The organism is Massilia phyllosphaerae, assembly GCF_034659755.1.
Classification (GTDB): domain Bacteria; phylum Pseudomonadota; class Gammaproteobacteria; order Burkholderiales; family Burkholderiaceae_D; genus Telluria; species Telluria phyllosphaerae.
Map to the genome: position 1 here is coordinate 1,649,932 of NZ_JAXSQX010000001.1, position 56,496 is coordinate 1,706,427.

General features: G+C 65.9%; 46 protein-coding genes, 9 tRNA genes and 1 riboswitch (1 of these 56 only partly in view). Of the genes, 29 read left to right on the forward strand and 26 right to left on the reverse strand.

Features of this window, described 5'->3' with window-relative positions; all coding sequences use genetic code 11:
• The 5 genes from cheD to U1H99_RS07415 all read left to right on the forward strand — a co-directional run.
• A protein-coding gene (cheD, locus tag U1H99_RS07395; protein WP_141833829.1) for a chemoreceptor glutamine deamidase CheD crosses the window boundary here: on the forward strand, positions 1-336 show its 3' portion. Its footprint begins 267 nt before the window's first position; 336 of the gene's 603 nt are visible here — the last part of the coding sequence; its start codon lies beyond the left edge, outside the window; its stop codon occupies positions 334-336.
• Between the two features lie 17 nt (positions 337-353).
• Positions 354-1,430, forward strand: a complete 1,077-nt coding sequence (locus tag U1H99_RS07400) for a protein-glutamate methylesterase/protein-glutamine glutaminase (RefSeq protein ID WP_323141065.1) — start codon at positions 354-356, stop codon at positions 1,428-1,430.
• A 134-nt stretch (positions 1,431-1,564) separates the two neighbouring features.
• The gene (cheY, locus tag U1H99_RS07405; protein ID WP_323141066.1) at positions 1,565-1,960 is read left to right on the forward strand and encodes a chemotaxis response regulator CheY; all 396 of its coding nucleotides are present in this window, start codon (positions 1,565-1,567) and stop codon (positions 1,958-1,960) included.
• Positions 1,961-2,602, forward strand: coding sequence for a protein phosphatase CheZ (cheZ, locus tag U1H99_RS07410; RefSeq protein ID WP_323141067.1), 642 nt, complete (start codon positions 1,961-1,963; stop codon positions 2,600-2,602).
• An 81-nt stretch (positions 2,603-2,683) separates the two neighbouring features.
• Positions 2,684-3,889 (forward strand): EAL and HDOD domain-containing protein, encoded by a 1,206-nt coding sequence (locus tag U1H99_RS07415; RefSeq protein WP_323141068.1) that lies wholly within the window; start codon positions 2,684-2,686, stop codon positions 3,887-3,889.
• Positions 3,890-3,930: 41 nt separating this feature from the next.
• Here U1H99_RS07415 and U1H99_RS07420 read toward each other — a convergent pair whose 3' ends face one another.
• The 6 genes from U1H99_RS07420 to metG form a co-directional block, all read right to left on the reverse strand.
• Positions 3,931-4,686: a flagellar regulator YcgR PilZN domain-containing protein gene (locus tag U1H99_RS07420; protein WP_323141069.1), complete on the reverse strand. Its 756-nt coding sequence runs from the start codon at positions 4,684-4,686 to the stop codon at positions 3,931-3,933.
• Between the two features lie 97 nt (positions 4,687-4,783).
• The gene (gene panC / locus U1H99_RS07425) at positions 4,784-5,623 is read right to left on the reverse strand and encodes a pantoate--beta-alanine ligase (protein ID WP_323141070.1); all 840 of its coding nucleotides are present in this window, start codon (positions 5,621-5,623) and stop codon (positions 4,784-4,786) included.
• 39 nt (positions 5,624-5,662) lie between these two features.
• Positions 5,663-6,550: a segregation and condensation protein A gene (locus U1H99_RS07430; protein ID WP_323141071.1), complete on the reverse strand. Its 888-nt coding sequence runs from the start codon at positions 6,548-6,550 to the stop codon at positions 5,663-5,665.
• A gap of 26 nt (positions 6,551-6,576) precedes the next feature.
• Positions 6,577-6,786 (reverse strand): DUF3460 family protein, encoded by a 210-nt coding sequence (locus tag U1H99_RS07435; RefSeq protein ID WP_323141072.1) that lies wholly within the window; start codon positions 6,784-6,786, stop codon positions 6,577-6,579.
• A gap of 87 nt (positions 6,787-6,873) precedes the next feature.
• Positions 6,874-8,190, reverse strand: coding sequence for an enoyl ACP reductase FabMG family protein (locus tag U1H99_RS07440; protein WP_323141073.1), 1,317 nt, complete (start codon positions 8,188-8,190; stop codon positions 6,874-6,876).
• A gap of 277 nt (positions 8,191-8,467) precedes the next feature.
• The gene (metG, locus tag U1H99_RS07445) at positions 8,468-10,630 is read right to left on the reverse strand and encodes a methionine--tRNA ligase (protein ID WP_323141074.1); all 2,163 of its coding nucleotides are present in this window, start codon (positions 10,628-10,630) and stop codon (positions 8,468-8,470) included.
• A 148-nt stretch (positions 10,631-10,778) separates the two neighbouring features.
• Here metG and apbC point away from each other — a divergent pair, with 148 nt between their 5' ends.
• Both apbC and U1H99_RS07455 read left to right on the forward strand, forming a co-directional pair.
• Positions 10,779-11,867: an iron-sulfur cluster carrier protein ApbC gene (gene apbC / locus U1H99_RS07450; RefSeq protein ID WP_323141075.1), complete on the forward strand. Its 1,089-nt coding sequence runs from the start codon at positions 10,779-10,781 to the stop codon at positions 11,865-11,867.
• 136 nt (positions 11,868-12,003) lie between these two features.
• A complete protein-coding gene (locus U1H99_RS07455) occupies positions 12,004-13,092 on the forward strand; it encodes an RNA methyltransferase (protein WP_323141076.1) in 1,089 nt (362 codons plus the stop codon).
• A 9-nt stretch (positions 13,093-13,101) separates the two neighbouring features.
• On the opposite strand, the gene U1H99_RS07460 is transcribed toward U1H99_RS07455, so the two are convergent.
• Complete coding sequence (locus U1H99_RS07460) at positions 13,102-14,268, reverse strand: GGDEF domain-containing protein (RefSeq protein ID WP_323141077.1); 1,167 nt, start codon at positions 14,266-14,268, stop codon at positions 13,102-13,104.
• 226 nt (positions 14,269-14,494) lie between these two features.
• On the opposite strand from U1H99_RS07460, the gene gltX reads away from it, so the two are divergent.
• The 9 genes from gltX to U1H99_RS07505 all read left to right on the forward strand — a co-directional run bounded on the left by gltX (position 14,495) and on the right by U1H99_RS07505 (position 17,109).
• Complete coding sequence (gltX, locus tag U1H99_RS07465) at positions 14,495-15,904, forward strand: glutamate--tRNA ligase (protein ID WP_323141078.1); 1,410 nt, start codon at positions 14,495-14,497, stop codon at positions 15,902-15,904.
• A 187-nt stretch (positions 15,905-16,091) separates the two neighbouring features.
• Positions 16,092-16,167: transfer RNA gene (locus U1H99_RS07470), tRNA-Ala, on the forward strand.
• A 53-nt stretch (positions 16,168-16,220) separates the two neighbouring features.
• Positions 16,221-16,296: transfer RNA gene (locus U1H99_RS07475), tRNA-Glu, on the forward strand.
• 63 nt (positions 16,297-16,359) lie between these two features.
• Positions 16,360-16,435 (forward strand) — tRNA-Ala (locus U1H99_RS07480).
• 30 nt (positions 16,436-16,465) lie between these two features.
• Positions 16,466-16,541, forward strand: a tRNA-Glu gene (locus U1H99_RS07485).
• A 70-nt stretch (positions 16,542-16,611) separates the two neighbouring features.
• Positions 16,612-16,687: transfer RNA gene (locus tag U1H99_RS07490), tRNA-Glu, on the forward strand.
• Between the two features lie 72 nt (positions 16,688-16,759).
• Positions 16,760-16,835, forward strand: a tRNA-Ala gene (locus tag U1H99_RS07495).
• Positions 16,836-16,905: 70 nt separating this feature from the next.
• A tRNA-Glu gene (locus U1H99_RS07500) sits at positions 16,906-16,981 on the forward strand.
• Positions 16,982-17,033: 52 nt separating this feature from the next.
• Positions 17,034-17,109, forward strand: a tRNA-Glu gene (locus U1H99_RS07505).
• A 58-nt stretch (positions 17,110-17,167) separates the two neighbouring features.
• Here U1H99_RS07505 and U1H99_RS07510 read toward each other — a convergent pair.
• The 3 genes from U1H99_RS07510 to U1H99_RS07520 all read right to left on the reverse strand — a co-directional run bounded on the left by U1H99_RS07510 (position 17,168) and on the right by U1H99_RS07520 (position 20,701).
• Positions 17,168-19,000, reverse strand: a complete 1,833-nt coding sequence (locus U1H99_RS07510; protein WP_323141079.1) for a S8 family peptidase — start codon at positions 18,998-19,000, stop codon at positions 17,168-17,170.
• Between the two features lie 30 nt (positions 19,001-19,030).
• Positions 19,031-19,282 (reverse strand): hypothetical protein, encoded by a 252-nt coding sequence (locus U1H99_RS07515; protein ID WP_323141080.1) that lies wholly within the window; start codon positions 19,280-19,282, stop codon positions 19,031-19,033.
• Between the two features lie 102 nt (positions 19,283-19,384).
• Positions 19,385-20,701 carry a hypothetical protein gene (locus U1H99_RS07520; RefSeq protein ID WP_323141081.1) on the reverse strand — a complete coding sequence of 439 codons (1,317 nt, stop codon included), beginning with the start codon at positions 20,699-20,701 and terminating at the stop codon, positions 19,385-19,387.
• A gap of 376 nt (positions 20,702-21,077) precedes the next feature.
• Between U1H99_RS07520 and earP the strand changes: the two genes are divergently transcribed.
• Positions 21,078-22,262, forward strand: coding sequence for an elongation factor P maturation arginine rhamnosyltransferase EarP (gene earP / locus U1H99_RS07525; protein ID WP_323141082.1), 1,185 nt, complete (start codon positions 21,078-21,080; stop codon positions 22,260-22,262).
• A gap of 65 nt (positions 22,263-22,327) precedes the next feature.
• A complete protein-coding gene (locus U1H99_RS07530; protein ID WP_141833871.1) occupies positions 22,328-22,903 on the forward strand; it encodes an elongation factor P in 576 nt (191 codons plus the stop codon).
• A 78-nt stretch (positions 22,904-22,981) separates the two neighbouring features.
• Here U1H99_RS07530 and U1H99_RS07535 read toward each other — a convergent pair whose 3' ends face one another.
• On the reverse strand, positions 22,982-24,148 hold the full coding sequence (locus U1H99_RS07535) for an acyltransferase family protein (RefSeq protein WP_323141083.1): 1,167 nt from the start codon (positions 24,146-24,148) through the stop codon (positions 22,982-22,984).
• Between the two features lie 134 nt (positions 24,149-24,282).
• Here U1H99_RS07535 and U1H99_RS07540 point away from each other — a divergent pair, with 134 nt between their 5' ends.
• Positions 24,283-25,881, forward strand: coding sequence for an amidase (locus U1H99_RS07540; RefSeq protein ID WP_323141084.1), 1,599 nt, complete (start codon positions 24,283-24,285; stop codon positions 25,879-25,881).
• Positions 25,882-25,892: 11 nt separating this feature from the next.
• Here U1H99_RS07540 and U1H99_RS07545 read toward each other — a convergent pair whose 3' ends face one another.
• The 10 genes from U1H99_RS07545 to U1H99_RS07590 form a co-directional block, all read right to left on the reverse strand.
• Complete coding sequence (locus tag U1H99_RS07545; RefSeq protein ID WP_323141085.1) at positions 25,893-26,384, reverse strand: TssQ family T6SS-associated lipoprotein; 492 nt, start codon at positions 26,382-26,384, stop codon at positions 25,893-25,895.
• Between the two features lie 17 nt (positions 26,385-26,401).
• On the reverse strand, positions 26,402-28,096 hold the full coding sequence (locus U1H99_RS07550) for a serine/threonine-protein kinase (protein ID WP_323141086.1): 1,695 nt from the start codon (positions 28,094-28,096) through the stop codon (positions 26,402-26,404).
• 192 nt (positions 28,097-28,288) lie between these two features.
• Positions 28,289-29,710: an ATP-dependent RNA helicase DbpA gene (dbpA, locus tag U1H99_RS07555; protein WP_323141087.1), complete on the reverse strand. Its 1,422-nt coding sequence runs from the start codon at positions 29,708-29,710 to the stop codon at positions 28,289-28,291.
• Positions 29,711-29,774: 64 nt separating this feature from the next.
• The gene (locus U1H99_RS07560; RefSeq protein ID WP_323141088.1) at positions 29,775-30,011 is read right to left on the reverse strand and encodes a hypothetical protein; all 237 of its coding nucleotides are present in this window, start codon (positions 30,009-30,011) and stop codon (positions 29,775-29,777) included.
• A 76-nt stretch (positions 30,012-30,087) separates the two neighbouring features.
• Positions 30,088-30,164 (reverse strand) — tRNA-Met (locus U1H99_RS07565).
• A gap of 65 nt (positions 30,165-30,229) precedes the next feature.
• Positions 30,230-31,360, reverse strand: a complete 1,131-nt coding sequence (locus tag U1H99_RS07570) for a methyltransferase (RefSeq protein WP_323141089.1) — start codon at positions 31,358-31,360, stop codon at positions 30,230-30,232.
• A gap of 20 nt (positions 31,361-31,380) precedes the next feature.
• Positions 31,381-31,593, reverse strand: coding sequence for a hypothetical protein (locus tag U1H99_RS07575; protein ID WP_323141090.1), 213 nt, complete (start codon positions 31,591-31,593; stop codon positions 31,381-31,383).
• An 87-nt stretch (positions 31,594-31,680) separates the two neighbouring features.
• Positions 31,681-32,382, reverse strand: a complete 702-nt coding sequence (locus U1H99_RS07580) for a YjjG family noncanonical pyrimidine nucleotidase (RefSeq protein WP_323141091.1) — start codon at positions 32,380-32,382, stop codon at positions 31,681-31,683.
• Between the two features lie 17 nt (positions 32,383-32,399).
• On the reverse strand, positions 32,400-36,158 hold the full coding sequence (locus U1H99_RS07585; protein ID WP_323141092.1) for an AAA family ATPase: 3,759 nt from the start codon (positions 36,156-36,158) through the stop codon (positions 32,400-32,402).
• Complete coding sequence (locus U1H99_RS07590) at positions 36,155-37,420, reverse strand: exonuclease SbcCD subunit D C-terminal domain-containing protein (RefSeq protein WP_323141093.1); 1,266 nt, start codon at positions 37,418-37,420, stop codon at positions 36,155-36,157. Before U1H99_RS07590 ends, U1H99_RS07585 begins: the two co-directional genes overlap by 4 nt.
• A gap of 136 nt (positions 37,421-37,556) precedes the next feature.
• Between U1H99_RS07590 and U1H99_RS07595 the strand changes: the two genes are divergently transcribed.
• The 4 genes from U1H99_RS07595 to moaE all read left to right on the forward strand — a co-directional run bounded on the left by U1H99_RS07595 (position 37,557) and on the right by moaE (position 42,898).
• Positions 37,557-38,834: a winged helix-turn-helix domain-containing protein gene (locus U1H99_RS07595; protein WP_323141094.1), complete on the forward strand. Its 1,278-nt coding sequence runs from the start codon at positions 37,557-37,559 to the stop codon at positions 38,832-38,834.
• Positions 38,835-39,049: 215 nt separating this feature from the next.
• A complete protein-coding gene (locus U1H99_RS07600; protein WP_323141095.1) occupies positions 39,050-39,649 on the forward strand; it encodes a hemerythrin domain-containing protein in 600 nt (199 codons plus the stop codon).
• Between the two features lie 103 nt (positions 39,650-39,752).
• Positions 39,753-42,431, forward strand: coding sequence for a DUF349 domain-containing protein (locus tag U1H99_RS07605; protein ID WP_323141096.1), 2,679 nt, complete (start codon positions 39,753-39,755; stop codon positions 42,429-42,431).
• Positions 42,428-42,898, forward strand: a complete 471-nt coding sequence (moaE, locus tag U1H99_RS07610; RefSeq protein ID WP_323141097.1) for a molybdopterin synthase catalytic subunit MoaE — start codon at positions 42,428-42,430, stop codon at positions 42,896-42,898. The genes U1H99_RS07605 and moaE overlap by 4 nt, the downstream gene beginning before the upstream one ends.
• Here the strand turns inward: moaE and U1H99_RS07615 are convergent, their stop codons facing one another.
• The 3 genes from U1H99_RS07615 to U1H99_RS07625 form a co-directional block, all read right to left on the reverse strand.
• Positions 42,899-43,261: a translation initiation factor Sui1 gene (locus U1H99_RS07615; RefSeq protein ID WP_323141098.1), complete on the reverse strand. Its 363-nt coding sequence runs from the start codon at positions 43,259-43,261 to the stop codon at positions 42,899-42,901.
• Positions 43,262-43,299: 38 nt separating this feature from the next.
• Positions 43,300-44,457, reverse strand: a complete 1,158-nt coding sequence (locus tag U1H99_RS07620) for a porin (RefSeq protein ID WP_323141099.1) — start codon at positions 44,455-44,457, stop codon at positions 43,300-43,302.
• A gap of 200 nt (positions 44,458-44,657) precedes the next feature.
• Positions 44,658-45,986 (reverse strand): voltage-gated chloride channel family protein, encoded by a 1,329-nt coding sequence (locus U1H99_RS07625; RefSeq protein WP_323141100.1) that lies wholly within the window; start codon positions 45,984-45,986, stop codon positions 44,658-44,660.
• Positions 45,987-46,059: 73 nt separating this feature from the next.
• Positions 46,060-46,126: riboswitch (Fluoride riboswitch) on the reverse strand.
• Positions 46,127-46,167: 41 nt separating this feature from the next.
• Here U1H99_RS07625 and U1H99_RS07630 point away from each other — a divergent pair.
• The 5 genes from U1H99_RS07630 to U1H99_RS07650 all read left to right on the forward strand — a co-directional run bounded on the left by U1H99_RS07630 (position 46,168) and on the right by U1H99_RS07650 (position 54,126).
• Positions 46,168-46,713, forward strand: a complete 546-nt coding sequence (locus U1H99_RS07630; protein ID WP_323141101.1) for a GNAT family N-acetyltransferase — start codon at positions 46,168-46,170, stop codon at positions 46,711-46,713.
• A gap of 116 nt (positions 46,714-46,829) precedes the next feature.
• Entirely contained in the window at positions 46,830-49,448 is a 2,619-nt protein-coding gene (gene clpB / locus U1H99_RS07635) for an ATP-dependent chaperone ClpB (RefSeq protein ID WP_323141102.1), read from the forward strand.
• A gap of 406 nt (positions 49,449-49,854) precedes the next feature.
• Positions 49,855-51,153, forward strand: coding sequence for an isocitrate lyase (aceA, locus tag U1H99_RS07640; RefSeq protein ID WP_323141103.1), 1,299 nt, complete (start codon positions 49,855-49,857; stop codon positions 51,151-51,153).
• Positions 51,154-51,402: 249 nt separating this feature from the next.
• Positions 51,403-52,635, forward strand: coding sequence for a 23S rRNA (adenine(2030)-N(6))-methyltransferase RlmJ (locus U1H99_RS07645; protein ID WP_323141104.1), 1,233 nt, complete (start codon positions 51,403-51,405; stop codon positions 52,633-52,635).
• Between the two features lie 210 nt (positions 52,636-52,845).
• On the forward strand, positions 52,846-54,126 hold the full coding sequence (locus U1H99_RS07650) for an EAL and HDOD domain-containing protein (protein WP_323141105.1): 1,281 nt from the start codon (positions 52,846-52,848) through the stop codon (positions 54,124-54,126).
• Between the two features lie 175 nt (positions 54,127-54,301).
• Here U1H99_RS07650 and U1H99_RS07655 read toward each other — a convergent pair whose 3' ends face one another.
• Together U1H99_RS07655 and U1H99_RS07660 are read right to left on the reverse strand one after the other, a co-directional pair.
• The gene (locus U1H99_RS07655) at positions 54,302-55,051 is read right to left on the reverse strand and encodes an SAM-dependent methyltransferase (RefSeq protein WP_323141106.1); all 750 of its coding nucleotides are present in this window, start codon (positions 55,049-55,051) and stop codon (positions 54,302-54,304) included.
• Between the two features lie 16 nt (positions 55,052-55,067).
• Positions 55,068-55,685, reverse strand: a complete 618-nt coding sequence (locus U1H99_RS07660; RefSeq protein ID WP_323141107.1) for a Maf-like protein — start codon at positions 55,683-55,685, stop codon at positions 55,068-55,070.
• A 146-nt stretch (positions 55,686-55,831) separates the two neighbouring features.
• Between U1H99_RS07660 and U1H99_RS07665 the strand changes: the two genes are divergently transcribed.
• Entirely contained in the window at positions 55,832-56,329 is a 498-nt protein-coding gene (locus tag U1H99_RS07665) for a YceD family protein (protein WP_323141108.1), read from the forward strand.
• Positions 56,330-56,496: the final 167 nt, after the last annotated feature.

Sequence of the window (56,496 nt, forward strand, 5' to 3'; positions counted from 1 at the left end):
CTGATCAACGACCTGCTGAAAGCCGGCGCCAGGCGCGAAAACCTGGAAGCCAAGGTGTTCGGCGGCGGCGCGGTCCTGCGCGGCTTCTCGTCGATGAACGTGGGCGAGCGCAACGCCGCCTTCGTCACGCGTTTCCTGAAGACCGAGCGCATCCCGGTGCTGGCGGAAGACCTGAACGACATCTACCCGCGCAAGGTCTACTTCTTCCCGCGTACCGGCAAGGTGCTGGTGAAGAAGCTGATGCAGACCCAAAACGAGACGCTGGCCAAGCGTGAACTCGATTACGCCAGCCGCCTGAAAAAGGCGCCGGTCGGTGGTCCCATCGACCTGTTCTGAGAGGAGAGCTCCCGAAGATGAGTGAAAAGAAGATCAAAGTCGTCATCGTCGACGACTCGGCCCTGATCCGCAGCGTGATGAGCGAGATCGTCAACTCGCAACCCGACATGGAAGTCGCCGGCACCGCGCCCGATCCGCTGGTCGCGCGTGACCTGATCAAGCGCGTCAATCCGGACGTGCTGACGCTGGACGTCGAGATGCCGAAGATGGACGGTCTCGATTTCCTCGAAAAGCTGATGCGCCTGCGGCCGATGCCGGTGGTGATGGTGTCCTCGCTGACCGAGCGCGGCTCCGAGATCACCATGCGCGCACTCGAACTCGGCGCGGTGGACTTCGTGACCAAGCCGAAGATCTCGATCCAGGCCGGCATGCGCGAGTACACGGAGCTCATCACCGACAAGATCCGCGCCGCCGCGCGTGCCCGGATCAAGGCACGGACAGTGGCTGCGCCGGGCGCAGGCACTGCCGCGCTGCCTCTCTTACGCAGCCCGCTGACCTCGTCGGAAAAGCTGATCATCATCGGCGCCTCCACCGGCGGCACCGAGGCGATCCGCGAATTCCTGATGCAGATGCCGTCCGACTGCCCGGGCATCCTGATCGCCCAGCACATGCCGGAAGGCTTCACGACCTCGTTCGCACGGCGTCTCGATTCGCTGTGCCGGATCAGCGTGGTCGAGTCGCAGGGCAACGAGCGGGTGCTGCCGGGCCACGCCTACATCGCGCCCGGCCATTCGCACCTGCTGCTGGCGCGCTCGGGCGCCAACTATATGACCAAGATCGAACAAACCGATCCGGTCAACCGCCACCGCCCATCGGTCGACGTGCTGTTCCGTTCGGCAGCCCAGGCGGCCGGCAAGAATGCGGTTGGCGTGATCCTGACCGGCATGGGCAAGGACGGCGCACAAGGCATGCTGGACATGAAGGCCGCAGGAGCGTACAACTTCGCCCAGGACGAGGCGTCGTGCGTCGTGTTCGGCATGCCGCGCGAAGCGATCGCGGTCGGCGCCACGCACGAAGTGGCTGCCTTGAACGTCTTGCCGGGCCTGGTCCTTGGCCATTTGGCAACACATGGCGGCCGAGCGTTGCGCGTTTGATCCGAACCCGTTGCTTTGGCCCCCGTTTTATCGCCGTAGAGCAACAAAACTGCTATGCTAGACGCTGTTAGGGCGTGTGTTCCTGCAGTGCCGAATCCAACCAACACAGATACAGAAAGACAACGGAGTATTTCATGGCTGATCCAAAGATGCGTTTTTTAGTGGTTGACGATTTCTCGACGATGCGCCGCATCGTCCGGAACTTGTTGAAAGAACTGGGTTACTCCAATGTCGACGAAGCCGAAGACGGCGTGATGGCCCTGGCCAAGCTGCGCAGCGAGCAGTTCGACTTCGTGGTCTCGGACTGGAACATGCCGAACATGGACGGCCTGACCATGCTGCAGAACATCCGTTCCGACCCGGTGCTGGCTAAGCTGCCGGTGCTGATGGTGACCGCCGAAGCCAAGAAGGAAAACATCATCGCGGCGGCCCAGGCCGGCGCCAATGGCTACGTCGTCAAGCCGTTCACCGCGGCCACTCTGGACGAAAAGCTGAACAAGATTTTCGAAAAGATGGAAAAGGCAGCCTAAATGGCCGAATACACCGCGGATGTGGCCTCGCATGACGAGGTGCTGAGCCGGATCGGACACATGACGCGCGCGCTGCACGAAAGCCTGCGCGGCCTGGGCCTGGACAAGCTGATCGAAAAGGCCGCCAGCGACATTCCCGACGCGCGTGGCCGCCTCGACTACGTGGCGCGTCTGTCGGAAGACGCCGCCAAGCGCGTGCTGGATGCCACCGATGCGGCCAATCCGCTGCAGGACGGCATCGACAGCAGTGCCGGCGACCTGTCCGGCGCCTGGCAGGCGCTGCTGGCCTCTGGCGAGGCGGCCGCCATGGCGCCCGAACTGCGCGCGCTGGCCGAACGCACCGTTGCCGGCCTGGACGCCTCGCGCGCCGCCGCCGGCGCCACCAAGGGCCACCTGATGGACATCATGATGGCCCAGGACTTCCAGGACCTGACCGGGCAGGTGATCAAGCGCATCACCGGCATCGCCCAGAACCTGGAGCAGCAGCTGGTGCAGGTGCTGGTCGATTTCGCGCCGGCCGAAGTGCGCCGCGAGCTCGACAACGGCCTGATGAACGGTCCCCAGATCAACCCGGAAGGCAACAGCGAAGTCGTGGGCGATCAGGCTCAGGTCGACGACCTGCTGGACAGCCTCGGCTTCTGAGAACACGCCAGCCTTGGCCGTGCCGCCTCCCCCTGGTGGCACGCAAGTTTTACAGTTTCCAACGATAGCGTCGCCTAGAAAATGCACCAGACCAACTACATCGTCCGGGAGCCCTTGCTCGACCCGAAACAGCGTGTGATTGGCTACGAGCTCTGCTGGCAACAGAACGGACATGCGTTCGCCGACGCCGACCTCGAAGACCTGGTCGGCTTCGTCGCCGCCCACCTCGTCGACGAGGAGCAGGGCTGGCTCCTGCGCGACAAGGTGCTGTTCCTCGACGCCGTGCCTGCCATGCTGTCGATCGACGCACTGCATGCGCTGCCGCCGGAACGCACCGTGCTGTCGGTGCGCGTGCGCGACCTGGCGAATGCCGATACCCGCGCCGCCGTGCAGGGCTTGCGCGCCGGCGGGGTCGGCATCTCGATCCGCGGCGCCAATCTCGACCTGCTGGGACGCAACCTGGCGCCGCTGGCGTCGTATGCCGAAGTGAAGTTCGCCGGCACCGACGTCGCTACCCAGGCCCGCACCTATGCCGCCGCCAAGCAGTCGACCTTGCGCCTGGTCGGGCGGCCGGTCTCGACCTGGCAGGATTTCGACGCCTGCGCCGCGCTCGGCATCGATTCCATCGTCGGCAAGCTGCACCTGACCCCGCGTCCGGGCAATCCGGTGAAAGGCATGAACCCGGCCCAGACCATCATCCTGCAGCTGATGCAGATGGTGCAGAACAACGACGACGTACCCAGGATCGAAGCCGTGCTCAAGCGCGACCCGGCGCTGACCTACAAGCTGCTGCGCTTCATCAATTCCGCAGGCTTCGGCGCCGGCCGCGACATCCAGTCGCTGCGCCAAGCCATCGCCATGCTCGGCTACGCGCCGCTGTACCGCTGGCTGGTGCTGCTGCTGGCGACGGCGAGCAGCAGCGGCTACTCGCCGGTGCTGATGGAAACCGCGGTGGTGCGCGCGCGCCTGTGCGAGCTGCTGGGCCAGAAGCACCTGGGCAAGGCCGATGCCGAGCACCTGTTCGTGGCCGGCATGTTCTCGCTGCTGGACCGCCTGCTCGGGCTGCCGATGCAGGAAGTGCTGGACACGATCCAGCTGCCGGACGCGGTGGTGCGGGCGCTGGTGACGCGCGACGGCGCCTACGGGCCGTATCTGGCGCTGGCGGAGGCCTGCGAGCTGAATTCGAACCTGGTGGCGTCGCTGGCCGGGTCGCTGGAACTCTCGCCGGCCGAGGTCAACAAGGCGCACCTGTCGGCGCTGGCCTGGGCGCAGAATGTGGCGGCGTGAGGGGCGCTACTAAAAACAAAACGGCCCGTTCGGGCCGTTTTTCATTTGCGCTTTTGCGCGGTACTCACCGCCCGATCCAGCCCCTGCCGCATCTGCATGGTGATGTTCGAGATCCGGCACCCCACCTGTACCTGCTGTCCCAGCAGGAAGGTGCGGAACGGCCGCAGCAGCCGTACTTCGAGGTCGGCCTTGATCGCCAGCGAATTGCCGAGCTCGAGGTCGACGCCTTCCAGTTTCTTGCCCACGTACAGCTCGTACGCCTGTTCCGGCGTCGCGCGCAGGCCGACGCCGCCGCGCGAAAAATCGTACAGCGGCATTTCCAGTACCTTGCCCAGCACCGTGAAGCTGGCGCTGTAGTTGACGCCGATCGGGGTGTCCAGGCGCTGTTCGGCGCGGCGGTTCAGCACCAGGCAGGCGACCGGCAACGGTAGCTCGACCAGGTAGCCCTCGCCGGGCACGATGGTCCAGTTGGCGTCGACTTCGAACTGGATCTTGGCGTTGCCGCCCAGCGAAGCCACGATGCAGGCGCGGCCCTCGTCGAGCAGGCTGTCCTCGGCCAGGTCGAGGATCAAGGTGCGGCGTTCCGGGTCGATCGAGGCGATGCGCGCCATCACCAGGTCGCGCCCGGGCGGGTAGACCGTGACCGCTTCACCGGTCTGGGCCAGCATCGACAGCGTGTCGCCGATATCGAAGGGGTCGCGCATCTCGTGCGCCACGGTGTTCAGGGTGATTCGGTCGACCGCATCCGACAACGTGGGCGGTCCTTTGCGCACGGGCATGAAGCTGAGATCAGTCACGAGGGTTCCTTTTTACGGGGACGGGGTAAAAAGCCAAACCCCGAGTCTAGCAAGTCTTGTTGGTAATTTCTACAAGTAATTTTCTTAGTAGAAATACTCAGATCTCGAGATTATCGATCAGGCGGGTATTGCCCAGTTTGGCCGCCGCCAATACCACCAGCGGTGCGCCGGCCGCATGTTCGTCCGCCGTCGGCGCCTGCAGGTTCATGCGCTTGCGGATCGACACGTAGTCGGGTTTCCAGCCGCGTTCGGCCAGGCGGGCCATGGCGGCGCGCTCCAGTGCCAGCAGGTCGGGGTAGCCGCCGCGGGTCTGCTCGGCCACCCAGTTCAGCGTCTGGTACAGGAAGGGGGCCTCGGCGCGTTCTTCGCCCGACAGGTAGCCGTTGCGCGAGGACAGCGCCAGGCCGTCGGCGGCACGGAAGGTCTCGGCACCGATGATCTCGGTCGGCATGGCGAACTGGCGCGCCATGTTACGGATGATCATCAGCTGCTGGTAATCCTTCTTGCCGAACACGGCCACGCGCGGCTGCACGCAGGAAAACAGCTTGGTGACAACCGTGCACACGCCGTTGAAGAAGCCGGGACGGAATTCGCCTTCCAGGATGTTGCCCAGGCCATCCGGCGGTTGCACGCGGTATTCCTGGGGTTCCGGATACAGGTCTTTCTCGGTCGGCGCGAACAGCACGTACACGCCTTCCTTTTCCAGCTTGTCGACGTCGGCCTGGAAGGTGCGCGGGTACTTGTCGAAGTCTTCGTTCGGGCCGAACTGCAGGCGGTTGACGAAGATCGACGCGACCACCGGGTCGCCGTGCTTGCGCGCCAGGCGCATCAGCGACAGATGGCCCTCGTGCAGGTTGCCCATGGTGGGCACGAAGGCGGTGCGCAGTTGGCCACTCAGCTGGTCGCGCAAGTCGTCGATGGAGGAAATGATTTTCATGGGGGACTCGGTGTGTAAAGCGTGGTACGTGAAGCGTGTTCAGGCCGGCGAATAAGCCAGCCGCACATAGATCGGCGCGAACGCCTCGGCCTGGGTAATTTCGATCAGGGTTTCCTTGGCCAGCTCGAGCATGGCCACGAAATGGACCACGACGACCGGGACGCCGGCATGGCCGTCGAACAACTCCGCGAACTCGATGAAGCGGCGCGATTGCAGTGTACGCAGGATGGCGGACATGTGCTCGCGCACGGAGAGTTCCTCGCGCCCGATCCGGTGATGCTGGGTCAGCTTGGCGCGGCGCAGCACATCCATCCAGGCGCGCTGCAGGTCGTGCGCGTCGACGTGCGGCCAGACCGGGGCCAGGCCCTGTTCGATGGTCAGCTCGGGGCGCAGGAAGTCGCGGTCGACCTGGGGCAGGGCACCCAGTGCCTGGGCCGCCAGCTTGATCTGCTCGTAGTCCAGCAGGCGCCGCACCAGTTCCGCGCGCGGGTCGCCGACTTCCTCGATCAGGTCGTCCTGACGCTTCGGCAGCAGCATGCGCGACTTGATTTCGATCAGCATCGCCGCCATCAGCAGATATTCGGCGGCCAGTTCCAGGTTGCTCTTCCGGATCTGCTCGACGTATTCCAGGTATTGCAGGGTCACCTGCGCCATCGGGATGTCGAGGATGTTGAAGTTCTGCTTGCGGATCAGGTACAGCAGCAGGTCGAGCGGACCCTCGAAGGCGTCCAGGAACACCTCGAGTGCGTCGGGCGGGATGTACAGGTCGGTGGGCAGGCGCAGCAGCGGCTCGCCGTACAGGCGTGCAATGGCCGCCTCGGCAGCATCGGCCGCGGCGTTGAGTGCATGTTCCTGGTCCGGCTGCGGCTGGCTGCCGGCGGCCCCGTCAGGGGTGGTGCCGTCGCCGGCTACTTCTTCCGGCATCATCGGCGTCAGCCTTCGGCCTCAGATCCTCAGACCTTGGTCTGGTACGGATAAGCGTTCTGGCGCAGGCGCGACTCGGCGATGCGGCGCTGCTCGTCCAGCGACAGTGGTGCCTTGTCCCACAGCAGGGAGCGGCCAACGAGCTGGCGCTCGTCCATGCCCGGGGTCTTTTCCTTCAGTTCCTTGATGAACTTGGTGTGATCGGATTCGTAGTTGACGTGTTTCTTGAACAGGCTCATGGTTCTCTTGGCTTGACTTACAAGGAATACCGGGGCGGCGACTAGCGGGCCGCCCGGGCGAACATGCAATGATACTGCCGCGCCGCCTTATTTGTGCAGCTCGTTGAGCTGGCGGGCGATGATGTCGTGGTTGAGCCACAGCACCGGCGCGACCTTCTCGGCCGCGCTGTGGAACATCAGCGGACCGGTCGCTTCCACCACCAGCGCCGACAGGTGGTCGGTGATCAGCGCTTTCCGGTCCGTGTGCAGCGAGGTGATCTCGTCCGAGGTACCGATCATCAGGTCGGCCAGCTCCGGCGTGTTGTCCATCGGCCAGGCTTCGTAGTTGCGGAAGCCGGCGCTGGTCTCGGTCTGCAGGTAGCTTTCCAGCTTGTCCAGAATCGACTGCAGCGACACGCCTTCGCCCAGCAGGGTCTGGCACGTGTCCCACTGTGCCTGTGCCCAGGCGCCTCCACCCTCTTTTTTGAGGGCGCTCAGCAGCGGGAACAGCGACAGTTCCACGCCGACGAAGATGTCGGACGAGTTGGTGCGGATTTCCGGGCAGTTGAACACGGTCGCGAAGATGCCTCCCTTCCAGGCTGCCTCGGCGATCGACTCCAGGCGCATCTTGGCATAGCCCTGGGTGTAGTTGGTGTAGGTCTGCCACTTGTATTCGCCGCCGATCAGCACTTCGGTACCGTGGTAGCCGTAGGCGGTGTAGCGCACCTGGCCGCCCTTGGCCGTGATGCGCTCGCGGATCGCGCTCGAGGCGTCGATCAGGTGCTGCAGCGTGTTGGCCGAGACTTCGTCGAAGTTCATCAGGATCAGCTTGCCCAGGTCGCTGTCCAGCAGGGCGCGCGAGGACATGAAGCGGTCGCCGCGGCCCTTGTAGATGCGGTTGGCGATGGCCAGGAAGGCCTTGATCCGGGGAATGCCGCCGGCCATGGTGTGGGCGAAGAACACGTTGGCGCCGTCCGGGATCAGCTTGTCGATCTCGGCCATCGCCTGGCTGGCCGACTCGCTGAAGCGGCGCACGCCGGCCTGGCGGCAGGCTTCGATCTTGTCCCAGTCCAGCTTGTCTTCCTGCCAGCCCTTCAAGGTGATACCGGACAGCATCTCGGTCGGGTTCTGCTCGCCGGCCGGCGCATCCATGTCAAAGCCCGCCATCAGCGGCACGTTGACGATGCGGCCGCCGAGCTTGGCTTCGGCTTCGGCGTGTTCTTCCGCGGTCAGGGCACGCAGGGTGCCGTCGTCGTTGCGGCGGCCGACGGTGATGCCGAGGATGGTCATGCCGGCGGCGCGCGCCTCGTCGACCAGGCCGTTTGCGTAGCCACGGCCGAACAGTTCGCCGAACAGGACGAACACGTCACCTTGGCGGAACAGGTTCGCGTGCGGGATGTGTCTCAGGGCTTTGTATTCGGTCATATTGTTCGCTACCTATATAAGAAGGACTGGGGCTCGGACTGGGCCGGCCGCCTATTGGTTTATTGGTGTTGCTGATAAAGCAGGGCATTATAACGCCACTGCTTGGCAAAAAATGGTGCTGACTTGGCAAGAGGCCAATGACGTTTGGCGCTGAAGCCGTAGTCGTTAAGCTTCGCACGTCGCCCCTGCGGAGGCAGGGGTCCAAGTATGGCGGTTTGCCACGAACTTGGGCCCCTGCCTCCGCAGGGGCGACGGTCTTTCAGCCGACAATATTTACTTAACGAATCCGCATCCCCGGCTGCGCACCCGACACCGGCTCCAGCACATACAGGCCCGGGTTGGACTTTTCATCCTTGGCCGACGCACACAGCACCATGCCTTCCGACACGCCGAACTTCATCTTGCGCGGCGCCAGGTTGGCGACCATCACGGTCAGCTTGCCGATCAATTGTTCTGGCTGGTAGGCCGACTTGATCCCCGAGAACACATTACGATAGCGGCCTTCGCCCACGTCCAGCGTGAGGCGCAGCAGCTTGCTGGAACCTTCGACGTGCTCACAATTGACGATTTTCGCCACGCGCAGGTCGATCTTGGTGAAGTCGTCGATCGAGATTTCCGGGGCCAGCTCTTCGATATCGGCGGAGGTCGCTACGCTCGCTTCAGAGGCCTCGCCGGCTTCGGTCGGTGCTGCGGTGGCGGCAGCGGCAGGCGCGGCAGCAGCCGGAGCGGCAACCGCCGGCTTGTCGAACAAGTCCTCGACCATCTTGGCATCCACACGCTGCATCAGGTGGCTGTAGGCACCGATGGTGCGGCCCAGCATCGTCTCGTACACGGCGGCGCCGGTCGTGTCAGCCCAGGTGAAGCCCGCATCGCCCAGGAATTCCTGCACGCGCGCCGCCACGTGCGGCAGCACCGGCGACAGCAGGATGGTCAGCTGGCGGAACAGGATCAGCGCGGTGGTGCAGACGTCGTGCAGCTCGGCGATTTTGGTGTCGTCCTTGGCCAGGATCCACGGCTTGTTCTCGTCGACGTAGCGGTTGGCAACGTCGGCGATCTCCATGATCTCGCGCAGCGCCTTGCCGAATTCGCGCGCCTCGAAGCTGGCTGCGATCGATGCCTGGCGTTCGCCGTTTTCACCATTCAGGGCACGCGCCAGCCATTCCCTGGCGTTGTCGGACAGGGTCGCAGCCAGCTTGCCGTCGAACTTCTTGGCGATGAAGCCGGCGCAACGCGAGGCGATGTTGACGTACTTGCCGATCAGGTCGCTATTGACGCGGGCGACGAAGTCCTCGCCGGTGAAGTCCAGGTCTTCGACCTTGCTGTTCAGCTTGAACGCCAGGTAGTAGCGCAGCCACTCCGGATTCATTTTCAGGTCCAGGTAGCGCAGCGGCGAAATGCCGGTGCCGCGCGACTTCGACATCTTTTCGTTATTCACGGTCAGGTGGCCGTGGACATTGACCTTGAGCTTGTCGATGATCGGGTGGCCCGAGAAATTCAGCATCGCCGGCCAGAACAGCAGGTGGAAGGACACGATGTCCTTGCCGATGAAGTGCACTTGCTCGGCGCTCGGGTCCTGCAGGAAGGCGTCGTAGTCGAGGCCTTTCTTTTCGAAGTAATTCTTCAGCGAGGCCAGGTAGCCGACCGGCGCGTCCAGCCAGACGTAGAAGAACTTGCCCGGCGCATCCGGAATCGGGATGCCGAAGTAGGGCGCGTCGCGCGAAATATCCCAGTCGGCCAGCTTTTCGCCGTTCTCGCCCAGCCATTCGGACACTTTATTCACCATTTCCGGCTGCAGGCGGCCCGGCGTGTTCAGCCATTCCTTCAGGAACTGGAAGCAGCGCGGATCGGACAGCTTGAAGAAATACTGTTCGGACGGCTTCAGGATCGGGGTCGAGCCGGTGAACACCGAGTAGGGATTGATCAGTTCGGTCGGCTGGTAGGCGGCGCCGCAGACTTCGCAGTTGTCGCCGTACTGGTCCTTGGCGTGGCACACCGGGCACTCGCCCTTGATGTTGCGGTCGGCCAGGAACATGCCTTTCGCCGTGTCATAGAAACGGTCGACGGTCTTGGTGTAGATCAGGCCGGCGTCGCGCAGGCGGCGGTAGATGCCCTGCGACAGGTCGACGTTTTCCGGCGAGTCGGTCGAATACCAATTGTCGAAGGCGATGTGGAAACCGTCCAGGTACTGGGCGCGGCCGGCGGCGATCTTGGCCACGAATTCCTGCGGCGTCACGCCTTCTTTCTCGGCGGCGATCATGATCGGCGTGCCGTGGGTGTCGTCGGCGCCGACGAAGTGCACCACGCGCGGCTGCCCATTATCATTCTGCATGCGCTGGAAGCGGACCCAGATGTCGGCCTGGATGTACTCCATCATGTGGCCGATGTGGAAGGCGGCGTTGGCATAGGGCAGGGCAGTGGTGACGAACAGCTTGCGTGTCATGGTCGGAAGGGGTGGTGAAAATATGAAAAAAGGCATTTTACCAGCGGATGTCCCTGAACGCGCAGGGGGCATTGGCGCTATTCTCGCCCCTGACCTCAGTCAATACACGGTTTTGCGCTAAACTTGCGTATCACATCCGGAGATTTACATGAGCATCACTGCAGAAGACGTCAAGGCAACCCTGTCCGCCGTCGTCGATCCTAATACCAATAAAGATTTCGTTTCGTCCAAGTCGGTCAAGAACATCCAGGTCGATGGCGGCAATGTCGCCCTCGACGTCGAACTCGGCTACCCGGCCAAGAGCCAGATTGCCGGCATCCGCAGCGCCGTCATCGCCGCGCTGCGCCAGCTGCCCGGCATCGAGAACGTCAGCGTCAACGTCACCCAGAAGATCATCTCGCACACGGTGCAGCGTGGCTTGAAGGTGATGCCGAATGTGAAGAACATCATCGCCGTCGCCTCCGGCAAGGGCGGCGTCGGCAAGTCGACCACCGCGGTCAACCTGGCCCTGGCCCTGGCCGCCGAAGGCGCCAGCGTCGGCCTGCTGGACGCCGACATCTACGGCCCGTCGCAGCCGATGATGCTGGGCGTGAGCGGCCGTCCGCAAACGCTGGACGGCAAGAGCATGGAGCCGCTGGAAAACCACGGCGTGCAGGTGTCGTCGATCGGTTTCCTGATCGATCCGGACGAGCCGATGGTGTGGCGCGGCCCGATGGTCACCCAGGCCCTGCAGCAGCTACTGGAACAGACCAACTGGCGCAACCTCGATTACCTGATCGTCGACATGCCGCCGGGCACCGGCGACATCCAGCTGACCCTGGCCCAGAAAGTGCCGGTCACCGGCGCCGTGATCGTCACCACTCCGCAGGACATCGCGCTGCTCGACGCGCGCAAGGGCGTCAAGATGTTCGAGAAGGTCGGCATCCCGATCCTGGGCGTGGTGGAAAACATGAGCACCCACATCTGCTCGAACTGCGGCCACGTCGAAGCGATCTTCGGCAGCGGCGGCGGCGAGAAGATGAGTACCGATTTCAACATCGAGTTCCTGGGCAAGCTGCCGCTGCAGCTGTCGATCCGCGAGCAGACCGATTCCGGTGCACCGACCGTGGTGGCCGAGCCGGATGGCGCCGTGGCCGGCATCTATAAAGAGATCGCGCGCAAGGTGGCGATCAAGGTGGCGGAGCAGGCGAAGGACATGAGCGCCAAGTTCCCGACGATCGTCGTGAAAAACGACTGATCGAAGGGGGCAGAGCCCGGTTTTTCTTGGGGCTCTGACCCCGGTTTTGTGAGTTAGCTTCCGCACGTCGTCCCTTCGCAGGCGGGGGCGACGTTTATAAGTACCTATCCGTTCTCACGCTTTAGCCCTGCTCATCGTGCGCATCGAAGCCATCCGCACCCGCCTGCGCGCCCTCGGCGCCCGCCCGCTGCACGAAGACCGCATCCTGCGCGACTGGATCCGCGACAGCGGCCACCACCACGGCCGCCGCCGCCCCGACGATTTCCTGCCCAAGCCCGTGCGCGAAGCGCTGCCGCAGATCGACGCCGAACTCGACGGCCTGGCGCGCATCCTGAGCACCCACCCCGCAGAAGACGGCTCGGCGCGTCTGCTGGTCGGCCTGCACGATGGGCAGACGGTGGAGTCGGTGCTGCTGCCGCGCGACGGCGTGTGCGTATCGAGCCAGGTCGGCTGCGCGGTCGGTTGCCGCTTCTGCATGACCGGGCAGGGCGGCCTGGTGCGCCAGGTGACCAGCGGCGAGATCGTCGCCCAGGTGGTGCTGGCGCGGCGCCGGCGGCCGGTGAAAAAGGTCGTGTTCATGGGGATGGGCGAGCCTGCCCATAACCTGGACAACGTGCTGGAAGCGATCGAGCTGCTCGGCATCGAGGGCGACATCGCGCACAAGAACCTGGTGTTCTCGACCGTCGGCGACCCGCGCGTGTTCGAGCGCCTGCCGCAAGGGCGGGTGAAGCCGGCGCTGGCCCTGTCCCTGCACACGACCAAGCCGGCATTGCGCGAATACCTGCTGCCGCGCGCGCCGCGCTTCGATCCGGCCGAACTGGTGGCCGAGGGCGAGCGCTATGCGCGCCTGACCGGGTATCCGATCCAGTACCAGTGGACGCTGCTGGACGGCGTCAACGACGGCCAGGACGAGCTGGATGCGATCGTCGGCCTGTTGCGCGGGAAGTACGCGGTGCTGAACATGATCCCGTACAACACCAACCCCGGCCTGCCGTACGCAAGGCCGGGCTGGGATAAGGCCCAGGCCATCGCGGCCCACCTGTTCGAGCGCGGCATCCTGACCAAGCTGCGCGATTCGGCCGGGCAGGATGTCGACGGCGGCTGCGGCCAGCTGCGGGCGCGGGCGGCGCAGGACCAGCCGGTGCGCCTGCACCGGCGGCAGCCGGCGGAAACGTCGCCGGCCGAAGTCACGGGCAATTACACGGGCAATTACACGGGCAACTAAGCAGAGGCCTCAGGAGGCCAGGCCGAGGTGCGGCGTCAGCTGGTGCGAGTGCACCTGGTTGCGCCCGCCGCGCTTGGCGTCGTACATCAATTCGTCCGCGGCCGCGATCAGCGCTTGCGGCGTGACCGACCTGGCGGCGGCGAAGTCGGCACTGACCACGCCAAAGCTGGCGGTGGTCGACAGGGTCGCCGCACCGAGCTGCAGCTGCTGGCCGGCGAAGGTGGCGCGTATGCGTTCGGCCAGTTCGGTCGCGCCGTCCAGTGGCGTCTCCGGCAGGATGATCAGGAATTCCTCGCCGCCGTAGCGCACCACGGTATCGACCGCGTCGCGCGTCATCGCCAGCACCAGGGTGGCGAAGCTGCACAGCAATTCGTCGCCGCCATGGTGGCCATGGGTGTCGTTAATGGCCTTGAAGCCGTCGAGGTCGCACATGATCAGCGACAGGTGCAGGCGGTAGCGGCGCGCGCGCACGATCTCGCCGTCGAGCAGGGCGGCGTTCAGGTGGCGCCGGTTGTAGCAGCCTGTCAGCGGGTCGCGCACCGACAGGTTGGTCAGTACCTGCTGGGCCCAGTACTGCTCGCGCCACAGGCGCGCGTGGCGATAGCAGGCGGCGACCCCGAAGACGTTGGCAAACACGATCATCATCGTCATCGCACCGAGGCTTTGCGCGTCTGTCGCATCCAGGTGCCAGGCCAGCAGGACGAACACGAGGCTCACGCCGGGCGCGATCAGCACGGCGGTGAGGACGCGGCCAGGCATGAAGATCAGCACCGCCACCGCCATCAGGCTCATCGCCATGCCGTGCAGCAGGATGTCGTGGGGCCGGTAGCAGACGACGACCAGGTAGCTGCTCATGGCCAGCAGCGACGTGATGGCGGACGACCGGTAGGCAGCCCTGATCGGCGCGGCCGCGCGGCTCACGTGGCGCAGGCCTGCGATCGCCACCAGCGGTGGGAACAGGCGCGACAGCAAGGGAACCAGCGCGCCGGGCAGGCCCAGCGCCAGCACGTCGGCGATGCCGAACAAGGCGTAGCACAGGGAACACAGCAGGACCGAACGGCGCAAGTCGCGCAGGATGGTGGCGGTATTCTGGTGCAGGAAGCCGATTTCCGTGGCGGCACAGGTAAATTCTCCGCGCAGTCGCGCGATTGAGGCGGTGCCCGGATCGTTCGGCATGGATGGCGAAGAGGATAATTTGATGAAAAAGGAGAGGGACTGTAGCGAAACTTGAAATTTCTGTAAAGTAATTATTGAAATTATCGGTGTTCGGCAGCAATGGGGTTGGAGCGTCGTTACGCCCAGCCGGGGAGGTAGGCTGTAAAATAACTGCCTGACCAATAACACGACGCCGCGCCCGCAGGCTCTACCTGTGCCGAGCCGCCGTCACTTATCCGTTTCGACCATGACCGTCCGTACCCCCGTCCGTACCCGTTTCGCTCCCAGCCCGACCGGCTATCTCCATCTCGGCGGCGCCCGCACCGCACTGTATTCGTGGGCCTACGCGCGCCACTTCGGCGGCACCTTCATCCTGCGTATCGAAGACACCGACCTGGAGCGCTCGACCCCGGAAGCAGTGCAGGCCATCCTGGACGGCATGCAGTGGCTGGGCCTGAGCCACGACGAAGGCCCGTTCTACCAGATGCAGCGCATGGACCGCTACCGTGAGGTGGTGAAGGGCATGCTGGAAGCCGGCACCGCCTATCTGTGCTACTGCTCGCCGGAAGAAGTCGAAGCCATGCGCGAACGCATGCGCGCCGCTGGCGAAAAGCCGCGCTACGACGGCACATGGCGTCCGGAACCGGGCAAGGTGCTCCCGGAAGTCCCGGCGGGCGTGAAGCCGGTGGTGCGTTTCAAGAACCCGCTGGATGGCGAAGTCACCTGGCACGACGTGGTCAAGGGCCCGATCACGATCGCCAACAAGGAACTGGACGACCTGATCATCGCGCGTCCCGACGGCACCCCGACCTATAACTTCTGCGTGTCGGTCGACGACTGGGACATGAAGATCACCCACGTGCTGCGCGGCGACGACCACGTGAACAATACGCCGCGCCAGATCAATATCCTGCGCGCGCTCGGCGCCGAACTGCCGCAGTACGGCCACCTGCCGATGATCCTGGGCCCGGACGGCCAGAAGCTGTCGAAGCGCCACGGCGCCGTCAGCGTGATGCAGTATCCGGAGCAGGGCTTCCTGCCGGAAGCGATGCTCAACTATCTGGCGCGCCTGGGCTGGAGCCACGGCGACGACGAGATCTTCTCGATGGAGCAATTTACCGAGTGGTTCAACCTGGAACACCTGACCGCGTCGGCGGCCCAGTTCAACCCGGAAAAGCTGGCCTGGCTTAACAATCACTATATCAAGCAGGCCGACAACGAACGCCTGGCCGAACTGGCGCGTCCGAAGATGGCAGGCGCGGTCTTCGAAGGTGCGCCGCCGCTGGCCAGCGTGCTGGCGCTGATGAAGGAGCGCACCAACACCATCAATGAACTGGCCGATGCGGCGATGCTGTTCTACCGCACGCCGAATCCCGCGAACGCGGAATACCAGGCGCTGCTGGCGCAGCACCTGACCGATGCCGTGCGTCCGGCCCTGGCCCAGTTCGCGGAAAAGCTGCAGTCCGTGGAATGGACCAAGTCAGCTCTGTCGGCCATGATGAAGGAAGTGCTGGCGGCGAACGGCTTGAAGATGCCGCAACTGGCCATGCCGCTGCGCCTGCTCGTCACCGGCCAGTTGCAGACGCCGGCGATCGACGCCGTGCTGGAACTGTTCGGCCGCGACGTGGTGGTGGCACGCGTGCAAAAAGGGCTGTAAGACACCATGCCAAACCTGCTGCGCGTTGCACTGTCGTCCTGCGATGCTCGCTGTACTTTCGTACAGCTGCGCTTCTCGGACGACATTGCTGCCGCTCGCGACGGTTTTGCATAGTGTCTTTAAAGAGCTTTCAAGCTATTTGCGTAATGCAAGTCTATCCCCTATAATGCTCGCACTTCAGCGCTGCGGGGGTATAGCTCAGCTGGGAGAGCGCTTGCATGGCATGCAAGAGGTCAGCGGTTCGATCCCGCTTACCTCCACCACGTTCTGAAGTGTGCAGTAAATGGCAGGTAACAGGTAGTATCGGTAGTTCAAGGTCCCCATCGTCTAGAGGCCTAGGACATCACCCTTTCACGGTGAGTACCGGGGTTCGAATCCCCGTGGGGACGCCAGTGTTGTGAAAACGGCGCTGCATGAAGTAAAAACAGTATGTTATGATACTGTCTCTCTGAAACGGGGGTATAGCTCAGCTGGGAGAGCGCTTGCATGGCATGCAAGAGGTCAGCGGTTCGATCCCGCTTACCTCCACCAAGTTTCAGAAGGTAGTCGTAGCAGTCCAGGGTCCCCATCGTCTAGAGGCCTAGGACATCACCCTTTCACGGTGAGTACCGGGGTTCGAATCCCCGTGGGGACGCCAAGATTTTGGTAATCAGTCGTTGTCGATGCCGCCACCCAGCGAGCGGCGCCGATGCAGTAAATAGTTTTAGGTCCCCATCGTCTAGAGGCCTAGGACATCACCCTTTCACGGTGAGTACCGGGGTTCGAATCCCCGTGGGGACGCCAGACACGCATCGCAAGGAGCCGCCTTGAAGCGGCTTTTTTATTGATGCAGTTGTCGAGGCATGAGAAGTGTTGGGGGGTATAGCTCAGCTGGGAGAGCGCTTGCATGGCATGCAAGAGGTCAGCGGTTCGATCCCGCTTACCTCCACCAAATAAAGTGTCAGAGCCCGATGTTATCGGTTGGGCTCTGGCCCGCAAGTTGACGTTATCGGTAGTTCAGGGTCCCCATCGTCTAGAGGCCTAGGACATCACCCTTTCACGGTGAGTACCGGGGTTCGAATCCCCGTGGGGACGCCAGGAATGTGGCAGTAGTACAGTGCATGCGCTGTACGCAGTAAAACAGTTTTAGGTCCCCATCGTCTAGAGGCCTAGGACATCACCCTTTCACGGTGAGTACCGGGGTTCGAATCCCCGTGGGGACGCCAGTTAAAGCCGGAGCAGACCAACGCGCATGCGCGTCGAGGTGCTCCGGTTTTTCATTTTCTACCAGCCAAAACCAAAGGGCGTGATCGGCCCTGTTCTCTGCTGCGCGCCCATCGCCATCGGCGGCACGGCGGCCGGCGCCATCGGCATCGTTCCCATCAGCGAACCCAGCATCGACTCGAAGGCTTGCTGGTTCACGCCCGGCGCCAGGCCGAGTGCGACCAGTGCATCCGGCAAACCGTAGCCGATCCGCGCCGGTGCCGCCTGGCTGACACGGCGCGCGCTCATGCGGATCAGGCGGAACAGCTGTTCCACCCGCTCGGCCGAGCGCATCCGTCCCTGGCCTTGGAATTCCGGCCGGTGCGCCAGCATCAGGGCCGCCAGGCCGGTCACGTGCGGCGCCGCCATCGAGGTGCCGTCCCAGGCGGCGAAATTATTCGGCGGTACCGACGACACCACGGCAACGCCCGGTGCGCAGACATCGACCTCGGGGCCGTAGCAGCTGAACCGGGCTGTGAAAAAGCCCTGGGCGTCGACGTCCGGGTGGATGGTCTCGACGTGGTAGCTGTCGCGCGGGAACTCGTCGATCTTGCCGACCGCCGCCACCGCCAGCACATAGGGCGAGGCCGCCGGATACTGCACCGGCCCGCCGGAATTGCCGGCAGCGGCGATGCAGGCGACGCCGGCCCGCCGCGCGCGCAGGATCTGCTGCTCCAGCGCCGGCGAAGGGCCGGTACCGCCGAGGCTGAGGTTGACCACGTCGATCTGGTGTTCGATGCAGTATTCGAGCGCTTCGATCAGCTGGCTGATCTGGCCGCCGGGGAACAGCTTGCAGACGTGGATTTCGGCGTCGGGCACGAAGCCGCGGATGCCGAACGCCGGATCGTAGCCGGCGATCACGCCCGCACAGTGCGAACCGTGGCCCAGCTGGTCCTGGTTCCAGGTCTCGTCATTGTCCTTGATGACGTCGAAGCCGGCGCGGATGCGGCTCAGGTCGGCGTGTGTGGTGGCGACGCCGGAGTCGATCACGGCGACCCGCACGCCCTGGCCGCGGAACGAGGGCGGCACCTGGTCCAGGCGCATTGCGCGCGCGCCCCAGCAGACCGTGCTGCGGCCCGGGAAGCCCGGCATCTGCGGCCAGTCGGACAGCGCCTGCAGGCCGACCACGTTCGGCTCGCCGGGTGCCAGGTCGGGATCGCGCTGGTAAAAGCTCCAGTAGTCGGCGCGCGGCTTCACGTACAGCCCGGTGACCGTGTGCGGCGAGTCGCCGTGCACAGTGAGCGTCAGCCTGCCCTGGTCGTCGGTCAGACCGGCGGCCGGCAGCAGGCCGCCGAACAGCGAGACTTCGGCGCCGCCCAGCGGCACGCCGTCCTTGCCCAGCACCACCAGGTCGATATCGAAGTGCGGGCCGTCGTAGGCGGCGAAGGAATTCACCAGGGTAGGGTGGCGCGGCACCGGATCGAGCAGGTGCAGGTGCTGGTCGCGTTCGACCACCAGCCGGCCCTGGGCTTGCTGGAGCAGGGCGCGCGCCTTGTCGTCGGTCATGCGCGCGACCAGGGTGCCGCCCGGGTTGCCGCTGCCCATGCCGGATTCCATCAGGCCGATGCTGCGGGTGGCGGCCGTGCCCACCGTGCCTACCACCTCGATGTCAGGGGCGGCACGCAGGACCTGCTCGACTGATTGCAGCGTAAGGGGCTGGACGCCGGGCGACCCCAGCGCGAAGGGGCTGAGGCCAAACGGACTCAGGCCTTCCGGCGCCGGCTGCGGCGTGACCAGGAAGCGTTTCTTGCGCTCGCCCACGCGCCGGCCCGGTGGATCGCCGGCGACCGGGATGGGCGCCCCTTCCGCGCCATTGGGCCCGTCCGGCTGCCCGCCGTTTGGTATTTTGGCCATGTCTGTTCCTTTCGGATCGATGCGGCGCCGCTAGTCGAACAGCGACAGCGGACGGTCCGGTTCGATCATCAATTGGTTGGAAGTGCGGAACGTTTGTTCGAGCCGCTCCGCCGTCGCGGCATCGGTTTCCACCACCGCGGTATGCGGTTGCGCCTTCGGCCCGATGGTGTCGACCAGCCGTACGGCGGCGTCGGCACGCAGGCTGGCGATGAAGGCGGCGAGCGCCGGTCCGTCGTCGACGGCGCGGATGATGTAGCGGCTGGTTTCAGCTGCGTTTGGCATGCGGAGCTCCTCCTCGATCGGGTCGTTGCGCATCGGCGTTGCCGATGCGCCTCCAATGCGACGCCGATGCCGCAAGATCAACGCGGCGGCGTCAATATGCCGTCAATGCACGGTATTGCCCTGTGCCGGCGGCGTGGTGTAGACCGGATACTGCCCCGGCTGCAATTGCTGGCCCTGCTGCTGTTGGGCGAGTTGCTGCAGCTGGTAAGGGTCGGCCGAGAACGGCAGCATGCCGCCCAGTTGCGAGGCGATGCCGCCGATGGTGCTGCCCAGTTGCTGGTTGCCGGCGATGCCGCCGATCAAGCCGCCCAAGGGCCGGCCGAACTGGCTGATGGCATTGCCGAACCAGCCTTGCGGTGTGAGCTGGCCCGGCTGGCCCGGCTGCCCCTGCAGTGCCTGCTGCTGGGCTTGTTGTTGGGCCTGCTGTTGGGCCAGCTGCTGCATCTGGTAGGGATCGACCGAGAACGGCAGCATGCCGCCCAGTTGCGAAGCGATGCCGCCGATGGTGTTGCCCAGTTGCTGGTTGCCGGCCAGGCCGCCGATGAAGCTGCCCACCGGTTGGCCGAATTGCGACAGTGCATTGCCGAACCAGCCCTGCGGCGCCATCTGGCCCTGGCCTGCCTGCTGCACGGTTTGCGGCTGCTGTTGTGAAGGCTGCGGCTGCTGTTGCTGTTGCAGGACTAGCTGCTGCAGCTGTTGCTGGATCTGCTGCTGGATCTGGTGCAGCTGCTGCAGTTGCTGGACCAGCGCCTGCACATGCGGATGCTGCTGGAACTGTTGCTGCGGGCCCGCCGAGAACGGCAGCATGCCGCCCAGTTGCGAAGCGATGCCGCCGATGGTGCTGCCCAGTTGCTGGTTGCCGGCCAGGCCGCCGATCAGGCCGCCCAGGGGCTTGCCGAGCTGGCTGATGGCGCTGCCGAACCAGCCTTGCGGTGCCAGCTGGCCCTGCTGGGCCTGTTGTTGCGCCAGTTGCTGCATCTGGTAAGGGTCGACGGAGAAGGGCAGCATGCCGCCCAGTTGCGAGGCGATGCCGCCGATGGTGCTGCCAAGTTGCTGGTTGCCGGCGATACCGCCGATCAGGCCGCCGAGCGGCCCGCCGAACTGGCTGATGGCATTGCCGAACCAGCCTTGCGGGCTGAGCTGGCCTTGCCCCTGCTGCAGTGGCTGCAGCTGTTGCTGCTGCTGCAGTTGCTGGTAGGGGTCGGCCGACAGCGGCAGGAAGCCGCCGCCGATGCCGCCGGCCGCCTGGCCGATCTGGCTGCCCAGCTGGGCATTGCCGAACAGGCCGCCGATGCCGCGACCGATCAGGCCGCCGAGCGGCGCGCCCAATACGCTGCCGAAGAACCCCTGCGGCGCGAGTTCCGGTTGAAATTGTTGTCCTGCCTGCTGTCCAACGCCGAGCTGCTGAAATTCATTCATGACCAACTCCTTGTCTGGATGCGGCCGCCGCACATCGACTCCGATGTCGGCGGACGCGTACGATGGAAAAGACCGTCGCGTTGGAGTTCTCCGGACGCGGCGACACCGGCGGAGACCACCTGAGCGGTCCGCTTTTCTACAGGTGGCTGTTGGACAGGAGGCCCCTGATGAAGTTTGTGCACGGGTGCGCAATTCACTCCGGATATTTCGTGCCTTGCGATGGCGCAGAGTGCACCGTGATTGCACCGCCTGCTGGCATGGATTCACCAGGACGGTGCATCTGTCAGGCTTGGGGATATGGCAAGCAGTCTTTTGACCTCATGAAAGCCGCTACAATGGCGCCCTCCCTTTCTATATTAGCGGCCCCGTTCCGAGCATGTCCCAACTCCCCATCCCACCGATTTCGCTGGCCATTTTCTGCAAAGTCGTCGACAACTATGGCGACATCGGCATCTGCTGGCGCCTGGCGCGCCAGCTCCAGGCCGAACATGGCATCGCTGTGACACTGTGGGTCGACGATCTGCGCAGTTTCCGGCGCATCTGGCCGGCGGTGGCCCCGGAAGCCGCCGAGCAGGTGGTCGAGGGCGTGCAGGTACGCCACTGGCAGGGCCAGGAAGGCAGCTTCACGGCGGCCGACGTGCCCGACATCGTGATCGAATTCTTCGGCGTCGAGATTCCGCCCGGCTACGTGGCCGCGATGGCGCAGCGCGAACCGCGCCCGGTGTGGATCAATTACGAAGGCCTGAGCGCGGAAGCCTGGGTCGAGGGCTGCCACCGGCTTCCCTCGATGCATCCGCGCCTGAAGCTGACCAAGCATTTCTTTTTCCCGGGGTTTACCTCCAGCACCGGCGGCCTGCTGCGCGAGGGGAGCCTGCTCGACGCCCGCGACCGCTTCCAGGCCGACCCGGCGGCGCAAGCGGCCTTCCTTGCCGGGCTGGGCGTGGCCGCAGGCGAAACGGCCGCGTTCAGGGCCAGCCTGTTCTGCTATCCGCACGCACCGGTGGCACAGTTGTTCGAGGCCTGGCGCCAGAGCGAGCGCGACGTGCTGTGCCTGGTGCCGGACGGCGTCGCGCGCGACCAGGTCGCTGCCTTCCTGGGCACCGAGCCGCACCCGGGCAGCGTTGCCACCCGCGGCCGGCTCACGGTGCGCGTGGTGCCCTTCATGTCACAGCACGACTACGACCGCCTGTTATGGGCATGCGACCTGAACCTCGTGCGCGGCGAAGACTCCTGGGTACGCGCGCAATGGGCCGGTAGGCCGTTCATATGGCACATTTATCCGCAAGATGAAAACTTGCATCATGTTAAACTCCGTGCTTTCCTGGAAAAATACACCGGAGACGCTGGACCTCTCGACAGCCTGGCCGAATTTTCGTTGCACTGGAATGGTGTCGTCGAAGACCGACAGGCGGGGCGCGCGGCCGATTGGCCGGCGCTCTGGAGGTCACTGCAAGCCGAACTGCCGACGCTGTCGGCCCGCGCCAGCACCTGGCAGGGCCTGATGTTGGCGAACGGCGACTTGGTGAGCAATCTGCTGAATTTCACCCGGTCGCTTCGGTAGGCGGCGGGTAAGGATCATGGTATGATGCTCGATTACTGCAACTCATTTTTTATCCAAAACTTCCTATGAAACCCGCAAAAGAAATCCGTGTTGGCAACATCATCATGGTCGATGAAAAGCCGTTTATCGTGCTGCGCTCCGACGTCAACGGCTCGAGCCGCACGGGCTTCACCTACAAGTGGAAGATGAAGAATCTTCTGACCAACGCCCCGCTGGAAAACGTGTTCCGCGGCGACGACAAGTTCGACGTCGTCGTGCTGGACAAGAAGCCGGTGACCTACTCGTACTTCGCCGACCCGCTGTACGTCTTCATGGATGAAGAGTACAACCAGTACGAGATCGAAGAAGAAAACATGGGCGAAGCCATCAACTACCTGAAAGACGGTATGGAATGCGAAGCCGTGTTCTACGACGGCAAGGCAATCTCGGTCGAACTGCCGATCACCATCGCTCGCCAGATCGTCTACACCGAGCCGGCCGTCAAGGGCAACACTTCGGGCAACGTGCTGAAGGAAGCCAAGATCGAAAACGCGATCGAAGGCAAGCAATTCACCATTTCGGTGCCGCTGTTCGTCAACCAGGACGACACCATCGAGATCGACACCCGTACCGCCGAGTACAAGCGCGTGGTTCGCAACTAAGTCGAATCCCTGCTTTACGAAAAAACGCTGCCCGAGGGCAGCGTTTTTTTTGCATTCAAGCCCGCATGAGCATGCCGTTCATGCCAAGGGCTTCGACGCCAGGGTCGGCGCAGCCGCCTTGCCCATGTAGCGCCGCGTCAGCCACCGGCGGACCGGGATGTCGTAGTACTTCAGGCAAACATGGGCCAGCAGTACGCACAGCAGCAGGGTCGCCAGCGCGACCGGGGCGCCGTCGCGCAGCGTCACCTTGTTGGTGACGACCCAGGCCGTGTAGGCGTACACGAAAGGGTAGTGGGTGATATACAGCGGGTATGAAATGCCGCCCAGGAAATTACATGCGCGCGCCGCCGGACCCTCGTGCACGTCGCCGCTCGCGCCCAGGTACACGACCAGCGGGAACACGGCGATGATGCAGACCGATTCGTACAGGCCATTCATCCATACCGCCTGTTCGCCGCCGAAGCGCGGCATGGCCAGCGTTGCCACGACGATCGCGCTGCTCAGCAGGAAAGCGTGACGGACCCGACCGATCTTGACGACGCGCGACAACAGCAGGCCGGCGAAAAAGGGATACAGCAGGCGGGTCAGGCCGAGGCGCACCTGGGCCGGATCGAGCGACCAGCCGCCGATCACGTCACCCTGCGGGCCGGCCACGCAGTGATGCACCAGCGCGCAGCCGGCCAGGAACACGCACAGGCCCAGCGCCACCCTGGAAAACCTGCGCACGAACAGGGCGTACAGCAGGTTGCCCACATACTCATAGAACAGCGACCATGCCGGGCCGTTCAGCGGGTGCATCTCGCCCCAGCCGCGCACGTCCAGCGCCGCGCCCACCGGCAGCAGCGTCATGCCGATGAACATCAGCGCCAGCATCAGCCACAGCGGCGTGTCCTGAATTTTCGGAAACGGCACGCCCTGCTGGAAGTAGAACAGCGCGGCGCCGACCAGCATCGCCACCACGATCATCGGGTGCAGGCGGATCAGGCGCCGCTTGCAGAATTCGCCGACTGTCATGCTGCGCCAGCGGTCGTCGTAGGCATAGCCGATGACGAAGCCGGACAGCAGGAAAAAGAAATCGACCGCCAGGTAGCCGTGGTTGATGATCTGGACGAAGCGGCTGGCGGCATGCGCCTCGAACAGGTGGAAAGCCACGACCATCAGGGCGGCGACGCCGCGCAGGCCGTCGAGGATCGGATAGTGGCGCTTGGTGTCGGCAAAACCGGTGGACGCAGTCTGGGTGGCCATGGGGTAAGGAAGTGTGGGAACGTTTCCACATTCTGCATGACAAAATATTCATATGCAACAAAATGCCAGCGCATTAATTCGTGTTGCATAGGCAACTTTACTGCTATTCTTGATTTTATTTGACGGAGAATTGCATGGATCGCAGGGATTTCGTTCGACTCGGCGTGGCTGCCGGCGCCGCTGCCGGTGTGGCCCAACTGGCTTCGGCTGCCGCCAACGGCAGCGCGGCAGGCAGTGCCATCCTCGAGGCGGGCGTGCAGGAACAACAGGCGCAGATGGCGGCCGGCAAGCTGAGTTCGAAAGCCCTGGTGCAGCAATATCTGGCGCGCATCGCGGCCATCGACAAGGCCGGCCCGGCGCTGCGCGCCGTGATCGAGCTGAATCCGGATGCGCTGGCAATTGCCGAATCGCTGGACCGCGAGCGCAAGGCCGGTAAAGTGCGCGGACCGCTGCACGGCATCCCGGTGCTGATCAAGGACAATATCGCGACCGCGGACAAGATGAGCATCAGCGCCGGTTCGCTGGCGCTGGACGGCGTCCGCGCCAGCAAGGATGCCTACGTCGCGCAAAAGCTGCGCGAGGCCGGCGCCGTCATCCTCGGCAAGACCAACCTGTCCGAATGGGCCAATATGCGCTCGACCCATTCGGTCAGCGGCTGGAGCGGACGCGGCGGCCAGACCCGCAATCCGTATGCGCTCGACCGCAACACCAGCGGTTCCAGCTCCGGCTCGGGCGCGGCGATGGCGGCCAGCCTGGCAACGCTGGCGATCGGCACCGAAACCGACGGCTCGATCGTGTCGCCGGCCTCGACCTGCGGCATCGTCGGCATCAAGCCGACCCTGGGCCTGGTCAGCCGCAGCGGCATCATCCCGATCGCGCATTCGCAGGACACGGCCGGCCCGATGACCCGCAGCGTGGCCGACGCCGCGCTGCTGTTGACCGCCCTGTGCGGCGTCGACACGGCGGACGATGCCACCGGTGCCAGCCGCGGCAAGTCCGCCGACTACGCCCGCGCCCTGCGCAAGGATGGCCTGCAGGGCAAGCGCATCGGCGTGGCGCGCAATTTCTTCGGCAGCGCCACGGCCATCGACGCCCTGATCGAGAAGGAACTGGCGGTGCTGAAGGCGCAGGGTGCGATCCTGGTCGACGTGCAGGTGCCGAACACCGACAAGTACAACGACAGCGAACTCGAGGTGCTGCTGGGCGAGTTCCGCCCCGACCTGGAAGCCTGGCTGGCCGGCTATGCCGCCCATGCGCCGGTCAAGACCATGGCCGACATCATCGCCTTCAACGAAAAGAACGCGGCGCGCGAGCTGCAGCACTTCGGCCAGGAACACCTGGTCGCGGCCCAGGCCAAGCCGGGCCTGCAGGACAAGGCTTACCGCGAAGCGCTGGCCAACAACCACCGCTATGCGCGCGAAGAGGGGATCGACAAGATCATGCGCGAGGAAAAGCTGGATGCGCTGGTGGCGCCGACCGGCGGCGTGGCCTGGCTGACCGACTACATCAACGGCGATCACTACGGCGGCAGCTTTTCGTCGCCGGCGGCGGTGGCCGGCTACCCGCACGTGACGGTGCCGGCCGGCTACGTGCATGGCTTGCCGGTCGGCCTGTCCTTTGTCGGCGGCGCCTGGAGCGAGGCGACGCTGATCGGGATGGCGTATGCCTACGAGCAGGCGACGCTGCACCGCCGGGCGCCGGCCTTCCCGGCGTCGGTCAACGTCAAGGCTTAGTTACGTCAAAGCTAATCGGCCGCCTGCTTGGCTTTCGTGAACACCGGCCCCCACAACGGGTGGCCATGTTCGCCGGGTGCCAGGTCGAACGAGGGATCGAGGCGCAATGCCTTGTCGAAGGCCTGGCGGCACTGGGCCGGCCGCGCCGTCACGCAATAGCTGAAGGCCGTGTACTTGAGTGCGGTCAGGCGCGTCGCCAGCGGGCCGTTGTTCAGGTCGCGCGCGCCCAGGCGCTTGATGGCGCCGTTGTAATCGCCTTCGTCGTACAGGCGGATGCCTTCGCGCAGGCCGTCGCTTTCCTTCGGCCCGTCATCGCGCTCGCGCTCGCGGCTGCGTTCCTTGGGCCGGGCCGGCGGACTGGGCGAGCGCTCGGTCACCGTGACGGCTTTCGGATGGCTGCCATTGCGGGCCGGCTTGCTGTCGAAGATCGGATACTCGGCGCAGCCGCTCGCCAGGATGGCGAGCAGGGCGGCGGTCGGCAGTGTGCGTGTGAGTGTGGTCATGGGCATCATGCGCGCTTTCATTCTGCGGCGCTGAAGTCGACGACGATGCGGCCGTCGCCGGCCGACGTGTCGACGTCGAGCACGCGTTCCTGGAAATTCGGATTGGTCACGCGGACCGTGTGGCGTCCCGCGGGCAGCTGCAGGCGCTTGATCGGCGGGCTGACGCCGCGGTCGACGCCATCCACGTAGACGGTACCCCAGGGCTGGATGTGCAGCTGGTAGGTGGCGCCGGCGTTGGGGGCGGCTGCGCCGGGTGCGACGCTTGCCGTGGCGCCGGCGCCGGCAGGCATCGCCGGGACGATGCCCGGCGTTGCAGCAGGGGCGACACCTGCCGCTGCCGGCGGCTGTGCGGGCAGGGCGCCCGGGTTCTGTACTGAAGTGGATGGGACAGGCTGGAGGGCCGGGCCGGCCGCCGGTGCCGCGGGTGCAGTCGTGGCGTCCGGCGAGGCTGCGGGGATGTTGACACTTGCGGGGGCCTGGGGGCCGGCCTGGTCCTGCAGTACAGCCGGCGCAGGCTGGTCATGCGGGGCATTGCTGGGCAGCAGAGCGTATCCAACGAGGACCATGGCCGCCAGGATCGCGACGATGGGCCAGCGCGGCCGGCGGTGCGGGGCCGCGGTGTGGGTGCCGGCGTGGGGCTGGGCCGGCGGCGCGGTGGGCGCTGCTGCTGTAGGTGCCGCGGTCGTCGCCGCAGGCGCTGCAGCCGCGGCAGGCGTGCTGCTGGTGCTCGTTGCAGGCCTTTCGCTGCCTTTGCCGTCCGCGCGGGCGCGCAGGGCGTGGGCGGGGATGGCGGCCTCTAGTGGCTTTTGCGGCTGCGGCTGGATATGCGGCTCCGGCACCATGGCCGGCTTGGCAACCGGGGCGGGTTCGGTCACTGCGACCGGCTCAGCCACTGGGGCCGGTTCAGCCATCGGGACTGGCTCTGCCACCGGTGTTGCCACAGGTACCGCGGCCGGCTCAGCCACCACCCGGGCCGGCTCCATCACCGGAACCGGTCGGATCATTGGGACTGGTTCAGCCACCGGAGTCGGTTCGATTACTGGGACTGGTTCAGCCGTCGGGATCGGTTCTGGCAGCGGGGGTGGCTCAGGCAGCGGGAGCGGCTCAGTCACCGAGGCCGGCTCAGCTTCCACCGGGGTCGGTTCTGTCACTGGGGCAGGTTCAGCCGCCGGGGCTGCCTCATCCACTAGGACCGGTTCAGCCAGCGGGTCCGCCAGCTCCGACAAGGCCGGCGGTGGCGGCAGTGGCGCCGACCCCGGCGGCACGATGCCGAGGATGTCGCGCAGTTCCGCGACCGTCTGCGGGCGCTGGGCCGGGTCGGGGTCCATGCAGCGGTCGACCGCCGTGAGCAGGGCCTCGCTGTAGCCATCGAGACCGCGGCCGTGCAGCGGGCCGCTCGGCAGCAGTTCCTGCGTGATCGCATAATGGACCAGCTTGGCGAGTGCGGTGAGGTCGTCGGCTTCGGTGGGGACGGGATCGCTGGCGATCGACGGCAGCAACAGCGGCTGGCCGTTCTGGTGGAACACGACGGTGTCGGCGGTGATGACGCGGTGCGGCATCTCCATCGCGTACTGGCGTTCGAGGGCCTGCAGCAGCTGGCGGAAGAGTTTGCGGCACCAGGCTTCGGTCACTTCGCCGTGCGCATGCTCGACGATGTCCCTGACGCTGCGGCCTTCCGCCCTCTCTTGCCCGGTTGTTGTTGAGCTGGTCATTTTACTAATGCTCCTTTAGCAAAATGATGCCAGAACTGCAGAGCTGCCGCCCGGAAATCATTCCAACCGTGCGCGGCTTTTACTTTTGTTACAAAATTCGGGGTCAGAGCACAATGTTTGGAAAATTCTTAGCATCAAAAAATTGTTAAGTGGACCTGCCAAAATTGGGCTCTGACCCCGGTTTGAGGATGATTAAACGTCGATGAAACGCATCTTGAAGTTGCGGCCTTTGACGCTGCCGTAATCGGTGCCGAGCGGGTTGTTGGCGTTCAGGCCCTGGTAGGCCTGGCGGGCTGCGCTACGCTGGATCGCAACGTAGCTCATGAATTCCAGGATGTGGATCTTGCCGACCTGTTCCTTGGTCAGGCCGGCATCCTTGGCCAGTGCGCCCATCAAATCGCCCGGACGCAGCTTGTCCTTCTTGCCGCCGGCGAAGCATAGCGTGACCATCGGGGCCAGTGCGGCCAGTTCGTCGGCGGGGACGTCGACGTCGTCGAGTTCGGCCAGCGGATGCCACTCGGCGGCCTGGCCCTGCAGGTCTTCGATCAGGCGCACGAAGCGTTTTTCGTTGGGCGCGGACAGGGTCACCGCCAGGCCGGTCTCGCCGGCACGGCCGGTGCGGCCGACGCGGTGCACGTGCACTTCCGGGTCCTTCGAGACGTCGACGTTCAGCACCAGTTCCAGTCCGGCGACGTCGATGCCGCGCGCGGCCACGTCGGTGGCCACCAGCACCGAGCAGCTGCGGTTGGCGAACAGCACCAGGGTCTCGTCGCGCTCGCGTTGTTCCAGTTCGCCGTACAGCGCCAGCGCCGCAAAGCCTTTATCACGCAGGTAATCGACCACTTCGCGGCAGCGCGCCTTGGTGTTGCAGAAGGCGATCGCCGAGGCTGGGCGGATGTGGCGCAGCACGCGCGCCGCCGCCTCTTCGCGGCCTTCGAAACCGATCTCGTAGAAGCGCTGCTCGATCTGGGCCGGCACGTGGCGCGTCTCGACCGCGACTTCTTCCGGATTGTTGAGGAACAGCGCGGTGGCTTCGCGGATATCGTCGGGGTAGGTGGCCGAGAACAGCAGGGTCTGGCGGCGCGCCGGGCATTCGCGCACGATGGCCGCGATCTCGTCGTAGAAACCCATGTCGGTCATGCGGTCGGCCTCGTCCAGCACCAGGGTGCGCAGGCGCGCCAGGTCGAGGGTCTTGCGCTGCAGGTGGTCGCGGATGCGGCCCGGCGTGCCGACCACGATGTGGGCGCCGAATTCGAGCGTGGCGATCTGCGGGCGCATCGGGATGCCGCCGGTGAGCGTCACGATCTTGACGTTGCCGATGCCGCGCGCCAGCCGCCGCAGCTCGTTGGCGACCTGGTCGGCCAGCTCGCGCGTCGGGCACATCACCATGCCCTGCACCGCGAACAGCGTCGGATTCAGGCCCAGCAGCATGCCGATGCCGAAGGCGGCGGTCTTGCCGCTGCCGGTCTTGGCCTGGGCGATCAGGTCGCGGCCGGCCAGCGCGAGGGGCAGGGTGGATGCCTGCACCGGCGTCATCTGGGTATAGCCGAGCTGGGTCAGGTTGGCCAGGAAGCGCGGATCGAGCTGGAGGGAGGAGAATGCGGTATCGGTCATGGTGTCAACCGCAGGCGCGGCAGGTTAAGAGCGCCTGACAAAGCCGTAAAGGCCTTGTCGTTGCTCAGTCCGGTTGCCAGATCGGCAGGCCGGTCAGGTCAAGATTCGGGTCGCGCTGCCATACGGGCAGGCCGCTGGCGTCGGTTTCTTCGAGCAGCGAAATCTGCTCCTGCTTGAGCGCAATCCGGCGCGGGCGCGGACCGCCGCGCTTCGGCTCGGGAGGAGGGACAACGGCATCGTCCTGGCCCGCCGGTTCGAAACCCGGCAAATCGAAGGTCGCGTTGTCTTTCTTGTCTCTCATGCGCTCTGTACTACTAAAACGACTGCTCAAAAAACAAAGCCCAACTACAAGAGTCGGGCTCGGTTTTAAAGAATTCTGGTTGCGGGGACAGGATTTGAACCTGTGACCTTCGGGTTATGAGCCCGACGAGCTGCCAGACTGCTCCACCCCGCGTCTGAGAACGCTATTGTATAACAATCGACCTGCCGGTGCAAATCGAGTTTCCGCACTGATCATCGTCACGCCACACGCAGGCGCCACAAGGACGTCACTTCGCGCGTGCGCGCCGCCGCCAGCGGGTCGTCGGCATCGCTGGCCTTCGGATGGGTCGGGCGCACGTCGTGGCGGCCGGCAACTTCCAGGCCCGCGTCGGCGATCCACGCCAGCAATTGCTCGCGCGAACGCAGGCCCAGATGTTCGGCCAGGTCGGACAGGATCAGCCAGCCTTCGCCGTGCGCCAGCAAATGGTCTTTCAAGCCGGCCAGGAAACCCTTCAGCATGCGGCTGTCCGGATCGTAGATCGCATATTCGATCGCCGAACTCGGCTTGCCCGGCAGCCAGGGCGGATTGCAGACCACCAGGCCGGCGCGGCCTTCCGGATACAAATCGGCCTGCACCACCTCGACCTGCTCGCCCAGGCCCAGCCGGTCGATGTTGGCGCGGGCGCAGCCGAGCGCGCGCTCGTCCATGTCGGTGGCGATCACGCCCTGCAGGCCGCGGTGGGCCAGCACCGCCGACAGCACGCCGGTGCCGGCGCCGATGTCGAAGGCGAGCGTCTCCTGCGCGGGCAGGGGCGCCTGCGCGACCAGTTCCACGTATTCGCCGCGCACAGGCGAGAACACGCCGTACCAGGGGTGGATGCGCTCGTCCAGCGCCGGGATGAACACGCCCTTGCGCCGCCATTCATGTGCGCCGATCAGGCCCAGCAGCTCGCGCAGCGAGGCCACGAAGGGTTCCGTGCCCGCGCCGTAGGCTTCGTTGCAGGCCTGCTTGACGTCGGCCGCGCGCCGCAGCGGGATCGTGTAATCGGCCTCGAACGGGATCAGGAGCATGGCCAGCAGGCGCGCGCGTTGCAGCTGGGCCAGGCGATGGCGGTGGAACTGTTCGGTCAGGGTGGCGGCCGGCTTGGCCGGCTTTCGCTTGTTGCGCTCGCTCTTCTGGTCGAGCCGGCGCACCAGCGCCTGTAACAGCTGGCGCGCATTCTGGAAGTCGCCGCGCCACAGCAGGCCGGTGCCGTCCAGCGCCAGCCGGTAGGCGGTGTCGGCGTTCATGGTGTCGTCGGCCAGCACGATGTTCTTCGGCGCCGGCCAGCCGCTTTCCGAGCGCCAGTTTGCCGTGCGCTCCTCGCCGTTTTCAATCCACTGGATCATCTGCGCACTCAATTCGGCGCTCAATGGTGATGGTGCCAGTGCAGGTCGTTCGACTCGACGAAGGATTTGACCGCCTCCGGATTGCCGGTGGCGTGGCGCTTGATTTCGCCGCAGTCGCAGATGCCCTGGTAGGGCTGGATGTGCGAGCAGGCCGAGACTTTCTGCAGCTGGACCTTGACCGGCTTGGCGCACTTGGCGCACTTGAAGGTCAGGAAGCGGGCGGGTTTGGACATGATGGATCCGAAAAAAGAAGATGCTGGAAAGGCGCGCATTTTAGCACCGGCACGCGCGGTGCCGGCGCAGCCGCGGCCGGATTTCCGTCAGGCTGCCGCCAGGCTGCGCAGCGCCGGCACCACGTCGTGCAGCGTGTGCACTTCGCAGGTCGGCACCGCTGCCGACACGTTGGCCAGCCGGTCCGGATTGAACCAGCAGCTCTCGATGCCGAAGCGGTTGGCGCCGAGGATGTCGGCATCCAGGCGGTCGCCGACGATGATGGTCTCGTGCGACGCAAAGGCGCGTGCCATCGCCGTCGTGTACTGGAAGAAGCGGCTGTCCGGCTTGGCATGGCCGCAGGCTTCGGAGGTCGCGACGAAGGAAATGTGGTCGCCCAGGCCGGAGCTGGCGATGCGCCGCTTCTGGATCTGCTCGACCCCGTTGGTGATGATGCCGACCTCGCCGATGGCGGCCAGCGTGGCGCACAGGCGCACCGCGCCGTCGATCAGCACCACGGTGTTCGACAGCGATTCCAGGTACAGCCGGCTGGCCGCTTCCGGATCGAGCTCGAGGCGGTGCTGGGCAAAGGCCTTGCGGAAGCGTTCCACTTTGAGGAAATCCTTCGACACCGCGCCGGTCTCGAAGCTTTTCCAGAGAGCCAGGTTGATCGCCTGGTAGTCGGCGAACAGGGCGTCGATGTCGCCTTGCATGCCGAGTTCTCCCAGCGTGAGGGCGAAGGAGCGCTGCTCGGACGCCTTGAAGTCGAGCAGGGTGTCGTCGAGGTCGAACAGGAATAGTGTGTGTTTCATGATGACTGTATTGTTACTTATTGAACTGTGATGGCGCTGCTGCCGCCGCCGCCCGGCCGCACCATGACCTTGGTCGCGATCCGCTCCGTCATCTCCTGCACGTGCGAAATCACGCCCACCTTGCGTCCCATCGATTGCAGCGCGTCCAGCGCATCCATGGCCACGCCCAGCGTGTCGCTGTCCAGGCTGCCGAAGCCTTCGTCGATGAACAGCGACTCGACCTTGACCCGGTTCGACGACAGCGAGGCCAGGCCCAGCGCCAGCGCCAGCGATACCAGGAAGGATTCGCCGCCGGACAGCGAGTTGACCGAGCGCACCTCGCCGCCCATGTCCTGGTCGCGCACCATCAGTGCCAGCGACGGGCCGCTGGCGTTGGCGACGCGCTCCAGGCGGTAGCGCCGCGCCAGCTGGGCCAGGTGCTGGTTGGCGTAGCCGAGCAGCACGTCGAGCGTGAATTGCTGGGCGTAGTTGCGGAATTTCTTGCCGTCGGCGGATCCGATCAGGTCGGCCAGCCTGGCCCAGCGTTCCTCGATGGCGCGCTGGCGCTCGATCTCGGCCATCATCGACCGGGCGCGCTCGCGGCGGGCATCGTCTTCGCGGATGCGCAGCGCCAGCGCGGCCGCGGTCTCGTGGACCGTGCGCCGTTCCTGCTCGGCCGCGGCCAGGTCCTGGGCCACACTGGCGGCATCGCGGCCGGCCGCATCCGGCGGCGCCGCTTCCTGGTGCTGCTGGCGTTGCATGCGCCGTTCGGCCAGCACGGCGGCGGCCTGGCGCGCCTGGGAATCCAGCTCGCCGAGTGCAGCGCGCTCCTGCGCGATCCAGGCATTGCCGACCGCCAGCAGCGCCGCCAGCGCCTGTTCGCTGTCGACCGGCTCCAGGTCGGGATCGTTGCCGTCGAAGTCTTCGATCCAGGCGTTCAGGCGCGCAGCGGTGTCGCCCGAGGCATCCTGCAGTGCGGCGATGCGTTCCTGGGTTTTCGCCTGGGCTTCGCGCACCCGTGCTTCGGATTGCGCCGCCTGCAGGCTCGCGGCCTGGCTGGCGTTGACGCCTTCGCGCGCCGCCGCCACGCCGGCGGCCAGCGCCTGTTCGACCTCGCGCGCGGCACGGCCATCGAACAGTTGCGCGCGCTCGCGGCGCAGCGTCGACGATTCCAGCTCGATGCGCTCGAACTCCGCCTGGGCCTCGGCCAGCCGGCTCCCGTTCTGCTGCGCGCGCGCGCTGAGGGCCGCATGTTCGGCTTCGAAGGTGCGGATCGCGGATTCCAGCCGCGTCACGCGGGCGGCGCGCTCGGCCCATTCGCGGGCGGCGCCGGCGCGTTGCTGGCGCCAGCCGGCCGGGTCTTGGCGCCATCCTGCCTGCCAGCCGGCGCCGCAGGCTTCCACCAGCACCGGATCGAGTTCGGCCAGCAGGCCGGCCAGGGCTTCCGCCGCGGCGTCGCGCTTTGCCGCCAGCGTGGCGATGTCGGTTTCCAGGCTGTTCAACTGGGCTTGCGCTGCCTGCGCCGCGTCCAGCAGGCGTGCCTGTTCGCGGTGGGTGCTGTCCCATGCTTGCTGGGCGGCGTCGCGCGCCAGCTCGGCGCGGCGCAGCGCTTGTTCGCGGGCGTCGAGGTCGGCGGCGCCGTCGCGCAGCAGGCCTTGCTGGGCCGTGAGCCAGGCGCCGCGGCTTGCTGCCTCCGGGGCTTCACCGGCCAGCGGGCTGGCCGCCAGCTCTTCCTCGAGCTGGGCGACGGCATCCAGCATGCCGCTGCGTTCCTCGGCCAGCGCGCGCAGGCGCTCGGCGGCGCTGTCCAGCGCCGCCTGCTGCTGCGCCTGTTCGTTGAGCTTGTCGCGCTGTTCGCGGCGGCGCGCCGCCACTTCCTGCGCCATCTTGTCGAGCAGGGTGTGCAGGCGCGCATCCTGGTGGCGGTAGGGGTGTTCCTCGCTGCCGCACACCGGGCAGGGCGTGCCGTGGCCGAGGCGGTCGCGCAGGCTTTCGACGCCATCGGCGCAGGCCAGCTGGGCGGCCTCGAACATGCGCTCGGCCTGGTCCAGGGCGGCATCGATGGCGCCGCCCGCGGTGCGCGCCGCGTCCAGCGCGGCGGCGGCGGCCGTGTGCGCGGCCTGCTGGCGTTCGGCCTGGGACTCGAGCTTGGCGGACTGCTTGTGCGCCGCGTCCAGGGCATTGTGGACGGCGCCGAAGGCGGCCAGGCGCTCGCGCCGGGTGTCGAGCGCGCGCCGTTCGCCGCGCAAGGCGTCGGCGTCGATGGCGTCCAGCGTTTGAATCGCCTGCGCGCGCGTGGCGTCGCGTTCCCCCAGCAGCGTGGTTGCGGCGCCGAGGGCGGCGGCGGTGCGCTGGGCCGCCGCTTCGGCCTGTTCGAGGCCGGTACGGGCCCGCGCCAATGCGTTGGCAGCGGCCGCATCCTGGGCCGCGGCCTGCTCGGCCTGCAGCAGGCGCTGTTCCCAGCGTTCCCACTGGGCCGCCAGGCCGTCGAGGTCGCGCCGTGCATCGAGCCAGGCGCGCGTGTCTGCCAGCGTGCGCCTGGCGTCGTCCAGCTCGGCCGTCTTGGCCGCCAGCACCTGGCCGGCTTGCCGGGCTTCGGCGGCAGCCGCGTCGAGGGTGCTGCGCGCCTTGGCATGGGCCGGCGCCAGCGTGGCGAGCGTGGCGTCGAGCGCCTTGGCGCGGTCGAGCAGGGGCGCCTGCGCGCGCTGGACCTGTTCGGCTGCTTCCAGCTTGCGCTCGGCGTCGATCTGGGCTTGGGCCGCGGCCTTTTGCGCGTCGAGCGCGCGCGCCAGGTCCTTCTCCCCATTCTCCAGGGCGAGCTGGGCCTGGCGCTGTTCACCGGCCAGGCGCTGCAGCTCGGCCACCAGCGCGCGCGCCGGCTGCACCGCATCCAGCGTGGCCAGATGGCGGCGTCGCTGGGCGGCGGCGTCGAGCGCCACCGTGGCCGCGGCCAGCGCCGTCTCGGCCTGGGCTTCGCCCTGCGCCAGTTTATCGAGCGCCTGGTGCCAGCGCAGCTGCTGTTCGAGTGCGCCGCGGCGGGCGTCGACGGCAGTCAGCGCGGCTTGCGCCACCGTGTGTTCCTCGTCGAGCACCGTGCGCTGCTCCGGTGCCAGCGGCGCCTGGTCCTGCAGGCGTCCGGTCAGGCGCCGCATCGCTTCCTGTTCCAGCCGCCAGCGCTCGAAGGCGCGGCGCGAGATCTCGCTGTAGACCGCGCTGCCGGTCAGGGTTTCGAGCAGTTCGCCGCGCTCGTTGTCGTCGGTGCGCAGGAAGGCCGAGAACTCGTTCTGGGCCAGCAGCACCGAGCGCGTAAATTGTTCGAACGACAGGCCGATGCGCTTTTCGATCTCGGCGAGGGTTTCGGTCTTGGTATTGCCGAGCGGGGCCAGTTCCGGCAGCTTGTGCAGGCTCATGTTCACGCCCTGGAGCGCGCCGGTCGCCTTGTTGTACGAGCGCCGCACGCTCCAGCGCGCGCGGTAGGCGATGCCGTCGTTGCCGATGAAGTCGACTTCGGCATAGCCCTCGGCCGCGCCGCGCCGCAGCAGGGTGCGGCGGTCGTGCGCCTGTACCGTGTCGGCACCGACGTCCGGCACCTGGTTGCCGGCACGCGCCTTCAACAGGCGCGGGGTGGCGTCGTACAGGGCCAGGCACAGGGCGTCGAGCAGGGTGCTTTTTCCGGCCCCGGTGGGGCCGCTGATCGCGAACAGGCCGCTCGAGGCCAGCGGTTCGCTCTCGAAGTCGACCTCGAATTCGCCGGCCAGCGAGGCCAGGTTCTTGCCGCCGATGCGCAGGATTTTCATCGTCGCACCTCGCCCGCTTCCCCTGGCATCATCAGCTCGGCAAAGGCGGCCAATTGATCGTCCGGGGCATCGTCGCCGAAGCGCTGCTGCCACAGGCGGCGGAAGATCTCGTCCGGCTGCAGCGCCGCCAGCTGGTCCAGGGTCAGGGCCGCTTCGATGCCGGGCGCGGTCCCCACGCGCCGGGTCGGTTCGATCTTGGCCAGGCGCACCGGCTTGCCCTGCAGCGCGGCTTCGACCTGGGCGCGCAGGCCCGGTTCCGGGCCGTCCAGCAGCACCCGCACTTCCAGGTAGGGCTGTTCGTGCGCGGGACGCTCGGGCAGGTCGAGTTCGACCAGCGCCGCGATCGCTTCCTTCAGCGGCGCCGGCGCGGCCGGGATCCGCAGCAGCTCGACCGCGCGCGGCACGGGCAAGGGCGTGATGGCGCGCGCCGCCGCGCCGTCGAGATCGATGCGCAGCACCTGGTGCTGGTAATGTACTTCCGAGAACGACAGCGGCAGCGGACTGCCGCTGTAGCGCAAGTGTTCCTGCTTGCCGACGCGCTGGGCCAGGTGCAGGTGGCCCAGCGCGGCATAGGCCAGGCCGGGATCGAACATCGAGGCCGGCAGCGCCTCGGTGCCGCCGATGACGATGCGGCGCTCGGAATCCGGCGAGGAGTCGCCGCCGACCATGTGGCAGTGGCCCATCGCCAGAATCGCCTGGCCTGGCGTGCGGCGCGCCTCGGCCAGCGCATAGGCTTGCCGGTAGAGCAGGGCGATGCCCTGCATATAGGCGGCGTAGGGGTCGACCGCTTCGCCTTCCGGCGCGGCAACGCGCGGCACGTCGCCGGGCCGCAGGAAGGGAATCGCCACACACCAGGCTTCGACTTCTCCATCGCGCCCGGTCAGCGGCACCAGCAGGCGCTCCAGGTCGAGTTCGCCGTCGGCGTTCTTCGCCATGTGGCCGACCACGCGTGTGCCGTGCGCGCTCAGCAGCGGTCCCGGCGCTTCCAGGCGGCCCGGCGAATCGTGGTTGCCGGCAATGACGACGATGTCGAGCCGCGGCAGGCGGGCACGCGCCTGCTGCAGGAAATGATACAGCTGGCGCTGCGAGGCCGCCGACGGATTCGCGTTGTCGAAGATGTCGCCCGCGATCAGGAGTGCATCGATGTCCTCGGCCACGAGGGTGTCGAGCAGCCAGTCGAGGAAGCGCTGGTGTTCCCAGGTCCGGTCGAAATTGTGCAGGGTCTGGCCGAGGTGCCAGTCGGAGGTGTGCAGCAGCCGCATGGGGTGGAAGGAACGAGTCTGGAGCGTGGATGAGCCGCTTACTATAGCGCAGACCGGAAGCGGCTGTAAAAAGTTCTCGGGCGAATACGGGATGGTGTCAAAATGCTCATTACAATCGTGCATTGAGTGTTGATGAATGAGTGAACCCGTCCTGACGATCGGCGCCGCGCGCGCCCTGCACCTGGCTGCCCAGGGGATGTTACAAACCAGCCGCGCCCGCGCCAGCAAGGACGACGTGCTGGCCGCGATCCGGCGCATGGGCGTGCTGCAGATCGACACCATCAGCGTGGTCGCGCGCAGCCCCTACCTGGTGCTGTGGAGCCGCCTGGGCGACTACGATCCGTGCTGGCTTGATGCCCTGCTTGAAGAAGGAAAACTGTTCGAGTACTGGGCGCACGAGGCCTGCTTCATTCCGATCGAGGATTACGGCCTGTACCGGCATCGCATGATCGATCCCGGTTCGCTCGGCTGGAAGTATGCGGCAGGCTTCCTGCGCGATCATCCGGACGTGGTCGAGCGGGTGCTGAACCACATCCGCGAGCACGGCCCGGTGCGCTCGGCCGATTTCGAACGCACCGATGGGCAAGCCGGCGGGTGGTGGGCCTGGAAGCCGGAAAAGCGCTCGCTCGAAGTGCTGTTCACGGCCGGCGTGCTGATGATCGCGCGGCGCCGGAATTTTCATCGCATCTACGACCTGGCCGAGCGCGTGCTGCCGGGCTGGGACGACAGCCGCATGCCGCCGATGGAGACGGTGCGGCGCGAGTTCGCCCTGCGCGCGGTCAAGGCGCTCGGGCTGGCCAAGGCGGGCTGGATCGCCGACTATCACCGCACCAGGCCGCCGCACGTCGACCTGGATGCATTGCACGAGGCCGGCGAACTGCTGCGCGCGAAGGTGGAAAATTGGCGCGAACCGGTGTATGTGCACCCCGACCACGCGCCGCTGCTGGAGCAGGCCGCGGCCCGCACCCTGGCGGCGAGCGCGACCAGCTTGCTGTCGCCCTTCGACCCGATCGTCTGGGACCGCAAGCGCGCTCTCGAACTGTTCGATTTCGATTATCGCCTGGAATGCTACATGCCGGCGGACAAGCGCCGCTACGGCTATTTCACGCTACCGATCCTGCGCCGCGGCGCGCTGGTCGGCCGCGTCGACGCCAAGGCGCACCGCAAGGCCGGCGTGTTCGAACTGAAGGCGCTGGCGCTGGAGCCGGGCATACGCATCAGCGCCCGCCTGGCCGACGATATCGCGGCGGCGGTCGCCCGCTGCGCCTGCTGGCATGCTTGTGCGCAAGTGACGCTCGTACACGCCGAACCTGTCGCTTTTGCGCCGTTGTTGCGCGCCGCGCTGGACCGGGCCGCGCCGGCTGGGCAACAGCCCGTACGGATGAGTGTGCAGGCGACGTCGGCAGCAGCCTGACGCGACGCTGACGTGCGGCCGGCAGGGGCATGGGTTTGATATAGATCAAACGCCGCCCTGGCGCCCCTCCTTAAACTTGGTACTTCTTCAGGCCGATGACAAGAAATCAACGACAAAGTCCGGCCTGGCCAAAATCAACGCTTCCCATTCAGTTCCCCGTGCCGGCCCACCGTGCGGCGGCGCTGCGTTTGGAGAGACGACTGAGCGGAGACAGAATGCTGACGTCGACTTATACCCTCGTTGCCTTGTCGGTCGAACAGACCAAAGTGCGCGCTGCCTTGCAATCGCTGGTCGAGGACTTGCATGCGCTGCCGGGCGATACCAACACCCTGGCCCTGGGCCGGGCCGCACAGCTGTGCGCGAGCATGCGCCAGATCTACGACAGCTGCCATTGGCGCAAGCTGGACAAATTCCTGGTGCCGGCGCTGCGCCGCCATACCGGCGCCGCCGACGGCCTGCTGCACGAGCTCGACCAGCTCAGCCGCAACGCCGCGGAAGCGATCTACGTGGCCGAAGCCTGCGTCGCCCAGCCCGACCGCCCGGTCCTGCGCGAACGCTTCTGCGATGCCGTCGAGCGCTGCGTGGCCGCGCTGCGCCACCGTCTCGAGCGCGAAGAGCACGAACTGTTTCCGCTGGCGCGCAGCGTGGTCGGCGACACCGCCTGGTTCGCGATCGCCAACCAGATGCTGGCCCACGACGCCTACGCGCGCGAACGGCGCAATGTGCCGGAGCGGCAATACGCCACGCCCGGGCTGCTCGGCCACGACACCCATGGCTCGGGACGCCACGTCACGTCCTTGTCGGTTGTCCACTAATCCGTACGCAGGTCGCCGACGTGTTGTTCGCACACGCCAGCCGAGTGGCGCGAAGCCATCAGGTTTCTTGCTATGATGGCGATTTTGGAAGTGCGATTTCATCATGTTCGAGTTCCTATTCAAGCGGCCGGGCGATAACAAGTCCGGCGACAAGCCGGCCGGACAGGGGTCGCAGCCGTCCGCTTCGGGCGCCGCTGCGCCGTCGGGTGCGGCTGCTTCCTCTGCCGCTTCGGCTTCCGCCACCGCCGCGCGCGCGCAGCAGGCCGAGAAACTGGGCCAGGTCGGGGGCGACGAGGCTGCCGCGGTGGAATTCATACTGCAATGCGAATTCTCCGAACTGCGGCTCACCGCCGCCGAGTTCGTCCACAGCCCGGCCGCCCTCGAGCGCGTGCATACGGCGATGCGCAATACCGACCGCCGCGTCGCCAAGCTGATGCAGTCGCGCCTGGATGCCCACCGTCACCACGAAGCCGAGCACCGGCGCGCCGAGGCTGCCCTCGAGAGCGCCCGGTCCCTGCTGAACGACGCGTTGCTGACGCCTAACCACGTTGCCGATCTCGACCGCAAATGGGCGGTCATCGCCGCACCCGAGCTGCAGGAAGCGTTCCAGGGCGTGCGCGCCGCTCTCGGCCAGCGTCTCGAAGCCCAGGTGCAGCTGCAGCGTGCCATGATCGACCGCCTGGCGGCGTTGCGCCAGCTGTCGGCCGGCGTCGCCGCGGGCAGCTTGCCGGCGGCCGAACTGGCCGCGCGCCTCGAGGTGCTGGCCCAGGAACAGGCCGCGGCCCTGCAGGCGCCCGAACACGCCTCGCTGCCGCGCGGGCTGGGCGCCGAATTCGGCGTCGAGCACCAGAAACTGCTGGCCAGCCTGCACGCGATCGAAGCCGGGCAAAGCGCGCTGGCGGCGCGCAGCGCCTTCCTCGAACTACAGGGAGGCAAACCGGTGGCCGAACTGAACGCCGACACCTTGCGCAAGGAATGGAAAGCCTTGCCGGCCCTGGCACAGGAGCGCGAGGATACCCGCGCGCAGGCGGCCGAATTGCAGCGCCGCTTCGACGCTTTGCTGGCCAGCCTGCCGCAGCCCGAGCCGCGCAAGCCGAAGGAAGCCAAACCGGCGCCCGAGGCCGGCGCGCCCGGGGAAGCACGCAGTGAAGCCCGTGCGGAGCCGCGCAAGCCGAAAGGCGCGGACCAGCATTTCCTCGACACCATGGATGCGATGGAAGCCGCCCTGCAGCAGGGCTCGCTTGGCACCGCGGCCGAACTCGACAAGTCACTGAAGGAGGCCCGCGAAAAAGGCATGCGCCTGACGCCGGCCCAGTCCGACCGCCTGGCCCATGTGCGGGCCGAGCTGAAGCGCCTGTCCGACTGGGCGCGCTGGGGCGGCAACGTGTCGCGCGAAGAACTCATCAAGAACGTGGAAACGCTGGCCACCCAGAACCTGGCGATGAGCGAGCTGGCCAAGAAGGTCGGCAGCATGCGCGAGCGCTGGAAAGCCCTTGACAGCCTGTCCGGCGCCGCCCCGAAAAGCCTGTGGGAGCGTTTCGACGCCGCCTGCAGCGCCGCCTACGCGCCGGCCGCGGCCCACTTCCGCCAGCTGGCCGACGAGCGCCACGTCAATGCCGCGCGCGCCGAAAAGCTGGTCGAGGAAGCGCGCGCCGAGATCGCCCGCCTGCAGTCCGGCGAAGCCGACTGGAAACACGTGGCCGGCACGGTGCAGCGCCTGCGTCTCGGCTGGAGCCACCTGGGCGCGATCGACCGCAAGGAAAAGAAGCGCCTCGATGGCCTGTTCACCGACGCCCTGAACGTGATGCAGGCGCCGCTCGAAGAGCAGCGCAAGGGCGAGATGGCCGAGCGCGAAGCGATCATCGAGGAAGCCGCCGCCATCGATCCGCACGACCGCCACGCGATCGACACCATGCGCGCGCTGCAGCAGCGCTGGCAGGAACACGCGCGCGCACTGCCGCTCGAGCGCAAGAGCGAACAGGCGCTGTGGCAGCGCTTCCGCGCCGTCTGCGACGAAGTGTTCCAGCGCCGCAAGGAAAGCATGCACGAGGCCGACATCGAGCGCCGCGCCCACGAAGCCGCCAAGGAAGCCATCAGCGCGCGCCTGGAAGCGGCCGCGCCGGAGGCGACGCCGGCCACGATGGGCAAGCTGCTGCGCGAGGCGCAAGCCGAGTGGCAGGCCATCGGCCCGGTACCGCGCGCCCACGAAGCCCGCGTCGAAAAGCGCTACCACGCCGCCGTGGCACTGGTCCAGCAGCACGCCGACCAGGTGCGCCGCGCCGCGGGCGTGGCCCAGGCCAACCAGCTGCGCGACAAGCTGCGCCTGGTGCAGGAACTCGAGCAGGCGGTTGCCGGCGCGGGCGAGGGCGGTGCTGCCGACTGGGAAGCGCGCTGGAGCGCCTTGCCAGCCCTCGATGCCGAACTCGAGCGCACACTGCGCGGCCGCTTCGATGCCGCCCTGCAGGCATTGCATGGCGACCGCGCTGCCTACGCCCAGCTGCTGGAACGCAACCGCGACATCCTGCTGCACGACCTGCTGCGCATGGAAATCGGTGCCGGCATCGACAGCGGCCCGGAATTCGCGCGCGAGCGCCTCAAACTGCAGGTCGAGGTGCTGCAATCCTCGCTCAAGTCGGGACAGAAGAACGGCAGCAGCGCTGGCGGTGGCAACAGCGCCGCGGCCCAGCTGCGCGCCCTGCTGGCGCTGCCGGCGCTGGCCGATGCCCGCACCGCTACCCGTATCGAGCAGTTGTCGATGCGCCTGGCAAAGGAGGGCAAATGAAGGGTGTGTTCACTGAGGTACGAGTACAGGCCGAGGACTTCGACCTCGGCGCCGAAGTCGCGCGCCTGCGCGCGGGCGACCCGCGCATCGGCGCGGTGGTCAGCTTCGTCGGGACGGTGCGCGACATGAACGACGGCGACCAGGTCGCCGAACTCGAACTCGAACACTATCCCGGCATGACCGAACGCTCGCTCGAAGACATCGTCGAGCAGGCGCGCGCGCGCTGGCCGCTGTACGGCGCCCTGGTGGTGCACCGCATCGGTCCGATGAAGCCGCAGGAGCAGATCGTGCTGGTGGCGGCAAGCGCGGCGCACCGCGGCGAGGCCTTCGCCGCCTGCGAGTTCATCATGGACTACCTGAAGACCGATGCGCCGTTCTGGAAGAAGGAACAGACGCCGAACGGCGCGCGCTGGGTCGATGCGCGCAGCAGCGACGACACGGCCAAGGGCAAGTGGGCGGTGGGCTAATCAACCGCCGGCCCGCTTCGCTTCATGCCCGTGCTTCTTGAGCGCGGCCAGCACCACGTCGCAGTGATCCCCCTGGATTTCGATCACGCCATCCTTCACGGTACCACCGGCGCCGCAGGCCGTGCGCAGCTGCTTGCCCAGCGCCGCCAGCGCGGCGGCATCCAGCGCCAGGCCCTTGACCAGCGTGACGGCCTTGCCGCCGCGTCCCTTCGTCTGGCGCGATACGCGCACGATGCCGTCGCCCGGCGGCGCGGCCCTGGCCTGGGCCTTGCACCCGCATGCCGCGACCGGCTGGCGGCAATCGGGACACATGCGTCCGCTTTCAGTGGAATATACAAGGCCGCCGCTGGATCGACTCGTCATGGTGTGCTCGAATGCATCGTGAAACCCGCGAGTGTAGCTCAGAACAGGATGATACCCCCCAGCGAAATCCCGTTCATATGGCTCGACGCCCCGGGAAATCCCTTGGAGCGCGTGCGCCCTAGCTCGCCCACCAGCGTGATCGCGGTGTTCAGCGAATAATAGGCGCCGAGGGTCACGTTGGAATTCGATTTCAGGCCGCCGGTGGTGACGGCGTCGTCGTTGTTGCGGCTCTGGCCGTAGTTGATGCCGAGTTTCAGCTTGTCGTCGGTCTTATAGGTGGCCTGCAGCAGGTAATGGGTGGCGCGGACGTTGCCCTGGTCGGCGTCCGACAGGATGCCCAGGCCTCGGCCGCGCTGGACGTTGGCGAGGAAGTTGGCGGGGCCGTAGTCGAGCTGCGCGCCCAGTTCGAAGGCATTCATGCGGAGGTTGCCGGCGGTGCTGCCGACCGCTTCGAAATGCTGGGTCTTGGCGCCCAGCCAGCCCTTCAGCGGGCCATAGGTGCCGCTGAGCTGGGCCTGCAACTGCGGCGTCGACCGCGACGTGTAGCGCGCCGGGGCGACGATCGGCGTGTCGTCCACCGGGCTCATCAGGCCGAAGTCGAGCACAAGGCCGTAGGGCAGCACCTTCGGCGTGGTGTACACGACTTGCCCGTACTGGCCGGCATAGGCGTAGCCGGCGCCGATGTGGCCGAGGGCGACGCGGCCGCGCTGGGTTGCCTGGGACGGGGCGCCGGTGCCGAGCAGGGTCATGTCGGCGAGGATGATGTTGTCGCCGAAGATGCCGTAGTCGCGGCCGAGCTTGACCGTGCCGATCTGGGCATTGCCGAAGCTGAAGAAGGCCTGGCGTACGTCGACCGTGCTGTTCTGGGTGATGGCGCTGTCTGTGGCGGCGGCCACCATGATGCCGATCTGCGCCTTGACGTCGTAGCCACCCTGGCTGGTGTTGGCGGTAGTGACCAGGCCGCTCGGCAGCAGGCCGTTGCCGACCGTGGTGCGGCGGTCTTCGCCGCCGCAGCCGATGGTGGGGCCGGCCAGCGCCAGGCCGCCGTCGAAGCTGCCCTTGCAGCGCACCAGCGTGTAGTAGGCGTTGACGTTGCCGCCGACGTTGACGGTCCAGTCGCCGGCCTTGATGTCGACCGCCCATGCAGGCTGGGCAGCGGCAGCGGCAAGCAAGCTCATCGCAAGCACTTTCTTCATCGCTATCTCCTCGTTATGGTGGCGTGGCATCAGCACAGCGGGCCGATGCATCCAACGAGCGCAATAAGCGTGCCCGGGCATGCAGAGCGGGTAATGCCGGGCGACGTGAAGTAAAGGGTACGGAAAATGAACACCATGCGCCGCGGGTAGTGTTCAGTTTATGAACAGCTGGGGTAGCGCGGCAGGACAGTGTTGCGGACTCAGCCGCGATCCGCTTCCTGGCGGCGGGCCTGGCGCCGCCAGGCGTCGAGTTCGCCCAGGCGCAGGTGTTCCGGCGCCCGCTGGCCCCGGCCGAATTTGCCGCGCCCCAGGCGCTGCGCGCGATAGATGCCGGTGTGCCCGGAAAACAGATAGCTGAGCACACAGGCGATGGCCGCGTACACGCCGATTTCGCCGCCGAACAGTTCGATCGCCATCAGGGTCGAGGCCAGCGGCGTGTTGGCGGCGCCGGCGAACACGGCGACGAAGCCGAGGCCGGCCAGCAGGCCGAGCGGCAGGTGTAACAGCGGCGCCAGCGCATTGCCTAGCGTGGCGCCGATGTAGAACAGCGGCGTCACTTCGCCACCCTTGAAGCCGCTGCCGAGCGAGGCCACGGTGAGCACCAGCTTGCCGGCAAAGTCCCAGGGCGCCAGCTGCTGCAGGAAGGCGGCCTGGATGGTCGGGATGCCCAGGCCCAGGTAAGGGTCGATCGGCAGCGCCGCGGCGGCCAGCGCGATCGCGATCCCGCCCAGCAGCGGGCGCAGCGGCGCGTAAGCCACCTTGCGCTTGATCCAGCCGCCCAGCGCGTGGGTGCAGTCGGCGAACAATCGTCCCGCCAGGCCGAAGGCGATGCCGGCCAGGCCGGCCGCCAGCAGCGGCCACGGCGCCAGCGGCGGAATTGCCCCGACCGCATAATGCGTGTGATGCACGCCCCACAGCAGGCAGGTGCGGTCGCCGGCGATGGCGGCCACCAGGCAGGCGAACAGGGCGTTCGAACGCAGGCGCCCGATCGCCAGCACCTCGAGGGCAAACACGGCGCCCGCCAGCGGCGTGCCGAACACCGAGGCAAAGCCGGCGCTGATGCCGGCCATCAGCAGGGTGCGCCGGTCCTCGTGCCGCAGCCTGAACACATGGGTCAGCTGGTCGGCCAGCGTGCCGCCCATCTGCACCGCGGTGCCTTCGCGCCCGACCGAGGCGCCGCACAGGTGCGACAGCACGGTCCCGCCCAGCACCAGCGGCGCCATGCGCAGCGGAATGACTTTATCCGGATCGTGGATCTGGTCGATCAGCAGGTTGTTGCCGGCCTCGACGGCGCGGCCGAATCGGAGGTAGAGCCAGCCGACCGCGAAGCCGGCCAGCGGCAACAGCCAGAGCAGCCAGCGGTGGGCGAGGCGGGTGCTGGTCGCCCAGTCGAGCGCGACCAGGAAAAAGGCGGAGGCGGAACCGGCCAGCAGCCCCACCAGCAGCGCCAGCGGCAGCCATTTGGCGAGGTAGCGCAGCAGCTGGCTGGACGAGAAGCGCGGTTCCAAAGGTCGATCTAATAAAGTCATGCATGTCCTCGGTCGGGCATCCCGGACATGCGGCAGGCTGGACGGGCGAACGCCTGCACGTCCCATGGCCGGGAACGGTGCAGGCATCATCGGCCCTGGGGGCGGTTTGTCGGTGGAAGAATGCCATTTCCACAGCATTATTCTAGCGCAGCACCACAGCGGCCGACAGTAGAATGATCCGATGCGACCCCATTTCACACTACGCGCCGCCACGCTGGCCGACATCCCCGTGCTGCAAGAGCTGATCGAACGTTCCGGTATCGGATTGTCGGCCGGCTTTTACACCCTTGAACAGGCGCACGCGGTCACGCGCGAGGTGTTCGGCGTCGACACCCAGCTCATCCGGGACGGCACCTATTTCGCCATCGAGGACGAAGCGCGCATCGTCGCCTGCGGCGGCTGGAGCAAGCGCTCCACGCCCTATGGCGGCGACCAGCACAAGTCGGCGCCGGACCGTTTTCTGGACCCGGCCAGCGAGGCGGCGAAGATCCGCGCCTTCTTCGTCGATCCGGGCATGGAACGCCAGGGTTTCGGCTCGATGCTCATGCAGCACTGCACCGCGCAGGCGCTGGCGGCGGGTTTCACGGCGCTCGAGCTGACCGCGACCATGCCGGGCGTACCCCTGTACCGGGCCCATGGCTTCGTGCCCGTGCGCGACCTGAGCCTGTCGCTCGGCGGCGGCCAGGTAGCGGTGCCGCTGACGCTGATGCGCAAGGCGATCGGTTGACAGGTGGTCTAAGCCAGGGTTAAGCAAAGCCCATGTTTCACATCTTGAAAAAGCGTCGCCTGCCCCTAAATCTAGTTCCATCCTGAAAACTAACTTTTTCACTAGGGGCACACAACATGCGGCAAGATAAATTGACGACCAAGCTCCAGGAAGTACTGGCGGACGCCCAGAGCCTGGCGGTCGGCAACGATAACCAATATATAGAACCGGCGCACCTGCTGAGTGCGCTGCTGAACCAGGACGATGGCGGCGCGCGCTCGCTGCTGCAACGCGCCGGCGTGAACGTGGGCGGTCTCGCCAACGCGCTGCGCAATGCGCTCGAGCGCCTGCCGAAAGTCTCGGGCACCGGCGGTGACGTGCAGGTCGGACGCGACCTCGTCAACCTGCTGAACCTCGCCGACAAGGAATCCCAGCGCCGCGGCGACCAGTTCCTGTCGAGCGAAATGGTGCTGCTGGCACTGCTTGATGACAAGTCCGACGCCGGCCGCCTGGCGCGCGAACACGGCCTGACCAAGAAGTCGCTGGAATCGGCGATCCAGGCCGTGCGCGGCGGCGAAGCCGTGAATTCGCAGGATGCCGAGGGCAACCGCGAAGCGCTGAAGAAATACACGCTCGACCTGACCGAGCGCGCCCGCCTGGGCAAGCTGGATCCGGTGATCGGCCGCGACGACGAGATCCGCCGCGCGATCCAGGTGCTGCAGCGCCGTTCCAAGAACAATCCGGTGCTGATCGGCGAACCGGGCGTGGGCAAGACCGCCATCGTCGAAGGCCTGGCCCAGCGCATCGTCAACGGCGAAGTGCCGGATTCGCTCAAGGGCAAGCGCGTGCTGTCGCTCGACATGGCGGCCCTGCTGGCGGGCGCCAAGTTCCGCGGCGAATTCGAAGAGCGCCTGAAGACGGTGCTGAAGGAACTGGCGCAGGATGAAGGCCAGACCATCGTCTTCATCGACGAGATCCACACCATGGTCGGCGCCGGCAAGGCCGAAGGCGCGATGGACGCCGGCAACATGCTCAAGCCGGCGCTGGCGCGCGGCGAGCTGCATTGCGTCGGCGCGACCACGCTCGACGAGTACCGCAAGTACGTCGAGAAGGATGCCGCGCTCGAGCGCCGTTTCCAGAAGATCCTGGTCGACGAGCCGAGCGTGGAGGCGACGATTGCCATCCTGCGTGGCTTGCAGGAAAAGTATGAGCTGCACCACAAGGTCGAAATCACCGACCCGGCCATCATTGCCGCGGCCGAGCTGTCGCATCGCTACATCACCGACCGCTTCCTGCCGGACAAGGCGATCGACCTGATCGACGAGGCTGCCTCGAAGATCAAGATCGAGATCGACTCCAAGCCGGAAGTGATGGACAAGCTGGACCGCCGCATCATCCAGCTGAAGATCGAGCGCGAGGCGGTCAAGAAGGAAACCGACGAAGCGTCGCAGCGCCGGCTCGAGCTGATCAACGACGAGATCGCCCGCCTGGAGCGCGAATACAACGACTTCGAAGAGATCCTGAAGGCCGAAAAGGCGGCGGTGCAGGGTACCACCCACATCAAGGAAGAGATCGAGCGCATCCGCCTGCAGATGGATGAAGCCAAGCGCCAGAGCAACTGGCAGAAGGTGTCCGAGCTGCAGTACGGGCGCCTGCCGGAACTCGAAAAGCAGCTCAAGGATGCGGAAGCCGCCGGCGAGCAGGCCGAGGGCGAAGGCGACAGCGGCAAGCCGCGCCTGCTGCGTACCCAGGTCGGCGCCGAAGAGATCGCCGAAGTGGTGTCGCGCGCAACCGGCATCCCGGTGGCGCGCATGATGCAGGGCGAGCGCGACAAGCTGCTGCACATCGAAGAGAAGCTGCACGAGCGCGTGGTGGGGCAGGACGAGGCGATCGAGGCGGTGTCGGATGCGATCCGCCGCTCGCGCGCCGGCCTGGCCGACCCGAACCGTCCCTACGGTTCCTTCATGTTCCTGGGCCCGACCGGCGTCGGCAAGACCGAGCTGTGCAAGGCATTGGCCGGCTTCCTGTTCGATACCGAGGACTCCCTGATCCGCATCGACATGAGCGAGTTCATGGAGAAGCATTCGGTGGCCCGCCTGATCGGCGCGCCGCCGGGCTACGTCGGTTATGAAGAGGGCGGCTACCTGACCGAGGCGGTGCGGCGCAAGCCCTACAGCGTGATCCTGCTGGACGAGATCGAGAAGGCGCACCCGGACGTGTTCAACGTCCTGCTGCAGGCGCTCGACGACGGCCGCATGACCGATGGCCAGGGCCGCACGGTGGACTTCAAGAACACGGTGATCGTGATGACCTCGAACCTGGGTTCGCACAAGATCCAGTCGATGGACAACACCGACCCGGCGGTGGTGAAGATGGCCGTGATGGCCGAGGTGCGCGGACATTTCCGTCCCGAGTTCATCAACCGGATCGACGAGATCGTGGTGTTCCACGCGCTCGACGAGAAGAACATCGGCGCCATCGCCCGTATCCAGCTGCATGGGCTGGAGCAGCGCCTGGCCAAGATGGAGATGGCGCTCGACCTCAGCGAGGCGGCCCTGCAGCTCATTGCCGAGGCCGGTTTCGATCCGGTGTATGGCGCGCGTCCGCTCAAGCGCGCGATCCAGCAGCAGATCGAGAATCCGCTGTCGAAGGCGATCCTGTCCGGACGCTTCGGGCCGAAGGATACGATCCGGGTCGATGCCCGCAATGGGCAATTGACCTTTGGCGAGGAGCCGGCGGTCGAGCTGGCCAAGTAAGCCTCCCTTTTCTGCAATAGGAAACCCTGTCGGCATGGCCGCCAGGGTTTTTTTTCGTCCATTTGATTCCCTTGCGGAACTAAAAGGTGGATGAATCAAGCGGCGCGCGCGGGAAAGACGCGATCATCGACGCGATGCCGGGCAGGCCACACCCCGGTTCCCGCATTATGAAATTCGGTTCGCCAACATGAAACGGTGCATGCGGACGCCAACCCTGCCATTCCCATTTTGAGAAATATGTTTTCGCATCATGGAATTTATGATTTAAGTCATTGAATTTGAATGGAATTAAAATGCTCCTATGTCTTATATAAGACTGTGGTGCACTGCACGAACCGGCCTATCATTGATCCAACAGCGCTTCCTTCCAACCCAGCTTTTTATGCATCTTCATCAGGAGAACAACATGGCAACTCGTGAACAGCAAATCGCCGCCCTGCAGCAGGAATGGGACAGCAACCCGCGCTGGCAAGGCGTGGTCCGCAATTACACGGCAGAAGACGTGGTGCGCCTGCGCGGCTCGCTGCAGATCGAGCACACGCTGGCGCGCCGCGGTGCCGAGAAACTGTGGAACCTGGTCAATACCGAAGACTACGTCAACGCCCTGGGCGCACTGACCGGCAACCAGGCCATGCAACAGGTGAAGGCCGGGCTGAAGGCGATCTACCTGTCCGGCTGGCAGGTGGCGGGCGACGCCAACGTCGCCGGCGAAATGTATCCGGACCAGTCGCTGTACCCGGCCAACTCGGTGCCGCTGGTGGTGCGCCGCATCAACAACACCTTCCAGCGCGCCGACCAGATCCAATGGTCGGAGGGCAAGGGCGACATCGATTACTTCGCGCCCATCGTGGCCGATGCCGAGGCCGGTTTCGGCGGCGTGCTGAATGCCTACGAGCTGATGAAGTCCATGATCGAAGCGGGCGCCGCCGGCGTGCACTTCGAAGACCAGCTGGCCTCGGTCAAGAAATGCGGCCACATGGGTGGCAAGGTGCTGGTGCCGACCCGCGAGGCGGTCGAGAAACTGACGGCGGCGCGCCTGGCGGCCGACGTGATGGGGACGCCGACCCTGGTGATCGCCCGCACCGACGCCGAAGCGGCCGACTTGCTGACCTCGGACGTCGACGCCAACGACAAGGAGTTCTGCACCGGCGAGCGCACCGTCGAGGGTTTCTTCCGCGTGCGCCCGGGCATCGAGCAGGCGATCTCGCGCGCGCTGGCCTATGCCCCGGTCGCCGACCTGGTGTGGTGCGAGACCGGCAAGCCGGACCTGGCCTTCGCCAGGCGCTTCGCCGAAGCCGTCCACGCCAAGTTCCCGGGCAAGATGCTGGCCTACAACTGCTCGCCCTCGTTCAACTGGAAGAAGAACCTGGACGACGCCATCATCGCCAAGTTCCAGAAGGAATTGGGCGCCATGGGCTACAAGTTCCAGTTCATCACGCTGGCCGGCTTCCATGCGCTGAACTACAGCATGTTCAACCTGGCACACGGCTATGCGCGGACCGGCATGTCGGCTTTCGTCGAGATGCAGGAAGCCGAGTTCGCCGCCGCCGACAAGGGCTTCACGGCGGTCAAGCACCAGCGCGAAGTCGGTACCGGTTATTTCGATGCGGTGACGCAGGCGATCCAGCAGGGCCAGAGCTCGACGACGGCGCTGCACGGCTCCACCGAAGACGAGCAGTTCTTCGACGAGAAAAAGGTTGCCTAAGTAATTTCAAGATGTAGCCACAAGCCGCAGCGCGCCCCAGGCCGCTGCGGCTTTTTCTTGCCCAAAGTTGAGGCAGGCCGCCCAACTAGTGGATAATGCGCGCAATCAGGCACGATCGGACGCAATAGCGCGCCGCCGCCGCACTCATTTTTTTGGAAGTCCACTATGTTTAGCTACCGCCACGCCTACCACGCGGGGAACCATGCTGATGTCCTGAAGCACTTTATCCAGGTTCAGTTGCATCAATATATGAACCAGAAGGACGTCGCCTACACCTATATCGACACCCATTCCGGTGCCGGCGTGTACGCGCTCGACAGCGCACAGGCGCTCAAGAGCGGCGAATACGTGGACGGTATCGCGCGCCTGTGGGAGCGCGACGACTTGCCGGCGGCGCTGGCCGATTACGTGAACCTGGTCAAGGCGATGAATCCGAGCGGCCGGCTGCGCTATTACCCGGGTTCACCTTATGTGGCGGAACAGGTGGCGCGTCCGGAAGACCGGCTGCGCCTGTTCGAACTGCACCCGGCCGATACCAAGCTGCTGGTCGATAATTTCCGCAAGCTCGACGCGCACAAGGCCGAGCAGGGCGAACGGTCGCGCGGACGGCGCGTGCTGATCGACTACGCGGATGGCTTCCAGGCCATGAAGTCGCTGTTGCCGCCCCCATCGCGCCGCGCGCTGGTGCTGATCGACCCGCCCTACGAAGTCAAGCTGGACTACAAGCACGTGCGCGATGCGCTCGAAGATGCGCTGGAGCGTTTCCCGACCGGCGTCTACGCGATCTGGTATCCGGTACTCCAGCGCATGGAGTCGCGCCAGTTCGCGGACCGCCTGAAGCGCCTGCCGGCCAAGGAATGGCTGCACGTCACGCTGACCGTGGCCACCCCCGGCCCCGACGGTACCGGCATGCACAGCAGCGGCATGTTCATCCTGAATCCGCCGTACACGCTGGAACCGATGCTGCGCGAGACCATGCCTTACCTGGTGCAGGTGCTGGGCCAGGACAGCGGCGCTACCTTCCGCATCGAGCGCGGTACCCAGGTGACCGGTGCCGGTGCCGGTGCCGGCGCCGGTGCGGTCGGCAGCGCCGGCGCCGGGCGCACCGCGGGCAACGGTCCGCGCGTGCCGGTCGGCAATGCGCGGCGCGCCAGCCCGCTGTCCGGCGGCGGCAGCCTGCGCCTGCCGGGCCAGCCTTTCGTCGACGCATCGGGTGCCCGCCTGAGCAAGGGCGACAAGGGCGAGGCCAAGGGTGAAAACAAGGAAGGCAGCCGTCCGGCCCGTCCGCGCGCCGGCGAATACCGTCCGCCGCAGGGCCAGCCGGGCAGCCGCAGCGCCGCCAAGACGGCGGAAGGACGCCCGGCGGAGCGCGCCGGTGCGCCGGCCAAGCGTGCCGGCGGTGCCGACAAGGGCGGCGTCCGTTCGGATGCGACGGGCCCGCGCGGCCCGCGCGGCCCCAAGCGCGGCGGCGGCCGTCCCTGAGTGGCATCCGCCGGTCATCGGCAAATCTCGGTCAATCGTTTGCGTAGTAGGCGGCGAGGGCGCGGCAACGTGCTCGCGTCTTGGTAACGATTTGATACGATGTCGAAATGTAAAGACTATCAGTCTGTAGTATAGTCGGTCCCGAGTTCCGGCCGGCCCGGAACCTGCACGCGTTTTTGCGTGCTGAAAATTGATTCACAGGAGTGTTACATGCATGCGGTTGCAACGGCAGCGACGTCCGCGCCGTCCGATGAATTCTTCCTGGCACGCCAGCCCATCTTGGGGCGCGACCAGAAGCTGGTGGCGTTCGAGCTGCTGTTTCGCGCCGCCCCGGAGCATGAGGACGCGCAGCTGACCGATTATGCCGCAGCCACCGCTGCCGTGATTTCCCATGCTTCGCAGCTGGGGATGCATCAGGTGGTGGGTGAACAGGTGGCCTTCGTCAATGTCGATGAGGTCGTGTTGATGAGCGACTTCGTTCGCTTTTTGCCACCTGACAAGGTCATCCTTGAAATCCTGGAAACCGTGCAAGCGACGCCGCAAGTGCTGGCGCGCGTGCGCGAGTTGAAGGAACTCGGCTTCAAGTTCGCCCTCGACGATGTTATAGACCATTCCGAGCAGGTAAGCAAGCTCATGCCATTGGTCGATGTCATCAAGGTCGACCTGCAGGGCGTCAGCCGCGACGAGCTGGTCGAACTGTCGCGAACGCTGCGCGGTCCGCATCAAAAATTGTTGGCGGAAAAGGTCGAGACGGTCGAGGAATTCCAGTTGTGCCTGGAGCTCGGCTTTGAATATTTCCAGGGCTATTACTTTGCGCGGCCGGCGATCCTGTCGGGCAAACGGATCTCGCCGTCCGAAATGGTGGTGCTGCGCCTGCTCGACCTGATCGCCTCGAATGCCGGCAACGAGGCGATCGAGGAAGCGGTCAAGCGCGACACCCTGCTCAGCCTCAACCTGCTGCGCCTGGTGAACAGCCACCTGACCGGCACCCATGGCGGCGGCCATATCGAGTCGGTGTCGGAAGCGCTGGCGCGCCTGGGGCGCAGCCAGCTGCAGCGCTGGCTGCAGATCCTGCTGTACAGCGGTCCCGACGGCCACGTCGAACTGAATTCGCCGCTGCTGCAGATGGCCACCACGCGCGGCCGCCTGCTCGAACTGATGACGCTGACGCTGCACCCGGGCGACATCGAAGGCGCCAACAACGCCTTCACCATCGGCATCATGTCGCTGATGGATGCGCTGTTCTCGGTGCCGATGCACGAGATCCTGGAGCGGGTCGAGGTGTCGCAGGAAGTGCGTGCGGCGCTGCTGGAGCGCGCCGGCGACTATGGGGCGATGCTGGTGGTGGCCGAGGAACTCGAGAAGACCGAATGCACGCGGGCGCTGACGCAGGCGCTGGGGCGGCTGGAACTGTCGGCCAAGCAGTTGCGGGAGATCGAGCTGGCGGCTTTCGATTGGGTGCGGGAGTTGAGTGAGGCTGAGGTGCGCTGAGGCGTGCCGAAATGCGCAACGGATAATCCGCTGCAGATGCACGTCGCCCCTGCGAAGGCAGGGGGCCAAGTTATACGCGCTGTCGACATGCGTGCAAATTGGACCCCTGCCTTCGCAGGGGCGACGTTTTTGGGCTAACGTAATCCTCCCGCGCCAGCATCGGCTTTCGATCTTCTTACTGCCCCAAAAACAGAAACACAGTCGGCTTCTTGTGAAAATCCGGCGCTTTATTCGCCGCCAATAAACCCTTCCACTTCGCCGCCGTCATCGTCCTCACCGACTCGCTCGGCAGCGACAAATCCGTCGCCACGCAGACCAAGGTGCCCGGCTGGCAGCTCGCCACCAGCGCTTCCAGCATCGCGCCGTTGCGGTACGGCGTTTCGATCAGCAATTGCGTCTGTTTTTCGCTGCGCGAGCGCGCTTCCAGTTGCTGGATGCGTTTGGCGCGCTGGCCGGCATCGGTCGGCAGGTAGCCGTTGAAGGCGAAGCTCTGACCGTTGAGGCCGCTTGCCATCACGGCCAGCAGCAGCGAGGACGGCCCGACCAGCGGGCGCACCGTGATGCCGTGCTGGTGCGCCAGGCGGACCAGGTCGGCGCCCGGGTCGGCCACGGCGGGTACGCCGGCTTCCGACACCAAGCCGGCGTCGCGGCCCGCCAGCAGCGGCGCCAGCAGGGCGCCGAGCGCCTCGGCCGGCGTGTTGACGTTGAGTTCGGCGATCTGGATTTCCTGCAGCGGCTTCGCCAGCGGATGGTCGATCGCGACCAGTTTCAGGAAGGCGCGCGCCGTCTTGGCGTTCTCGGCCACGAAGTAATCGAGCTTGGACGTAATGTCCTGCACCTGCTCGGGCAGGACATGGCACAGGGCGTGCGCCGTGGCTTCGGTGGCGCCGAGGGTGTTCGGGATCAGGTAGAGGGTACCGGGCATAATCAAATAAACCAAATCAGACGCCGAAGAAAGGCACGCCGGCACGGCGCAGCATGCCACTGAGGGCGATCAGGGGCAGGCCGGTAAGGGCGGTCGGGTCGCTGCTGTCGATGCGCTCGAGCAGGGCGATGCCGAGGCCTTCGTTCTTGGCGCTGCCGGCGCAATCGTAGGGTTGCTCGATGCGCAGGTAGGCGTCGAGTTCAGGATCGGACAGGTCGCGGAAAGTGACGAAGGTCTGCACGTTGTCGAGCTGGACCGCATCGGGCGCCGCCGGGTCCAGGCGGCTGTCCCACAGGCACAAGGCAGTGTGGAAGGTCACGCGCCGGCCGCGCATCAGTTGGAGCTGCGCCAGGGCGCGCGCGTGGTCGCCCGGCTTGCCGATCTGGAGGCCGTCCAGCGTGGCGACCTGGTCCGAGCCGATCACCAGCGCTCCCGGACGCAGGCGCGCCACCGCGGCGGCTTTCTCGCGCGCCAGGCGCAGGGCGGTCTGTTCAGGGGCTTCGCCGGGGAGCGGGGTTTCGTCGATGTCGGGCGCGATCGACTCGAAGGGAAGCTGCAGGCGCGACAATAATTCGCGGCGGTAGGCGGAACTCGACGCCAGGATGATGCCTGGAAGGGCGGAACTTGGTATCATGTCGTCCTGTCCAATATTCGTAAGCAAAACAAAGGGATGCGTCCTCGCGACGTTCGAAGCGCAATGCCCTGAAAAATGCAGCAAGTCTTTGACTACGCGGGGATAAGCCTGCTATTATCGCAGGTTTTCCGGGGAAGTTTTTCCAAATGAGCGCTTTTGTCATCGACGCCTTCGAATTTTGCCGGAACAACGGCTATCGTGAAGGTGTCACGCCGGTGGCGGAAATGACCCGGCTGGCGGCCGATTGCGCCGACCCGTCCGGCGAGATTACCTGGTCGATCCAGGGTGGACAGACCAAGCAGGGTTACCCGTCGATGACGCTGTCGGTGGAAGGCATGGTCAACCTGGTATGCCAGCGTTGCCTCGGGCCGTTCGCGTACCATATCGATTCGTCGACCATGCTGGTGCTCGGCAAGGACGACGCCGACGCGGACGAGATCGAGGAAATCCTCGACGACGAGAGCATCGACGTGATCGTCGGCAGCCACGAAGCCGATATCCGTCAGTTGCTGGAAGATGAAGCCCTGCTGGCCCTGCCGCAGGCACCGAAACACGAGGTGTGCCCCGATACCAAGTTGATCGACTCGCTGAAGTCGGATAAGGTATCGCCGTTCGCGGCACTGAAGAGCCTCAAGCCAGAATAAACAGGTATTACAAAAGAATTACGCATCTCGGAGTTCGCCACCTCGGCAGGCTTCGTGATGCTTCAAGAACGTGTCAAACGCGTGCAGCAATCGAGTATGGCAGTGTAGTGAGTTGTACAGCAGCGTTAAACATGTCGGCGGTCGTTCATCCTGAATGATTGCCGCTG

Coding starts and splice junctions, on each gene's coding strand:
- U1H99_RS07580 (WP_323141091.1), bottom strand. CDS start 32,382: ATGAAACACACACTATTCCTGTTCGACCTCGACGACACCCTGCTCGAC.
- earP (WP_323141082.1), top strand. CDS start 21,078: ATGTCCCAACTCCCCATCCCACCGATTTCGCTGGCCATTTTCTGCAAA.
- clpB (WP_323141102.1), top strand. CDS start 46,830: ATGCGGCAAGATAAATTGACGACCAAGCTCCAGGAAGTACTGGCGGAC.
- U1H99_RS07575 (WP_323141090.1), bottom strand. CDS start 31,593: ATGTCCAAACCCGCCCGCTTCCTGACCTTCAAGTGCGCCAAGTGCGCC.
- U1H99_RS07665 (WP_323141108.1), top strand. CDS start 55,832: ATGAGCGCTTTTGTCATCGACGCCTTCGAATTTTGCCGGAACAACGGC.
- apbC (WP_323141075.1), top strand. CDS start 10,779: ATGAGCATCACTGCAGAAGACGTCAAGGCAACCCTGTCCGCCGTCGTC.
- U1H99_RS07440 (WP_323141073.1), bottom strand. CDS start 8,190: ATGACCGAATACAAAGCCCTGAGACACATCCCGCACGCGAACCTGTTC.
- U1H99_RS07520 (WP_323141081.1), bottom strand. CDS start 20,701: ATGAATGAATTTCAGCAGCTCGGCGTTGGACAGCAGGCAGGACAACAA.
- U1H99_RS07540 (WP_323141084.1), top strand. CDS start 24,283: ATGGATCGCAGGGATTTCGTTCGACTCGGCGTGGCTGCCGGCGCCGCT.
- U1H99_RS07615 (WP_323141098.1), bottom strand. CDS start 43,261: ATGACGAGTCGATCCAGCGGCGGCCTTGTATATTCCACTGAAAGCGGA.
- U1H99_RS07415 (WP_323141068.1), top strand. CDS start 2,684: ATGCACCAGACCAACTACATCGTCCGGGAGCCCTTGCTCGACCCGAAA.
- U1H99_RS07550 (WP_323141086.1), bottom strand. CDS start 28,096: ATGACCAGCTCAACAACAACCGGGCAAGAGAGGGCGGAAGGCCGCAGC.
- metG (WP_323141074.1), bottom strand. CDS start 10,630: ATGACACGCAAGCTGTTCGTCACCACTGCCCTGCCCTATGCCAACGCC.
- aceA (WP_323141103.1), top strand. CDS start 49,855: ATGGCAACTCGTGAACAGCAAATCGCCGCCCTGCAGCAGGAATGGGAC.
- U1H99_RS07530 (WP_141833871.1), top strand. CDS start 22,328: ATGAAACCCGCAAAAGAAATCCGTGTTGGCAACATCATCATGGTCGAT.
- U1H99_RS07510 (WP_323141079.1), bottom strand. CDS start 19,000: ATGGCCAAAATACCAAACGGCGGGCAGCCGGACGGGCCCAATGGCGCG.
- cheZ (WP_323141067.1), top strand. CDS start 1,961: ATGGCCGAATACACCGCGGATGTGGCCTCGCATGACGAGGTGCTGAGC.
- U1H99_RS07515 (WP_323141080.1), bottom strand. CDS start 19,282: ATGCCAAACGCAGCTGAAACCAGCCGCTACATCATCCGCGCCGTCGAC.
- U1H99_RS07660 (WP_323141107.1), bottom strand. CDS start 55,685: ATGATACCAAGTTCCGCCCTTCCAGGCATCATCCTGGCGTCGAGTTCC.
- U1H99_RS07585 (WP_323141092.1), bottom strand. CDS start 36,158: ATGAAAATCCTGCGCATCGGCGGCAAGAACCTGGCCTCGCTGGCCGGC.
- moaE (WP_323141097.1), top strand. CDS start 42,428: ATGAAGGGTGTGTTCACTGAGGTACGAGTACAGGCCGAGGACTTCGAC.
- U1H99_RS07535 (WP_323141083.1), bottom strand. CDS start 24,148: ATGGCCACCCAGACTGCGTCCACCGGTTTTGCCGACACCAAGCGCCAC.
- U1H99_RS07645 (WP_323141104.1), top strand. CDS start 51,403: ATGAACCAGAAGGACGTCGCCTACACCTATATCGACACCCATTCCGGT.
- dbpA (WP_323141087.1), bottom strand. CDS start 29,710: ATGACCGATACCGCATTCTCCTCCCTCCAGCTCGATCCGCGCTTCCTG.
- U1H99_RS07545 (WP_323141085.1), bottom strand. CDS start 26,384: ATGACCACACTCACACGCACACTGCCGACCGCCGCCCTGCTCGCCATC.
- U1H99_RS07630 (WP_323141101.1), top strand. CDS start 46,168: ATGCGACCCCATTTCACACTACGCGCCGCCACGCTGGCCGACATCCCC.
- U1H99_RS07600 (WP_323141095.1), top strand. CDS start 39,050: ATGCTGACGTCGACTTATACCCTCGTTGCCTTGTCGGTCGAACAGACC.
- cheY (WP_323141066.1), top strand. CDS start 1,565: ATGGCTGATCCAAAGATGCGTTTTTTAGTGGTTGACGATTTCTCGACG.
- U1H99_RS07570 (WP_323141089.1), bottom strand. CDS start 31,360: ATGATCCAGTGGATTGAAAACGGCGAGGAGCGCACGGCAAACTGGCGC.
- gltX (WP_323141078.1), top strand. CDS start 14,495: ATGACCGTCCGTACCCCCGTCCGTACCCGTTTCGCTCCCAGCCCGACC.
- U1H99_RS07560 (WP_323141088.1), bottom strand. CDS start 30,011: ATGAGAGACAAGAAAGACAACGCGACCTTCGATTTGCCGGGTTTCGAA.
- U1H99_RS07590 (WP_323141093.1), bottom strand. CDS start 37,420: ATGCGGCTGCTGCACACCTCCGACTGGCACCTCGGCCAGACCCTGCAC.
- U1H99_RS07655 (WP_323141106.1), bottom strand. CDS start 55,051: ATGCCCGGTACCCTCTACCTGATCCCGAACACCCTCGGCGCCACCGAA.
- U1H99_RS07430 (WP_323141071.1), bottom strand. CDS start 6,550: ATGATGCCGGAAGAAGTAGCCGGCGACGGCACCACCCCTGACGGGGCC.
- U1H99_RS07620 (WP_323141099.1), bottom strand. CDS start 44,457: ATGAAGAAAGTGCTTGCGATGAGCTTGCTTGCCGCTGCCGCTGCCCAG.
- U1H99_RS07595 (WP_323141094.1), top strand. CDS start 37,557: ATGAGTGAACCCGTCCTGACGATCGGCGCCGCGCGCGCCCTGCACCTG.
- U1H99_RS07650 (WP_323141105.1), top strand. CDS start 52,846: ATGCATGCGGTTGCAACGGCAGCGACGTCCGCGCCGTCCGATGAATTC.
- U1H99_RS07605 (WP_323141096.1), top strand. CDS start 39,753: ATGTTCGAGTTCCTATTCAAGCGGCCGGGCGATAACAAGTCCGGCGAC.
- U1H99_RS07435 (WP_323141072.1), bottom strand. CDS start 6,786: ATGAGCCTGTTCAAGAAACACGTCAACTACGAATCCGATCACACCAAG.
- U1H99_RS07400 (WP_323141065.1), top strand. CDS start 354: ATGAGTGAAAAGAAGATCAAAGTCGTCATCGTCGACGACTCGGCCCTG.
- U1H99_RS07460 (WP_323141077.1), bottom strand. CDS start 14,268: ATGCCGAACGATCCGGGCACCGCCTCAATCGCGCGACTGCGCGGAGAA.
- panC (WP_323141070.1), bottom strand. CDS start 5,623: ATGAAAATCATTTCCTCCATCGACGACTTGCGCGACCAGCTGAGTGGC.
- U1H99_RS07625 (WP_323141100.1), bottom strand. CDS start 45,986: ATGACTTTATTAGATCGACCTTTGGAACCGCGCTTCTCGTCCAGCCAG.